This window comes from Paraburkholderia sp. 22098, assembly GCF_052045935.1.
Classification (GTDB): Bacteria; Pseudomonadota; Gammaproteobacteria; order Burkholderiales; family Burkholderiaceae; genus Paraburkholderia; species Paraburkholderia caledonica.
In genome coordinates this window covers 55893-111324 of the sequence record NZ_JBQEPV010000020.1, presented here as the reverse complement: position 1 = coordinate 111324, position 55432 = coordinate 55893, and the positions used below count along the sequence as shown (strand labels likewise).

Annotated in this window: 59 protein-coding genes, 1 tRNA gene and 1 riboswitch (2 of these 61 only partly in view); of the genes, 13 read left to right on the top strand and 47 right to left on the bottom strand. The window is 62.8% G+C overall.

From position 1 onward, the window contains the following. The 7 genes from ACTJLB_RS30035 to ACTJLB_RS30005 all read right to left on the bottom strand — a co-directional run. Positions 1-56, bottom strand: a tRNA-Thr gene (locus ACTJLB_RS30035); it reaches 20 nt to the left of the window's first position. A gap of 19 nt (positions 57-75) precedes the next feature. Next, positions 76-594 carry a ClpXP protease specificity-enhancing factor gene (locus ACTJLB_RS30030; protein WP_087751736.1) on the bottom strand — a complete coding sequence of 173 codons (519 nt, stop codon included), beginning with the start codon at positions 592-594 and terminating at the stop codon, positions 76-78. A gap of 70 nt (positions 595-664) precedes the next feature. After that, positions 665-1276: a glutathione S-transferase N-terminal domain-containing protein gene (locus ACTJLB_RS30025; RefSeq protein WP_006052302.1), complete on the bottom strand. Its 612-nt coding sequence runs from the start codon at positions 1274-1276 to the stop codon at positions 665-667. Positions 1277-1372: 96 nt separating this feature from the next. Continuing rightward, a complete protein-coding gene (locus ACTJLB_RS30020; RefSeq protein WP_027805049.1) occupies positions 1373-2128 on the bottom strand; it encodes a cytochrome c1 in 756 nt (251 codons plus the stop codon). A 23-nt stretch (positions 2129-2151) separates the two neighbouring features. Beyond that, the gene (locus ACTJLB_RS30015) at positions 2152-3531 is read right to left on the bottom strand and encodes a cytochrome b (protein ID WP_020070660.1); all 1380 of its coding nucleotides are present in this window, start codon (positions 3529-3531) and stop codon (positions 2152-2154) included. Beyond that, positions 3531-4151, bottom strand: coding sequence for a ubiquinol-cytochrome c reductase iron-sulfur subunit (gene petA / locus ACTJLB_RS30010; protein WP_020070659.1), 621 nt, complete (start codon positions 4149-4151; stop codon positions 3531-3533). Before petA ends, ACTJLB_RS30015 begins: the two co-directional genes overlap by 1 nt. A 231-nt stretch (positions 4152-4382) precedes the next feature. After that, positions 4383-5129: a Nif3-like dinuclear metal center hexameric protein gene (locus tag ACTJLB_RS30005; protein ID WP_020070658.1), complete on the bottom strand. Its 747-nt coding sequence runs from the start codon at positions 5127-5129 to the stop codon at positions 4383-4385. A gap of 19 nt (positions 5130-5148) precedes the next feature. On the opposite strand from ACTJLB_RS30005, the gene ACTJLB_RS30000 reads away from it, so the two are divergent. Further along, the gene (locus ACTJLB_RS30000) at positions 5149-6363 is read left to right on the top strand and encodes a Do family serine endopeptidase (RefSeq protein ID WP_020070657.1); all 1215 of its coding nucleotides are present in this window, start codon (positions 5149-5151) and stop codon (positions 6361-6363) included. 198 nt (positions 6364-6561) lie between these two features. On the opposite strand, the gene tatC is transcribed toward ACTJLB_RS30000, so the two are convergent. The 29 genes from tatC to ACTJLB_RS29855 all read right to left on the bottom strand — a co-directional run bounded on the left by tatC (position 6562) and on the right by ACTJLB_RS29855 (position 28818). After that, positions 6562-7341, bottom strand: a complete 780-nt coding sequence (tatC, locus tag ACTJLB_RS29995; RefSeq protein WP_020070656.1) for a twin-arginine translocase subunit TatC — start codon at positions 7339-7341, stop codon at positions 6562-6564. Between the two features lie 34 nt (positions 7342-7375). Continuing rightward, entirely contained in the window at positions 7376-7894 is a 519-nt protein-coding gene (gene tatB, locus ACTJLB_RS29990) for a Sec-independent protein translocase protein TatB (protein WP_020070655.1), read from the bottom strand. Positions 7895-7933: 39 nt separating this feature from the next. Then, a complete protein-coding gene (tatA, locus tag ACTJLB_RS29985) occupies positions 7934-8170 on the bottom strand; it encodes a Sec-independent protein translocase subunit TatA (RefSeq protein ID WP_020070654.1) in 237 nt (78 codons plus the stop codon). 194 nt (positions 8171-8364) lie between these two features. After that, positions 8365-8730: a histidine triad nucleotide-binding protein gene (locus ACTJLB_RS29980; protein WP_020070653.1), complete on the bottom strand. Its 366-nt coding sequence runs from the start codon at positions 8728-8730 to the stop codon at positions 8365-8367. An 81-nt stretch (positions 8731-8811) separates the two neighbouring features. Continuing rightward, positions 8812-9207: a DUF4870 family protein gene (locus ACTJLB_RS29975; protein ID WP_020070652.1), complete on the bottom strand. Its 396-nt coding sequence runs from the start codon at positions 9205-9207 to the stop codon at positions 8812-8814. Between the two features lie 105 nt (positions 9208-9312). Next, positions 9313-9705, bottom strand: coding sequence for a phosphoribosyl-ATP diphosphatase (locus tag ACTJLB_RS29970; protein WP_087751734.1), 393 nt, complete (start codon positions 9703-9705; stop codon positions 9313-9315). Further along, positions 9702-10112: a phosphoribosyl-AMP cyclohydrolase gene (gene hisI, locus ACTJLB_RS29965; RefSeq protein WP_020070650.1), complete on the bottom strand. Its 411-nt coding sequence runs from the start codon at positions 10110-10112 to the stop codon at positions 9702-9704. The genes ACTJLB_RS29970 and hisI overlap by 4 nt, the downstream gene beginning before the upstream one ends. A gap of 1 nt (position 10113) precedes the next feature. Beyond that, positions 10114-10887 (bottom strand): imidazole glycerol phosphate synthase subunit HisF, encoded by a 774-nt coding sequence (gene hisF, locus ACTJLB_RS29960; RefSeq protein ID WP_020070649.1) that lies wholly within the window; start codon positions 10885-10887, stop codon positions 10114-10116. Positions 10888-11125: 238 nt separating this feature from the next. Next, a complete protein-coding gene (hisA, locus tag ACTJLB_RS29955; RefSeq protein WP_020070648.1) occupies positions 11126-11878 on the bottom strand; it encodes a 1-(5-phosphoribosyl)-5-[(5-phosphoribosylamino)methylideneamino]imidazole-4-carboxamide isomerase in 753 nt (250 codons plus the stop codon). Positions 11879-12092: 214 nt separating this feature from the next. Next, the gene (hisH, locus tag ACTJLB_RS29950; RefSeq protein WP_027805048.1) at positions 12093-12734 is read right to left on the bottom strand and encodes an imidazole glycerol phosphate synthase subunit HisH; all 642 of its coding nucleotides are present in this window, start codon (positions 12732-12734) and stop codon (positions 12093-12095) included. After that, the gene (locus ACTJLB_RS29945; protein ID WP_408131252.1) at positions 12731-13351 is read right to left on the bottom strand and encodes a MarC family protein; all 621 of its coding nucleotides are present in this window, start codon (positions 13349-13351) and stop codon (positions 12731-12733) included. The genes hisH and ACTJLB_RS29945 overlap by 4 nt, the downstream gene beginning before the upstream one ends. A 51-nt stretch (positions 13352-13402) precedes the next feature. Continuing rightward, positions 13403-13990: an imidazoleglycerol-phosphate dehydratase HisB gene (gene hisB, locus ACTJLB_RS29940; protein ID WP_015003873.1), complete on the bottom strand. Its 588-nt coding sequence runs from the start codon at positions 13988-13990 to the stop codon at positions 13403-13405. Between the two features lie 70 nt (positions 13991-14060). Beyond that, the gene (gene hisC / locus ACTJLB_RS29935) at positions 14061-15131 is read right to left on the bottom strand and encodes a histidinol-phosphate transaminase (protein ID WP_087752262.1); all 1071 of its coding nucleotides are present in this window, start codon (positions 15129-15131) and stop codon (positions 14061-14063) included. A 317-nt stretch (positions 15132-15448) separates the two neighbouring features. Beyond that, positions 15449-16771, bottom strand: coding sequence for a histidinol dehydrogenase (gene hisD, locus ACTJLB_RS29930; RefSeq protein WP_020070643.1), 1323 nt, complete (start codon positions 16769-16771; stop codon positions 15449-15451). A 61-nt stretch (positions 16772-16832) separates the two neighbouring features. Further along, positions 16833-17531 carry an ATP phosphoribosyltransferase gene (hisG, locus tag ACTJLB_RS29925; protein WP_020070642.1) on the bottom strand — a complete coding sequence of 233 codons (699 nt, stop codon included), beginning with the start codon at positions 17529-17531 and terminating at the stop codon, positions 16833-16835. After that, positions 17528-18790, bottom strand: coding sequence for a UDP-N-acetylglucosamine 1-carboxyvinyltransferase (gene murA / locus ACTJLB_RS29920; protein ID WP_440785386.1), 1263 nt, complete (start codon positions 18788-18790; stop codon positions 17528-17530). Before murA ends, hisG begins: the two co-directional genes overlap by 4 nt. A 111-nt stretch (positions 18791-18901) precedes the next feature. Next, positions 18902-19141, bottom strand: coding sequence for a BolA family protein (locus ACTJLB_RS29915; protein WP_006052280.1), 240 nt, complete (start codon positions 19139-19141; stop codon positions 18902-18904). A gap of 14 nt (positions 19142-19155) precedes the next feature. Then, complete coding sequence (locus tag ACTJLB_RS29910) at positions 19156-19920, bottom strand: ABC transporter permease (RefSeq protein ID WP_020070640.1); 765 nt, start codon at positions 19918-19920, stop codon at positions 19156-19158. After that, positions 19917-20849 carry an ABC transporter ATP-binding protein gene (locus tag ACTJLB_RS29905; RefSeq protein ID WP_020070639.1) on the bottom strand — a complete coding sequence of 311 codons (933 nt, stop codon included), beginning with the start codon at positions 20847-20849 and terminating at the stop codon, positions 19917-19919. Before ACTJLB_RS29905 ends, ACTJLB_RS29910 begins: the two co-directional genes overlap by 4 nt. A gap of 195 nt (positions 20850-21044) precedes the next feature. Further along, positions 21045-21338: an STAS domain-containing protein gene (locus ACTJLB_RS29900; RefSeq protein WP_020070638.1), complete on the bottom strand. Its 294-nt coding sequence runs from the start codon at positions 21336-21338 to the stop codon at positions 21045-21047. Then, a complete protein-coding gene (locus ACTJLB_RS29895) occupies positions 21335-21967 on the bottom strand; it encodes an MlaC/ttg2D family ABC transporter substrate-binding protein (protein ID WP_020070637.1) in 633 nt (210 codons plus the stop codon). The genes ACTJLB_RS29900 and ACTJLB_RS29895 overlap by 4 nt, the downstream gene beginning before the upstream one ends. Positions 21968-22081: 114 nt before the next feature. Further along, a complete protein-coding gene (locus tag ACTJLB_RS29890) occupies positions 22082-23137 on the bottom strand; it encodes an MlaA family lipoprotein (protein WP_131318484.1) in 1056 nt (351 codons plus the stop codon). Between the two features lie 11 nt (positions 23138-23148). After that, positions 23149-23679, bottom strand: coding sequence for an outer membrane lipid asymmetry maintenance protein MlaD (gene mlaD / locus ACTJLB_RS29885; protein WP_027805045.1), 531 nt, complete (start codon positions 23677-23679; stop codon positions 23149-23151). Positions 23680-23767: 88 nt separating this feature from the next. After that, positions 23768-24535: a lipid asymmetry maintenance ABC transporter permease subunit MlaE gene (mlaE, locus tag ACTJLB_RS29880; RefSeq protein WP_027805044.1), complete on the bottom strand. Its 768-nt coding sequence runs from the start codon at positions 24533-24535 to the stop codon at positions 23768-23770. Between the two features lie 8 nt (positions 24536-24543). Continuing rightward, positions 24544-25365 (bottom strand): ABC transporter ATP-binding protein, encoded by an 822-nt coding sequence (locus tag ACTJLB_RS29875; RefSeq protein ID WP_440785375.1) that lies wholly within the window; start codon positions 25363-25365, stop codon positions 24544-24546. A gap of 93 nt (positions 25366-25458) precedes the next feature. Beyond that, entirely contained in the window at positions 25459-26571 is a 1113-nt protein-coding gene (gene thiE, locus ACTJLB_RS29870; RefSeq protein WP_440785374.1) for a thiamine phosphate synthase, read from the bottom strand. Beyond that, on the bottom strand, positions 26568-27383 hold the full coding sequence (locus ACTJLB_RS29865) for a thiazole synthase (RefSeq protein ID WP_408201824.1): 816 nt from the start codon (positions 27381-27383) through the stop codon (positions 26568-26570). The genes thiE and ACTJLB_RS29865 overlap by 4 nt, the downstream gene beginning before the upstream one ends. Positions 27384-27418: 35 nt before the next feature. Beyond that, positions 27419-27616, bottom strand: coding sequence for a sulfur carrier protein ThiS (gene thiS, locus ACTJLB_RS29860; protein ID WP_440785373.1), 198 nt, complete (start codon positions 27614-27616; stop codon positions 27419-27421). 71 nt (positions 27617-27687) lie between these two features. Beyond that, positions 27688-28818, bottom strand: a complete 1131-nt coding sequence (locus ACTJLB_RS29855) for an FAD-dependent oxidoreductase (protein WP_440785372.1) — start codon at positions 28816-28818, stop codon at positions 27688-27690. Positions 28819-29036: 218 nt separating this feature from the next. Then, positions 29037-29160, bottom strand: a riboswitch (TPP riboswitch). 381 nt (positions 29161-29541) lie between these two features. On the opposite strand from ACTJLB_RS29855, the gene ACTJLB_RS29850 reads away from it, so the two are divergent. From ACTJLB_RS29850 to ACTJLB_RS29830, 5 genes are all read left to right on the top strand, one after another. Then, entirely contained in the window at positions 29542-31293 is a 1752-nt protein-coding gene (locus ACTJLB_RS29850) for an ABC transporter ATP-binding protein/permease (RefSeq protein ID WP_204523705.1), read from the top strand. Continuing rightward, entirely contained in the window at positions 31290-32150 is an 861-nt protein-coding gene (locus tag ACTJLB_RS29845) for an SDR family NAD(P)-dependent oxidoreductase (protein WP_440785371.1), read from the top strand. The genes ACTJLB_RS29850 and ACTJLB_RS29845 overlap by 4 nt, the downstream gene beginning before the upstream one ends. Before the next feature lie 209 nt (positions 32151-32359). Continuing rightward, positions 32360-32821, top strand: a complete 462-nt coding sequence (locus ACTJLB_RS29840) for a hypothetical protein (protein ID WP_440785370.1) — start codon at positions 32360-32362, stop codon at positions 32819-32821. Between the two features lie 85 nt (positions 32822-32906). Continuing rightward, positions 32907-33554: a hypothetical protein gene (locus ACTJLB_RS29835; RefSeq protein ID WP_214884516.1), complete on the top strand. Its 648-nt coding sequence runs from the start codon at positions 32907-32909 to the stop codon at positions 33552-33554. Between the two features lie 88 nt (positions 33555-33642). Next, the gene (locus tag ACTJLB_RS29830; RefSeq protein ID WP_020070623.1) at positions 33643-34386 is read left to right on the top strand and encodes a response regulator; all 744 of its coding nucleotides are present in this window, start codon (positions 33643-33645) and stop codon (positions 34384-34386) included. 102 nt (positions 34387-34488) lie between these two features. On the opposite strand, the gene ACTJLB_RS29825 is transcribed toward ACTJLB_RS29830, so the two are convergent. From ACTJLB_RS29825 to ACTJLB_RS29815, 3 genes are all read right to left on the bottom strand, one after another. After that, complete coding sequence (locus ACTJLB_RS29825; RefSeq protein WP_440785369.1) at positions 34489-35157, bottom strand: flagellar basal body L-ring protein FlgH; 669 nt, start codon at positions 35155-35157, stop codon at positions 34489-34491. Between the two features lie 66 nt (positions 35158-35223). Further along, positions 35224-35961, bottom strand: a complete 738-nt coding sequence (locus ACTJLB_RS29820; protein WP_440785368.1) for a hypothetical protein — start codon at positions 35959-35961, stop codon at positions 35224-35226. A gap of 3 nt (positions 35962-35964) precedes the next feature. Further along, complete coding sequence (locus ACTJLB_RS29815) at positions 35965-36162, bottom strand: DUF6726 family protein (protein WP_440785367.1); 198 nt, start codon at positions 36160-36162, stop codon at positions 35965-35967. 665 nt (positions 36163-36827) lie between these two features. Between ACTJLB_RS29815 and ACTJLB_RS29810 the strand changes: the two genes are divergently transcribed. The 3 genes from ACTJLB_RS29810 to ACTJLB_RS29800 are packed head-to-tail and all read left to right on the top strand — an operon-like array spanning position 36828 to position 39102. Then, on the top strand, positions 36828-37568 hold the full coding sequence (locus ACTJLB_RS29810) for a response regulator (protein WP_020070618.1): 741 nt from the start codon (positions 36828-36830) through the stop codon (positions 37566-37568). After that, positions 37565-38890 (top strand): ATP-binding protein, encoded by a 1326-nt coding sequence (locus tag ACTJLB_RS29805; RefSeq protein WP_310071753.1) that lies wholly within the window; start codon positions 37565-37567, stop codon positions 38888-38890. Before ACTJLB_RS29810 ends, ACTJLB_RS29805 begins: the two co-directional genes overlap by 4 nt. A gap of 20 nt (positions 38891-38910) precedes the next feature. Beyond that, on the top strand, positions 38911-39102 hold the full coding sequence (locus ACTJLB_RS29800; RefSeq protein WP_440785366.1) for a hypothetical protein: 192 nt from the start codon (positions 38911-38913) through the stop codon (positions 39100-39102). 15 nt (positions 39103-39117) lie between these two features. Here the strand turns inward: ACTJLB_RS29800 and ACTJLB_RS29795 are convergent, their stop codons facing one another. Further along, positions 39118-40062 (bottom strand): tyrosine-protein phosphatase, encoded by a 945-nt coding sequence (locus tag ACTJLB_RS29795; protein WP_440785365.1) that lies wholly within the window; start codon positions 40060-40062, stop codon positions 39118-39120. A gap of 360 nt (positions 40063-40422) precedes the next feature. Here ACTJLB_RS29795 and ACTJLB_RS29790 point away from each other — a divergent pair, with 360 nt between their 5' ends. Both ACTJLB_RS29790 and ACTJLB_RS29785 read left to right on the top strand, forming a co-directional pair. Next, on the top strand, positions 40423-41682 hold the full coding sequence (locus tag ACTJLB_RS29790; protein WP_440785364.1) for an MFS transporter: 1260 nt from the start codon (positions 40423-40425) through the stop codon (positions 41680-41682). 43 nt (positions 41683-41725) lie between these two features. Beyond that, on the top strand, positions 41726-43036 hold the full coding sequence (locus tag ACTJLB_RS29785) for a D-amino acid dehydrogenase (RefSeq protein ID WP_440785363.1): 1311 nt from the start codon (positions 41726-41728) through the stop codon (positions 43034-43036). Positions 43037-43190: 154 nt separating this feature from the next. Here ACTJLB_RS29785 and ACTJLB_RS29780 read toward each other — a convergent pair whose 3' ends face one another. The 3 genes from ACTJLB_RS29780 to ACTJLB_RS29770 all read right to left on the bottom strand — a co-directional run bounded on the left by ACTJLB_RS29780 (position 43191) and on the right by ACTJLB_RS29770 (position 50497). Then, the gene (locus ACTJLB_RS29780; protein ID WP_088176480.1) at positions 43191-44660 is read right to left on the bottom strand and encodes a glutamate synthase subunit beta; all 1470 of its coding nucleotides are present in this window, start codon (positions 44658-44660) and stop codon (positions 43191-43193) included. Positions 44661-44791: 131 nt separating this feature from the next. Next, on the bottom strand, positions 44792-49495 hold the full coding sequence (locus tag ACTJLB_RS29775) for a glutamate synthase-related protein (RefSeq protein WP_408193376.1): 4704 nt from the start codon (positions 49493-49495) through the stop codon (positions 44792-44794). 294 nt (positions 49496-49789) lie between these two features. After that, entirely contained in the window at positions 49790-50497 is a 708-nt protein-coding gene (locus ACTJLB_RS29770) for a transposase (RefSeq protein WP_020070611.1), read from the bottom strand. Between the two features lie 187 nt (positions 50498-50684). Between ACTJLB_RS29770 and ACTJLB_RS29765 the strand changes: the two genes are divergently transcribed. Together ACTJLB_RS29765 and ACTJLB_RS29760 are read left to right on the top strand one after the other, a co-directional pair. Further along, the gene (locus tag ACTJLB_RS29765) at positions 50685-51410 is read left to right on the top strand and encodes an OmpW/AlkL family protein (RefSeq protein ID WP_020070610.1); all 726 of its coding nucleotides are present in this window, start codon (positions 50685-50687) and stop codon (positions 51408-51410) included. A gap of 372 nt (positions 51411-51782) precedes the next feature. After that, a complete protein-coding gene (locus ACTJLB_RS29760; RefSeq protein ID WP_020070608.1) occupies positions 51783-52163 on the top strand; it encodes a DUF883 family protein in 381 nt (126 codons plus the stop codon). A gap of 246 nt (positions 52164-52409) precedes the next feature. Here ACTJLB_RS29760 and ACTJLB_RS29755 read toward each other — a convergent pair whose 3' ends face one another. From ACTJLB_RS29755 to ACTJLB_RS29740, 4 genes are all read right to left on the bottom strand, one after another. Beyond that, positions 52410-53615 (bottom strand): deoxyguanosinetriphosphate triphosphohydrolase, encoded by a 1206-nt coding sequence (locus ACTJLB_RS29755; RefSeq protein WP_288831094.1) that lies wholly within the window; start codon positions 53613-53615, stop codon positions 52410-52412. A gap of 68 nt (positions 53616-53683) precedes the next feature. Next, positions 53684-54769 (bottom strand): 3-dehydroquinate synthase, encoded by a 1086-nt coding sequence (gene aroB, locus ACTJLB_RS29750; RefSeq protein ID WP_440785362.1) that lies wholly within the window; start codon positions 54767-54769, stop codon positions 53684-53686. Further along, positions 54769-55320 carry a shikimate kinase gene (locus ACTJLB_RS29745; RefSeq protein ID WP_027805037.1) on the bottom strand — a complete coding sequence of 184 codons (552 nt, stop codon included), beginning with the start codon at positions 55318-55320 and terminating at the stop codon, positions 54769-54771. Before ACTJLB_RS29745 ends, aroB begins: the two co-directional genes overlap by 1 nt. 106 nt (positions 55321-55426) lie before the next feature. Next, positions 55427-55432 carry the final stretch of a type IV pilus secretin PilQ gene (locus ACTJLB_RS29740; RefSeq protein WP_440785360.1) on the bottom strand. It continues 1713 nt past the right edge of the window, so 6 of the gene's 1719 nt are visible here — the last part of the coding sequence; its start codon lies beyond the right edge, outside the window — the gene reads right to left on this strand; its stop codon occupies positions 55427-55429.

Below are 55432 nucleotides of genomic sequence, written 5' to 3'. Positions count from 1 at the left end.
GAACCCGCCACCTCATGATTACAAGTCAAGCGCTCTACCTGATGAGCTAAGCCGGCATGAGGCCGTGATTCTACTTCATTTTACGATCTTGAGGCGAGCCCTACCGCCACCTTTTGAACCGTCGTCGTCGGGCTGGTCGCCCTCCGGCGTCTGGTCAGCTTTGGCGGCGCTGTCAGTTGCGGACGGACTTTCGACCGCACGAGGCGCACTGGGCGCAACCGGCGCGGCGGCCGGCTCGACTGTTTCGGCGTCGGCGCCCGAATCCTGCGCTTCGCCTCCGGTCGACTCGACCGGAAAAGCCATGCCCTGCCCGTTTTCGCGCGCGTATATCGCGAGGATATTGGCGACCGGCACCTCGATCTTGTGCGACTTGCCGGAGAACCGCGCGCTGAATTCGACCCACTCGTTGCCCATTTGCAGCTGGCTCGTAGCCTCGAAGCTGATGTTCAACACAATCTCGTTGTCGCGCACGAATTGCCGCGGCACACGCGTCTGATTGTCGACGCGCACTGCGATATGCGGCGTGTAACCGTTATCCGTGCACCATTCGTACAGCGCTCGCAGCAGGTACGGCTTGGTGGAAATCTCTTGCATCAGCAGTCCTCTTACCGGGCGCGGAACTGCGCGCGAGACGCCGCGCGCAGCCCGCAACCCAAAGCCAAACTCAACGACGCATCACCTTTTCCGACGGCGTCAGCGCCTCGATATAAGCCGGACGGCTGAAAATGCGCTCGGCGTACTTCATCAGCGGTGCCGCATTCTTCGACAGTTCGATGCCGTAGTGATCGAGACGCCACAGGAGCGGCGCGATCGCGACGTCGAGCATCGAGAACTCTTCGCCGAGCATGTACTTGTTCTTCAGGAAGATCGGCGCGAGTTGCGTCAGGCGGTCGCGGATGGCGAGGCGCGCTTTCTCGTGATTCTTCTCCGCGGCCTTGCCCTTTTCGTTCTCGAGCGTGCCGACGTGGACGAACAGTTCCTTCTCGAAGTTCAGCAGGAACAGACGGGCACGCGCGCGTTGAACCGGGTCGGCCGGCATCAGTTGCGGATGCGGAAAGCGCTCGTCGATGTATTCGTTGATGATGTTCGATTCGTACAGAATCAGGTCCCGTTCGACGAGAATCGGCACCTGACCATACGGATTCATCACGGCGATGTCTTCCGGCTTGTTAAACAGGTCGACGTCGCGGATCTCGAAGTCCATGCCCTTTTCGAACAACACCAGCCGGCAACGCTGGGAGAACGGGCAAGTTGTGCCGGAATACAGAACCATCATGATTTACGTTTCCTCAAAAAGCTGAAGGGCCAGCGCGCGGAAAAACCGTTCAACAGGTTTTTCCTGGCGCCGGCCCCACGCCGTGTAGCGGCGTGATTATTTGATATGTTTCCAGTACGCGGCGTTCAGTCGCCAGGCGAAAAAGCTCAGAATACCGAGGAACATCAGCACCCACACGCCAAGCTGTTTGCGGGTTTTCTGAGTCGGCTCGGACATCCAGGACAGATACGACACAAGGTCGGCCACAGCAGAATCATAATCTACCGGCGACATCGTCCCCGGAGTGACCTGCTGGAAGCCCACAAATTTGTGCACCGTTTCGCCCGTTTTTTCGTCGACTTCTTCACCGAACTTCGCGGTACGTTGCCCCTGAAGCTGCCACAACACGTGAGGCATGCTCACGTTTTCATACACCAGATTATTCCAGCCAGTCGGCCGCGTATTGTCGCGATAAAAGCTGCGCAGATACGTGTAGAGCCAGTCCTTGCCGCGCGCCCGCGCTTCCACCGATAAATCCGGCGGACTTGCGCCGAACCACGCCTTCGCGTCGTCCGGGCGCATTGCCACGGTCATCGTGTTGCCGACCTTGTCGGTAGTGAACAGCAGGTTCGACTGAATCTCGGCTGGTGCAATGCCGAGATCGGTCAGCCGGTTATAGCGCACCAGATTCGCGCTGTGGCAATTCAGGCAGTAGTTTACAAACAATTGCGCGCCGTGCTGCAAAGAAGCGAAATTGTCCGCGTTATCCGGCGCGCGGTCGAGATGAACATTCTCGTCCGCATACGCCGGGCCGCTCAGCACCGCGAGCAGTGTCGCGCCGATCAGCGCGCACGTCGAAAGCAGTTTCTTCATCTTCGTGTTCTCCTCGCTCGCCATTAGTGGGACTTGAACCGCACCCGCTCGGGCGGCTGCTTGAACGTGCCAAGCCTCGTCCAGAACGGCATGCCGAGGAAAAACGCGAAGTAGATCAGCGCGCACACCTGCGCAATCAACGTGGCGGCCGGCGACGGCGGTTTAGTGCCGAGGAAGCCCAACGTCAGGAAAGCGAGCACGAAGATCCCGTAAAACACCTTGTGGAAGAACGGCCGGTAGCGAATCGACTTGACCGGCGAGCGGTCCAGCCACGGCAGGAAAAAGAGCGAAATCACCGCGCCGCCCATCACCACCACGCCCCAGAACTTCGACTCGGTGAAGGCCATTGCCAGAATCACGAGTACCGCGAGCACCGGCAAACCCAGTTTCCACTTGCCGCGGGCCCGCACTAGCGCGAGCAGGCCGAGCAACGCGATCACGACCATCAGCACGATCTTGAACGGATCGGTCGTGGCGCGCAGCATCGCGTAAAAGGCCGTGAAATACCACACCGGCGCGATTTCTTGAGGTGTTTGCAGCGGATTCGCGGGGACGAAGTTGTTGGCTTCCAGGAAGTACCCGCCCATTTCCGGCGCGAAGAAAATAATCGCCGCAAAAATCATCAGGAAGATCGACACGCCGAAGAAATCGTGCACCGAGTAGTACGGATGGAAAGGGATGCCGTCGAGCGGAATGCCGTCCGGGTCTTTCTTCGCCTTGATCTCGATGCCGTCCGGGTTGTTGGACCCGACTTCATGCAGCGCGACCAGGTGCGCGACGACGAGCCCGAGCAACACCAGCGGTATCGCGATCACGTGGAACGCGAAGAAGCGGTTCAGCGTGACGTCCGACACCACGTAGTCGCCGCGAATCCACAGCGACAGGTCCGGCCCGATGAACGGAATCGCCGAGAACAGGTTCACGATGACCTGCGCGCCCCAGAACGACATCTGGCCCCACGGCAGCAGGTAGCCGAAGAACGCTTCGGCCATCAGGCACAGGAAGATCGCGCAGCCGAAAATCCATACGAGTTCGCGCGGCTTGCGGTATGAACCGTACATGAGGCCGCGGAACATATGCAGATACACGACGACGAAGAACATCGACGCGCCCGTGGAGTGCATGTAGCGGATCAGCCAGCCCCACGGCACTTCGCGCATGATGTACTCGACCGACGCGAACGCGAGCGTCGCGTCGGGCTTGTAGTTCATCGTGAGGAAAATGCCGGTGACAATCTGATTGACCAGCACCAGCAGCGCGAGCGAGCCGAAGAAGTACCAGAAGTTGAAATTCTTCGGTGCGTAGTATTCGGAGACGTGCTTTTTCCAGGTGGACGTTAGGGGGAAGCGCCGGTCGATCCAACCGACCAGCCCGGTCGTCTCTACTTCATGTTCGATCGCCATTACGCTTCTCCTTTCTCGTCCTTGCCGATCACGAGCCCGTTGGCTCCCGTGAACATGTAAGGCGGGATGTCGAGGTTCTGCGGCGCAGGTTTGTTCTTGAAGACGCGGCCGGCCATGTCATAGGTCGAACCGTGGCACGGGCACAGGAAGCCGCCTGGCCAGTCGTCAGGAAGATTGGGCTGCGCGCCCTCCATGAAGCGCGGCGTCGGCGTGCAGCCCAGATGGGTGCACACGGCAACGGCGACAAATATGTTCTTACGGTCGGTGCGTGCACGGAATTCGTTGTTGCAGTACTCCGGCAACGGCATCGAAAAGACGTTCTTGCTATGGGGATCGGCTACTTCGTTATCGGCTTTCTGGACATCGGCAAGCATCTTGTCGGTGCGGTTGATGATCCACACCGGCTTGCCGCGCCATGCAACGGTCATCATGTCGCCGGGCTTCAGATTGCTGATGTCCACTTCGACCGGGGCACCTGCCGCCTTGGCCTTTTCAGATGGTGCAAACGAACTAACAAAGGGTACGACAGTGGCAACGCCTCCTATGCCACCTGCTACGGTCGTCGCTATCAGCCAGGTACGGCGGCTGCCGTCGACGCGTTCATCTTCCTTGTCTCGCATCACACGCCCCACTTCTGAGTTGGATTTTTCCTTCACGTCGCTTCTACCGCCGCTAGTTTGCTCGAATGGAGTCGCCATTTACAAGGGCCGATTGCCAAAAACCGTGCGAAGCCCTTGATAGGTAAGGGTTTCTCCGTACGGATCGCAAACTTTTTCGCACCTCCTTTTAAGTGTCCCCTCCGTTATTCGTGCCTTTTGCTTAGCTAATGCCTATTTGCTAATTCAAACGAATCAAACCGGATTAGGGATATCGATAAAGAGGTGTTCGATATCGAACTGCTCGGACAAGTGCTTGCCCACCGCCTGCACCCCGAAGCGCTCCGTCGCATGATGCCCGGCCGCGAGAAACGCGACGCCGCTTTCCGCCGACGTGTGCATGACCGACTCAGACACCTCACCGGTCAGATAAACGTCGGCGCCGGCGTTGATCGCCGCGTCGAACATGCCTTGCGCAGCGCCCGTGCACCATGCGACGCGGCGCAGACTGCGATCCGGGTCGCCGAACACGAGCGGCGTGCGGCCAAGCGTCTGTTCGATCTCGGCGGTGAAGTGCGCGAGCGTGATCGGCATCGCGAAAGTGGCGAGCCAGCCGAGGTCGTTCTCGCCGAAGCGCGCGTCGCTGATCCAGCCCATCTTCGCGCCTATCTGCGCGTTGTTGCCGAGTTCGGGATGGTCGTCGAGCGGCAAGTGATAAGCGAACATGTTCAGGTCGTTCGCGAGCAGCAGTTTCAGGCGCGCGTATTTGCGGCCGGTGATCTGCGGCGCCTCGTTGCGCCAGAAATAGCCGTGATGGACGAGCACGGCGTCCGCGCCCCAGTCCAGCGCTGCCTCGAGAAACGCCACCGAGGCGGTCACGCCCGTTGCGAGCTTGTTGATCTTGCGACGCCCTTCGACTTGCAGGCCATTGGGGCAATAGTCCTTGAAGCGCGCGGTTTCAAGGAGATTGTTCAAGTACAATTCAAGTTCGATCCGATCCATATAAACCTCTAGTCTTCAGATGCTTAGACGCTTTTGGCTGTTCTTTGCCCAAGCGGTGACTGTGCTGTTGGCGCTGATGTTCATCATCGCGACCCTCAAACCGCAGTGGCTCCAGCGTCAAGGGCAATTCGGCAAGCAACTTGCCGAACCGATCGTCGCCTTGCGGGAAGTGGCGCCTGGCATGGGTAGCGGGCCCGCAACTACGTCTTATGCAGACGCCGCTCAAAAGGCCATGCCTGCGGTCGTCAATGTCTTTTCCAGCAAAGATGGCTCGCTCCCGCCCGATCCGCGCGCGAAAGATCCGTTGTTCCGCTACTTCTTCGGCGACAAGAACAATCGCAAGCAGCGCGAGCAACCGGCCGCGAACCTCGGCTCCGGCGTGATAGTGAGTTCGGAAGGTTACATTCTAACGAACCAGCACGTGGTCGACGGCGCCGATCAGATCGAAATCGCGTTGGCCGACGGCCGCACCACGAACGCCAAGGTAATCGGCATCGATCCTGAAACGGATCTGGCCGTGCTGAAGGTCAACATGACCAACCTGCCCACCATCACACTGGGTCGCATGGAACAGACCCGCGTCGGCGACGTCGTGCTCGCGATCGGTAATCCGTTCGGCGTCGGGCAGACGGTCACCATGGGCATTGTCAGCGCGCTCGGTCGCAACCATCTCGGCATCAATACGTTCGAAAACTTCATTCAGACTGACGCGGCGATCAATCCCGGCAATTCGGGCGGCGCACTGGTCGACGTGAACGGCAATCTGCTCGGCATCAACACCGCGATCTATTCGCGCTCTGGCGGTTCGCTCGGCATTGGCTTCGCGATTCCGGTGTCGACGGCCCGCAGCGTGCTGGAGAGCATCATCACCACGGGTTCGGTCACGCGCGGCTGGATCGGCGTCGAGCCCCAAGATGTCACACCGGAGATTGCCGAGTCGTTCGGCCTTGAACAGAAGTCGGGCGCGATCGTCGCGGGCGTGTTGAAGAACGGTCCGGCCGACCGCGCGGGTATCAAGCCAGGCGACATTCTGATGAGCGTGAACGGTCAGGAAATCACCGACACGACGCGCTTGCTGAATGTGATCGCGCAGATCAAGCCGGGCACGGCCGCGAAGGTGCATTTGGTCCGCAAGAACCGCGAGCTCGATCTGGACGTGACCATCGGCAAGCGCCCGCCGCCGCCGAAACAACCCGTCGAAGACAGCGATCAGCAGGACGACGACGGCGGTTGAGGTGTCTGCCGGTGCACAAGCCATATGGGCTTGAGACAGAACGCGGAACACAAAAAAGGGCAGCCCATGACGGACTGCCCTTTTGTTTTAGTCGCGCTGCGTAATTGCTGCCGCGGTATTCCCGCAAGATCGACACCGAGTCACCGCAAGCCTGTCACCGATCGGCAGAGCCACGGCAACAACCGTGACCGGTTCACTTCAAGCCGGCGGCGTCGCATCTTCGACAACTGCGGGTTGCTTGCCGACGATCAACCGCGCGGCGATGATCCCCGCCTCATACAGCACGACCAGCGGAATGGCGAGAATAAGCTGGGAGAACACGTCTGGCGGCGTAACCACCGCCGAAATCACGAAGGCGCCGACGATCACGTACGGCCGGATCTCCTTGAGCTTCTTCAGCGTCACTACGTTCATGCGCACCAGCAGCACGACGACGATCGGTACTTCGAACGTCACGCCAAACGCGATGAACATGGTGAGCACGAAGCTCAGGTAGTTGTCGATATCGGTCGTCATCTCCGCGCCCAATGGCGCGTTGTAATGGGCCATTACGCGAAAGATGGTCGGGAACACCACGAAGTACGCGAACGCCATGCCGCACAGAAAGAGCGTATAGCTGCTGCCGACCAGCGGCCCGACCAGCTTCTTTTCATGCTGATAAAGACCCGGCGCGACAAACGCCCAGATCTGATAAAGCACGATGGGCAGCGCGATCACGAAAGCCACCAGCATGGTCACTTTCATCGGCACGAAGAACGAGCCGGTGACGTCGGTGACAATCATCTTGCCGTCTTTGGGCAGGTTCTGCATCAGCGGGCGCGCCAGCAGCCGGAAGATATCCGGCGCCCAGTACACCAGGCCGACAAACACCACGATGACGGCAAGGCCCGCCCGGATAATGCGGTCGCGCAATTCAACGAGGTGAGAAATGAAGGTCTCTTCAGCGCCTTCGTCCTGACTTTTCTGGGGGTCGCTCACACCGGCCCTCTGTTAGAGATTGTCGTTCTGGTCATCAGAAAAACCGCGTCGGACGACGCATGCTGGCAGGCGTATGCCGCGCGACGCGCGCCGCGCCCGACTGCACGCGCGTGCGGCGCGTGGTTGCGCGCTTGTACCAGGTTGGCATTGCGGTTTGCTTGACGCGCCAGTTCTTGCGCTTGGCTGCCCCGGCTGGCGTGCTGCCTTGCCACGGAGTATTGACGGCGTCTTCGACCGCACCGCCGGCAATGCTCGGCGACACCGACGTGCCGCTGTTCCACGCGTCGTTCAGTTCCGTCTCGTGCTTGCGCAGGTTCTCCTGCACGGAGGTCTGGACATTGCTCGCCGCCGTCTCGAACTCGGTTTTCATGCGACGCAATTCGTCGAGTTCGATTTCCCGCGTGACTTCCGACTTGACGTCGTTGATATACCGCTGAGCGCGACCGAACAGCGCGCCGGCCGTGCGGGCGACGCGCGGCAAGCGCTCAGGGCCGAGCACGACTAGCGCGACGACGCCAATCAGCGCCATCTTGGTTAGACCGAGGTCCAGCATGGAGGGAAATGTCCGTCAGTAACGCGGTTGGCCCGCGGCTTAGCGGTAATCGCCCGAACGCGGGGCCTTTTCCTTTGCTTCCACATCGACGGCGCCGTTGCGCGGCAGTTCGCGCTGTTGCGTCTCAGCCGGCGTTTCGCCTTCCTTCATGCCTTCCTTGAAGCCTTTTACAGCGCCACCCAGGTCGCCGCCGATATTGCGCAACTTCTTCGTGCCGAACACGAGTGCCACGATCAGCAACACGATCAACCAATGCCAAATACTCAACGAACCCATGACTACTCTCCTTAACCCCGACGCCGCACGTGATGCGGCAAAAATCGTCTGCCTTGCGGCGTGAATCGAAGCAGATGCGCTTCTTCTACGTTACAGCGGCACAGTGCATATTGTGGCCATGCGATCGCGTCGCCGAAATTACAACGCAGCAAAAACAACGCCGACCCGACGGGCCGCTCGCCCGATCTTCGCGATCAGCCCATGCGCTGCCACGGACGCGGCCCCGCCAGGATGTGCGCATGCAGGTGATAAACCTCTTGCCCACCGCCCGGCCCCGTGTTGATGACCGTGCGGAAGCCCGTTTCACCGCCTGTGTATGCCACGCCCAACTGATCGGCAAGACGCGCCGTCAAAACAAGCATTCTACCAAGCAGCGGCGCATCGCTCTCGGTGCAGTCACTGAGGGTGGCAATGTGCTTGCGCGGGATCACCAGCACATGGGTCTCGGCCGCCGGACGGATGTCGCGGAAGGCGACGAACTCGTCGTCTTCGTGGACTTTGGTCGACGGAATCTCGCCGGCGGCGATCTTGCAAAAGAGACAGTTCGGGTCGTGGCTCATCGTATTCCTAACGCGGTAATGCCAAGCATGACTGGACGCGGTCAGTCGCGGCTCCGCGATCGCCCTTAACGTCGGACGAATTCAGAACCACGAACGCGGATTCGCGAGTGGCTTGTTATCGTACAGATACAGCCACCCTTTGATAATACGGTACAACATCCAGATGCTCACCGCCCACAGCACCGCGACACCGATCACCACGAACAGTAGCAGCCCGCCTATCGCATAACCCAGCAGGCCGATCCAGAACGTGCGGATTTGCCACTCGAAGTGCGCCTCATACGGCGTGCCCGCGGCGTCGCTGCGCTTCACATAGTTGATGATGATCGCGACGAGGATGGTCAGCCCGCCCGTCAGCCAATGCACCGCATACAGCGCGTACAGCACGTGCGTCAGCGTGCGCAGGCTGCGTTCCCGCTCCGGCTCGATCGCGTGGCGATACGCCGGCCGCGGATAACTCTCATGCGACTGTTCCATGCTTGCGTCCTCCCGAGGATGCGTTTGCGATGCGTTCAGTGCAATGTGGGCTCCGGCGCGCGCCACTTCAAGACAGTACGGGAAAACATCGGCGAAGAACGCCGCTCAGTCCCCGTTCTGTTCGCGCTCGCGGCTCTTGCGCAGCGCCTTTTCTTCGATGCCGGACATGCCTTCGCGACGCTCCAGTTCGGCGAGCACGTCAGCTGGGCTCAGATCGTAGTGCGAGAGCATCACGAGGCAGTGAAACCACAAGTCAGCGACCTCGCCGACGAGCGCCTTCGTCGCGCCGCCGTGGCGCGTGTCCTTGGCTGCCAGTACGACTTCGGTGGCCTCTTCGCCGATCTTCTTGAGCACCGCGTCGTCGCCTTTGTGGAACAGGCGCGAGACGTACGACACGTCGGGATCGCCGCCCTTGCGGCTGTCGATGATCGCCGCGAGGCGCATCAGCGTGTCGGTCGTGGACGGCGTGGACGGTGTAACTTGCGTGGTCTGCGTCATTTGTAGATGTGTTCGGGGTCTTTCAGCACGGGATCGACGGCGATCCAGTCGCCATCCTCGGCCGTGCCTTCGAATTTCTGGAAAAAGCACGAGTGACGGCCGGTGTGGCACGCAATGCCGGACACCTGCTCCACTTTCAGCAGCACGACGTCTTCGTCGCAATCGAGCCGCACTTCATGCACATGCTGCACGTGGCCGGACTCTTCGCCTTTGAACCACAAGCGCTGGCGCGAGCGCGAGAAGTACACCGCGCGGCCCAGTTCGATGGTCTTTGCCAACGCCTCGCGGTTCATCCACGCGAACATCAGCACGTCGTTCGTCGACGCTTCTTGCGCGATGACCGGCACGAGGCCGTTCGCGTCCCATTTGACCTTGTCGAGCCAATTGACTGCCGTTGGGTTCACCACGTCACAACCTCACCGAAATGCCTTGTTCGGCCATGAAGCGCTTGGCCTCGCCTACCGTGTGCTCGCCATAGTGGAAGATGCTCGCGGCAAGCACGGCGTCCGCGTGGCCGCTCGTGATGCCGTCGGCGAGATGCTGCAGATTGCCGACGCCGCCCGATGCGATCACCGGAACCGGCACCGCGTCGGACACCGCGCGCGTGAGCGCGAGGTCGAAGCCGCTCTTCGTGCCGTCGCGGTCCATGCTGGTCAGCAGGATTTCGCCCGCGCCGAGTTCGGCCATCTTGCGCGCCCATTCAACCGCTTCGAGGCCGGTGGCCTTGCGTCCGCCGTGCGTGAAGACTTCCCAGCGCGGCGTCTCGCCGTCCGCGGAAACGCGCTTGGCGTCGATTGCGACGACGATGCACTGCGAGCCGTATTTGTCGGTGGCGTCTTTCACGAGCTGCGGATTCGCGACCGCCGACGAGTTCATGCTGATCTTGTCCGCGCCCGCGTTCAGCAGACGCCGCACGTCTTCGACAGCGCGCACGCCGCCGCCGACCGTCAGCGGAATAAAGACCTGCGAGGCGACCGCTTCGATGATCGGCAGGATCAGGTCGCGCTGATCCGAGGTAGCGGTGATATCGAGGAAAGTGAGTTCGTCCGCGCCCTGATCGTCGTAACGCCGCGCGATTTCGACCGGGTCGCCCGCGTCGCGCAATTCGACGAAGTTGACGCCCTTGACCACGCGGCCAGCGGTGACGTCGAGACAGGGAATGATGCGTTTAGCTAGAGCCATGATCTTGCAATTCTGCCAATACCGCTGATGAGGCCGCTCACTTCGGACTGAAGCGAGCGGCATGGCCCGGCGCGGAAGGCCGCGCCACGCCGGATGTGTTTCGCGCAACCGAGCCTCGAACCGCTACGGGAGCGCGCCGCAGGAACACGCCGCCACTTGCGCTCGGGTGCCTGAAAGGAATCCGGGCGCGAACGCGTCAAACCTGCCCGTCGCGTCGCGACGATACCGACGCCACGATTCAGGCGTCGTCTGATTCGCGCAGCCGGTCCGCGAGCGTTTGTGCAGCCGCAAAGTCGAGGTCGCCCGAGTAGATTGCCCGGCCGCAGATCACGCCTTCGATCCCTTCGTCTTCGACTTCGCACAGCGATTCAATGTCGGTCAGGTTCGACAGCCCGCCGCTCGCGATCACCGGAATCTTCACCGCGCGAGCAAGACGCACGGTCGCTTCGATGTTGATGCCTTGCAGCATCCCGTCGCGGCCGATGTCCGTGTAAATGATCGACTCGCAGCCGTAATCCTCGAACTTGCGCGCGAGATCGGCGACTTCGTGGCCCGTCAGCTTGCTCCAGCCGTCGGTCGCGACCTTGCCGTCTTTCGCGTCCAGACCGACGATGATATGGCCGCCGAACGCCGTGCACGCGTCCTGCAAGAAGCCCGGATTCTTCACCGCCGCGGTGCCGATGATCACGTACTCCAGACCGTCGTCGAGATAGCGCTCAATCGTATTCAGGTCGCGGATGCCGCCGCCGAGCTGCACGGGAATCTCGCCGCCCACTTCCTCGATGATCGCGCGAATCGCTTCTTCGTTCCTCGGCTTGCCGGCGAACGCGCCATTCAGGTCGACGAGGTGCAGACGGCGCGCGCCGCGCTCGACCCAATGTCGGGCCATAGCCGCCGGTTCCTCGGAGAATATCGTCGCCTGGTCCATATCGCCCTGTTTGAGGCGTACACACTGACCGTCTTTCAGGTCGATGGCGGGGATCAGCAGCATAGCAATCGGGTGTTGTGTGGGAAGGGGTTGAAGGTCGGCGGCAGCGGCTGGTAGGTCAGCTCGCCAGAACGCCGTCTCGCTAGTTTAGTACAACTCTTTCGGCGGCCTTGCGTACCGGCAGGGCCGCGCGAAATCACGGTGCAAAAGCTGTGGCGCGCGGCGGAGGTCCCGCTCGTGGCGGAACGGTGCACGGCAACGGAACAGGCAAAGGCGCTCACGGGTTCCAGTGCACGAAGTTGCGATACACGCGCAGCCCCGCGTCGGCGCTCTTTTCCGGGTGAAATTGGGTCGCGAAGATGTTATCCCGCGCCACCGCCGAGGTAAAGGGCACACCGTACACGGTTTCGCCGGACGTATGCGCGGCATTTTCCGGCACCACGTAGTAGCTGTGCACGAAGTAAAAGAACGCGTTGTCCGCCACGCCGTCCCATAGCGGATGCGGCAGCGCCTGACGCACGCGGTTCCAGCCCATTTGCGGCACCTTGAAGCGCGAGCCGTCGTCCTGCACCTGGCCTTCCAGATCGAAACGCAGCACCTTGCCCGGCAACAGTCCGAGGCCAGGCGTATCGCCCTCCGCACTCCAGTCGAACAGCATCTGTTCGCCGACGCAGACGCCCATCAACGGCTTCACGCGTGACGCTTCCACGACTGCTTCCTGCAAGCCGGACTCCGCGAGACTGCGCATGCAATCGGGCATTGCGCCCTGGCCCGGCAACACCACGCGGTCGGCCGCGCGAATCGCTTCGGGCTTGTCGACGATCGCCACGTCCGCTTCCGGCGCGGCTTTGCGCAAGGCCTGCGCCACCGAGCGCAAGTTGCCCATTCCGTAATCCACAATCGCTATCGAAGTTTTCATTTCAAGTTAGGCAGCAAAGCCTTCAATCCATCGACGATGAATTCCACCGCCAGCGCCGATAACATCAAACCCATGAGCCGCGTGCCGATGTTGATACCCGTGCGACCAACCCAGCGGGCAATCGGTTCGGCAAGACGCAACGAAAAAAAGCAGATCGCCGCCAGAACCGCGCCGATCGCGATCAGGCTGATCCGGTCGTACCAGTGCGGCGAGCCGGCTGCATAGATGATCGTGGTGCTGATCGCGCCCGGGCCGGTCAACAGCGGAATCGCCAGCGGCACGACCGCGATGTTGTCCTTCTGCTCTGCCTCGTGGCGTTCTTCGGGCGTCGAACGGCTATTGCCGATCTGCGCGTTCAGCATGTTGATCGCCATCAGCAGCATGATGATCCCGCCGCCTACTTCGAGCGAACCGACCGAAATGCCGAAGAAGCTGATGATCTGCTGCCCGAGCATCGTGGTTATCGCAATCACGCAGAACACCGAGATCGCCGCGATCCGAATGGTTCTGCGCCGCTCGACGTCGCTCTGATTCGCCGTCAGGCTCATGAAAAACGGAATGGCGCCGATCGGATTGATCAGCGCGAGCAGCGAGATAAACGACTTCAGAATATCCATTGAACACCGGGCGCGCGCATTGCGCGACCCCGGTCCTGGTAAATGCGTCGCTTAAAGGCTGCCCTTGGTCGACGGGATCTGTCCCGCCGCGCGTTCGTCCAGCTCGACAGCCATGCGCAGCGCACGACCGAAAGCCTTGAACACCGTTTCCAGTTGATGGTGAGCGTTCAGGCCGCGCAGGTTGTCGATATGCAGCGTGACGCCCGCGTGGTTCACGAAGCCGCGGAAAAATTCGATCGACAGATCGACGTCGAACGTACCGATGCGTGCGCGCGTGAACGGCACATGAAATTCGAGTCCCGGACGGCCGGAAAAGTCGATTACGACACGCGAAAGCGCTTCGTCGAGCGGCACGTAAGAGTGGCCATAGCGGCGAATGCCCTTGCGGTCGCCGATTGCTTTTGCCACGGCCTGGCCGAGCGTGATGCCGGTGTCTTCGACAGTATGGTGGTCGTCGATGTGCAGGTCGCCATGCGCTTCGATGTCGAGATCGAACAGGCCATGCCGCGCGATCTGGTCGAGCATGTGGTCCAGAAACGGCACGCCGGTGGCCAGCTTTTGCTGACCGGTGCCGTCCAGATTGATCTTGACACGGATCTGCGTTTCGCTGGTATTGCGAACGACTTCCGCAAGGCGCATGGTAATTCCTCGAATCTAGCTGTGAAGCGATAGTAGTGTGGGGTGGGAGCGGCTGCTTGTCGCCGCTCGCTCAGTGCAGCACGAGTTTCAGCGCGGCGATCAATTGGGCGTTTTCTTCGGGAGAACCGACGGTCAAACGCACACAATTAGCGAGCAGTGCATGCATTTTACTCACGTTTTTGATCAAAACCCGCGCGGCGAGCAGGGTTTCGAACAGAACCGAGGCATCGGGCACGCGCACCAGCAGGAAGTTGCCGGCGCTCGGGAACACTTCGGCGCCCGGCAATTCGGCTACAGCCTGCGCGAGTTTCGTGCGCTCGTCGCGCAATTGCGCGGCTTGCGAGTCGAGCACGTCGACGTGATCGAGCAGGAAGTCCGCCGCCGCCTGGGTCAACACGTTGGTGTTGTAGGGCGGGCGCACTTTGTCCAGTTCGGTTAGCCAGGCGGGCTTGCCGACCAGATAACCGAGACGGATGCCGGCGAGGCCCAGCTTCGACACCGTGCGCATCACGACGACGTTGTCGAACGCGTCGGCGCGCGGCAGCCAGCTTCGCTGCGCGAACGGCTGGTACGCTTCGTCGATCACCACGAGACTTTTCGTCGCTGCGGCGATGATGCGCTCCATGTCGGCATCGTCGAATAACGTGCCCGTGGGGTTGTTCGGGTAGGCGAGATAGACGACCGCCGGCTCGTGTTCGGCGATTGCCGCGAGCATGGCTTGCGTGTCGAGCGTGAAGTCGGCGTTCAGCGGCACACCGATGAACTCCAGATTCGCCAGCTTCGCCGACATCTGATACATGACGAAGCCCGGCACCGGTGCCAGCACCTTCGCGCCCGGCTTCGCGCACGCGATCGACACCATACTGATGATCTCGTCGGAGCCATTGCCGAGCAGCACGTCGCAGCCGGCCGGCACGCCCATTACGCGCTTGATTTTCTCTATCAGCGCTTCGGGGCGCGGCGCCGGATAACGGTTGAGCGCGACGCCCGCCAGATGCTCGCCAAGATGCGCGGCGAGCACCGGCGGCAGCGGAAACGGGTTTTCCATTGCGTCGAGCTTGATGTAGCCGGTCGCGTCTGCAACGGGATAGCTCGTCATCGCGAGCACGTCGCGTCGGATGATGTCTTGAGGTGTCGTCATAGGTCAGTTGGCTGGCCGCGCGTGTCGCACGCGTCTGGCGCATGAAACGCGTCGGACGCGCCTTGTTTCGCAGCGGCTTGCCGCGTCGGGTTGGTCTGCGTTGTCGTTATTGGATACGAGTTCGTCAACGGGAGTTGCGCGGGAGTTGCTCAGGGAGCGGCGAACCGTGCGGCATCGATGCATTGGCTGCGTAACGTTCCCGCCTTGTTCGCGATTCGGGGCACCTTGCGCTTGAGCTGCATGGGCCGCTCCGCTCGCCTTCGCTGTGATCAGCCGGTCAACACATTCGCGTAGCCGCCTTGCCACTCCAGCCGCACTCAGCCGCTATGCCGCATCCGGTACTCGGCGCTGCGCGCGTGTGCCTGCAGGCCTTCGCCGTAAGCCAGCTCGGCGGCGATCTCGCCAAGCGTCTGCGCGCCTTCCGCGCTCACTTCGATCACGCTCGAGCGCTTGAAGAAATCGTAGACGCCCAACGGCGACGAGAACCGTGCGGTGCGAGACGTGGGCAAAACGTGGTTCGGCCCCGCGCAGTAGTCGCCGAGACTCTCGCTCGTATAGCGGCCGAGGAAAATCGCGCCCGCGTGGCGGATCAACTGCCCCCACTGATGCGGCTCCAGCGCCGAGATTTCGAGGTGTTCCGGCGCGATGTCGTTGGCGATCGCGCAGGCCTCCGCCATGTCGCGCACCTTGATGAGCGCGCCACGCCCTTCCAGCGACGCCTGGATAACGTCCCGGCGCGGCATGGTGGGCAAGAGTTCGTTGATCGCGTCGTTCACGCGGCCGATGAACGCGTCGTCCGGGCACAGCAGAATGGACTGCGCGAGCTCGTCGTGCTCGGCTTGCGAGAACAGGTCCATCGCGACCCAACGCGGGTCGGTCGTACCGTCGCACAGCACGAGGATTTCCGACGGCCCCGCAATCATGTCGATGCCGACTGTGCCGAACACGCGCCGCTTGGCCGATGCCACATACGCATTGCCGGGACCGCAAATCTTGTCGACAGCCGGTACGGTTTGCGTGCCGTACGCGAGCGCGCCGACTGCCTGCGCGCCGCCAATCGTGAATACTCGATCCACGCCCCCGAGCAGGGCCGCCGCCAGCACGAGCGGGTTCTTCACGCCGTCCGGCGTGGGCACCACCATGACGATTTCGCGCACGCCGGCCACGCGCGCCGGAATCGCATTCATCAGCACCGACGACGGATACGCTGCCTTGCCGCCCGGCACGTAGATACCCGCGCGATCGAGCGGCGTGACCTTCTGGCCGAGCACAGTGCCGTCGGCTTCCGTGTATTGCCAGCTATGGCTGCCGCACTCGATTTTCTGCTTCTCGTGATAGCCGCGCACGCGCGCCGCCGCCGCTTCGAGCGCCGCGCGCCGCTTCGGCTCGAGACCTTCGAGCGCCGCTTCGAGTTCCGACATCGGCAGCTCTAACGCGGCAACGCTGTTCGCGCTCAGGCGGTCGAAGCGGTTCGTGTATTCGAGCACCGCCGCGTCGCCGCGCGCCTTGACGTCGCTGAGAATCTGCGCGACCGAGCGCTCGATTGCTTCGTCTTCGCTCGCCTCGAACGCGAGCACCGCATGCAGTGACTTCTGGAAGTCGCGAGCAGTGGAATCGAGTTTGCGAATCTTGATAGACATACGGGTATCCGTTTCGGTAAGGCGCGCTTTAGAGCAAAGTCAAACTGGCTCGATCCGCCTGTCAGGCCGCGGCAAGACCGGCTTTCGTCGCGCGTTCGAACGCGTCGAGAATCGGCCGCAATGCGGCGCGCTTGAGCTTCAGCGCCGCCTGGTTCACAACGAGGCGCGACGAAATCTGCATGATCTCCTCGACCTCCACGAGATTGTTGGCGCGCAACGTGTTGCCCGAACTGACCAGATCGACGATGGCGTCCGCGAGTCCGACGAGCGGCGCCAGTTCCATGGAACCGTACAACTTGATCAGGTCGACGTGAACACCCTTGGCGGCAAAATGCTCACGTGCGGTTTCGACGTACTTGGTCGCCACGCGCAAGCGGGCGCCCTGGCGCACCGCGTTCGCGTAATCGAAACCCGCCGCGACCGCGACCGACATACGGCAGCGCGCGATGTCCAGATCCACCGGCTGATACAGCCCGCTGCCGCCGTGTTCGAGCAATACGTCTTTGCCGGCCACGCCGAAATCGGCCGCGCCGTATTCCACGTAGGTCGGCACATCGGTCGCGCGCACGATGATCACGCGCAGATTAGCGTCGGTAGTCGGCAAAATCAGCTTGCGCGAGGTCTCCGGATCTTCGGCTACTTCGATGCCGGCTGCAGCCAGTAGCGGCAGCGTTTCCTCAAAGATACGCCCCTTCGACAAAGCAAGCGTAAGCGGCGCGCTGACCGCTGGCGAGCTCGACGTTTGCGGCATCGAACTCATGCCTGGCTCCCGGCGATACGGCGGACCTTCGCGCCAATCGCGTTGAGCTTGGTTTCCATGCGGTCGTAGCCGCGGTCGAGGTGATAAATGCGGTCGATCAGCGTCTCACCTTCCGCACGCAAAGCAGCGATTACGAGACTGGCCGACGCGCGCAGGTCCGTTGCCATCACCTTGGCGCCGGAGAGCTTGTCGACGCCGGTCACGAGCGCGGTCTTGCCGTCCGTTGTGATGTTGGCGCCGAGGCGGTTCAACTCCTGCACGTGCATGAAGCGATTTTCGAAGATCGTTTCGACAACCTGCGCCTTGCCGTCCGCCACCGTATTCAGCGCCATGAACTGCGCCTGCATGTCGGTCGGAAACGCCGGGTATTCGGACGTGCGGAACGACACGGCATTCGGACGCTTGTCCATGCGAACGCGCATCCAGTCGTCGCCTTCCTCGATCGTCACGCCGGCTTCGCGCAACTTGTCGGTCACCGCTTCCAGAATCTGCGGACGCACATGGCGCAACGTGACGTCGCCGCCCGCCGCAGCCACCGCGCACAGGAACGTGCCGGCTTCGATCCGGTCCGGAATGACGGTGTGCTTTGCGCCGTGCAGCTTGTCCACGCCCTGAATGACGAGGCGGTCAGTGCCGATGCCCTCGATCTTGGCGCCCATCTGCACGAGCAGATGCGCAAGATCGCCGACTTCGGGTTCGCGCGCCGCGTTTTCGATGATCGTCTCGCCTTCCGCAAGCACCGCTGCCATCAGCAGGTTTTCGGTTCCGGTCACCGTGATCATGTCGGTGATGATGCGCGCGCCCTTCAGGCGCTCCGCGCGCGCTTCGATAAAGCCGTGCTCAATGGTGATCTCGGCGCCCATGGCCTGCAGGCCCTTGATGTGCTGATCCACCGGGCGCGCGCCGATCGCGCAACCGCCGGGCAGCGAGACGCGCGCGTGGCCGAAACGCGCGACCAGCGGGCCCAGCACCAGGATCGACGCGCGCATGGTCTTCACCATCTCATACGGCGCGACGAGGTTATCCACCTTCGATGCGTCGAGCGACACGCGCCCGTTGCCGCTTTCGATGCGCACGCCCATCTGGCCGAGCAGCTTGAGCATCGTGCGCACGTCCTGCAAATCCGGCACGTTATCCAGTTCCACCGGCTCCGCGCTCAGCAGACTGGCGCACAGGATCGGCAGCGCCGCGTTCTTCGCGCCCGAGACAACGACCTCACCCGACAGCGGGTGGCCACCTTCAATGACGAGTTTGTCCATGCCTGTCTGTTCCTGATCGACCCGGACTTCAGCCGGGACTGCTTTGATTGTGTTCGACGCGCCGCTGCCGGCGTCGCGCCCTTCCTGAGTAATTCGCACTAAATTTCCAGATTACGCGTTCTGCCATTCGGCGGGCGTCAGCGTTTTCATGCTGAGCGCGTGGATTTCTTCGCGCATGCGGTCACCGAGTGCCGCATACACGAGTTGATGACGCTGGATCAGCCGCTTGCCCTCGAAACTCGGGGAAACGATGGTCGCAAAGAAATGCTGACCGTCGCCTTCGACTTCGAGATGCTGGCAGGCGAGCCCAGCGGCGATGTATTGCTTGACCTGTTCGGGAGTCGGCAACATGAGAAAAGCTCCAGTCAGTGGCGCAGCTTGTAGCCGGACGCGAGCATGCGCATCGCCACCACGGCCAGCACCACGAAGAAACCGGCGACAATCGCGAGGCTCGCGAGCGGATTGATATCCGACATCCCGAAGAAACCGTAGCGAAAGCCGTCGATCATGTAGAAAAAAGGATTGAGCCGCGACACTTCGCGCCATACCGGCGGCAGCGTATGTGTGGAGTAGAACACGCCCGAGAGAAACGTGAGCGGCATGATCAGAAAGTTCTGGAACGCGGCGAGCTGGTCGAACTTTTCGGCCCAGATACCGGCGATCAGACCGAGCGTGCCGAGAATCGCAGCGCCGCAAATGGCAAACAGAATGATATAGAGCGGCGCGACGAAACTGATCGGCACGAACCAGATCGTCACGATGAACACGCCGAAGCCGACCGCAAGCCCACGCGCGACCGCCGCGAGGACGTAGGCGCCGAACATCTCGTAATGCGACAACGGCGGCAATAGCACGAACACCAGATTACCGGTGATCTTCGACTGGATCAGCGACGACGAACTGTTCGCAAACGCGTTTTGCAGCACGCTCATCATCACAAGGCCTGGAATCAGGAAGCTCGTGTATTCGACGCCCGGATAGACCTGCACATGGTCGCGCAATGCGTGGCCGAAAATGGTCAGATAGAGCAGCGCGGTGATGATGGGCGCCAATACCGTCTGGAACGACACCTTCCAGAAGCGCAGAATTTCCTTGTAGAACAGCGTGCCGAAACCGCTATAGCCGCTCATGCGAGCCCCTCGATCACTTCCGGACCGTTCATCACCTGAACGAAAACGTCTTCGAGGTCGGCTTTGCGGACCTCGATTTCTTCGAATGTGCAACCCGCCGCACGGCATTGCGCGAGGATTTTCTCGACCTCGTCATAGCTCGTGAGACGCAGCAGGTGCTGACGGCCGTTGCCGTTGCCCGCGCCGCCCTCGGCTTCGAGCGGCCGCAGTTCAGCCGGCAGCACGCCTTGCGCGAAGCGCACGAACAACTGCATGCCGGCGAAGCGTTGCAGCAAGGTGCTCGTGCGATCGAGCGCTACCACTTCGCCGCGACGCAGCATCGCGATGCGGTCGCACAGCGACTCCGCCTCTTCCAGATAGTGCGTGGTCAGCACGATGGTGTGGCCTTCGCGATTCAGGCGCGAGATGAATTTCCACAGCGTCTGGCGCAACTCGACATCGACGCCGGCGGTCGGTTCGTCGAGCACGATTACCGGCGGGCGGTGCACCAGCGCCTGCGCGACCAGCACGCGGCGCTTCATGCCGCCCGACAGTGCGCGCATGTTGGCGTCGGCTTTGTCGGTAAGATCGAGATTGGCCATGATTTCGTCGATCCACGCGTCGTTGTTGCGCAGCCCGTAATAGCCGGACTGGATACGCAACGTTTCGCGCACGGTGAAGAACGGATCGAACACCAGTTCCTGCGGCACCACGCCGAGCGCGCGGCGAGCTGCGCGAAAGTCGCCGACCACGTCATGGCCGCGCACGGCGATGTTGCCTTCGTCCGCGCGCGCGAGGCCAGCGAGAATGCTGATGAGCGTTGTCTTGCCCGCGCCGTTCGGACCGAGGAGCCCGAAGAACTCGCCTTCTTCCACCGAGAGGCTGACGCCCTTGAGCGCCTGCAAGTCCTTGTAGCGCTTTTTGACGTTACGAATTTCTATGGCTGACATGACAGTGCGCCACGTGCGACGCGGCGCTTAAAGGAGCCCTGGGCGGGCGCACAAATGCGGGAAAGAAACGGAATTGGGGCCGGTTAGGCGGTCCGAACCGCGCCCCAAAAAACGCTTGATTATAGGGCAAAACGCAAAGGCCCTATCTCAGTAGCGGGGAGTGCGGAGCGGCGCGATGAACGCTTCGGGAGAGCGTCAATGTCGCGCCGACAGCAGCGTATCGACGCCGTAGGCTTGCGCAAGACTGGCAAGGCCAGCCGGCAAATTGAGGATCTGGAAGGCGGCGCCGCGAGCCTGAGCGGCTCGCTGCCATGCGAGGAGCACGGCGAGCGCCGACGAATCGAACTGCGTAAGCGGCGCGCAATCGACAGCGCCCGCACCCGCGGCAATCCGCTCGAGACCCGCCGCAAGCGCGGCATTCGCGCTCGCGTGGGTCAGCGTCGTGCCGCTCGCAAAGCGATTGACGACGGGGCTCAGCACTTCGCTCACGACTGCTTGCCCGCGGCGAGTTGCTGGTTGCGCTGCGTGAGGAACTGGATCAGCCCGTCCACGCCCTTCTGCTGGATCTGCTCGTTGAACTGCTGCTGATACGCCTGGATCAGCCACGCGCCGAGCACGTTGATGTCATAGACACGCCAGCCTTGCGGCGTCTTGTAAAGACGATAGTCGAGCTGGATCGGCGAGCCGTTGTTCATCACGACGGAGCGAACCACCGTATCGGTGTCGTCAGGATTCATGCGGAACGGCTTGTACTGGATCTGCTGGTCGCGCACCTGAGCAAGCGCGCCCGAATACGTGCGAATCAGCAGCATCTTGAACTGCTCGACGACCTGGTTCTGCTGCTCAGGCGTCGCCGTGCGCCAGTTGCGGCCCATTGCCAGCTGCGTGGTGCGACGGAAATCCGTGTACGGCAGGATCTTCTGGTTGACGAGCTGCGTGATGTGCGAGATGTCGCCCTGCTGGATCGACTTGTCGGCGCGCACGGCGTCGATCACCTGTTGCGTGACTGTCTTGACCAGAACGTCCGGCGCGCTACTGTCGACGGTCTGCGCAGATGCACCCAAACTCGCGAACGAGAACAGCGCAGCAAACAACGGAATCAGGAAAAATTTTTTCATATCGAGCCTTGCGTAAAAAATAGTGCAACCGTTTGAACCGACATTAACACGCGAGTTCAGCGGCAATCCATGCGCAAACTGCGAGAGTCGTATCGATCTGTTACGGCCACGCGGTCAGCGCAATTTGAATGACGGGATGTTGAACCGTGTGGGCGGCACAAGCTGTCCCGCCGGGATCTGCGTGGTTTCCGGGCCGCCGTTCAAATCGAGCGGCGGCGTTTCCGAGCTGCCCGAAGCGGACTCGGGCGCCGCGGCGTTGTTAGCCGTTCCGGTTCCCGAAGCGGCTTGAGGCGGCGTCGCGGCGCTCGCACCCGACGCGGCCGATGCCTTTGCGGCAGCACTGTTCGTTCCAGCCGCGCCCGCCGTTCCCGTCACCGCGCCTGCCGGCGCACCGGCGGCCGTGCCGTCGACGTCCTCGTATTTCGGCAGCGGCGCTTCGTCGCCATAGTTCGGCAACGCCTGCGACTGCTTGCCGTCCGACAGCAGATACTGACGACGCTGCAAATACGCGTTACGCACGAACGAATACTTGTCGAGCGCGGCGCCTTCCAGCACATCGCTCGCGTTAAGCAGATTCGCGCGCGTATTGACAATGTTGAGGCCATACAGCGCCCAGCTCAAACCGGCCGGATCCACATAACTGAGCGGGTTCACATAGTAATTGCCGATGGATCCCACCGCGTCGCGCACCGTGCTCGGCCCGAACAGCGGCAGCACCAGGTACGGACCTGCCGGCACGCCGTAGTGGCCGAGCGTCAGGCCGAGGTCGTTGTCGTGCTTCGGCAGCTTGGCAAGCGTCGCTACGTCGAACAGACCGCCGACACCGAAGATCGTGTTGATCACGATCCGCATGATGTCCTGCACGCCGTCGGTGATCTTCAGCTGCAGCAGGTTGTTCGCCGCGATGTAGACGTCGCCGATGTTCGAGAAGAAGTTGGTCACGCTGTCGCGAATCGGCTGCGGCGTGATGAATACGTAACCCTTGGCGACCGGCTTTAGCGCGTACTGGTCCAGCTTGTCGTTGACCGTGAAGATGGTGCGGTTCAAGCCTTCGAGCGGATCGCCCTTGGTGGGCGTCTGCACCGTGGTACAGCCGGCGAGCAGCGCGGCGGCGACGGCCAGTTTGGCCACCCGGAAGGCGCCAGCGCTCCCAGCGTGTGAGGTCTGCATTATTGTTCTCCTTATTGACCGGCGGAGCCGGAAGCAGGCAAGGCCGCCGCAGGCGCCGCAGATGCCGCGCCCGGCTTCGACGCGCCCGAATCAGCCGCTTTGCTGTAGAGGAACTGCCCGATCAGGTTTTCGAGCACGATTGCCGATTGCGTCATCGAAATCGTGTCGCCGGCTTTAAGCATCTCGGAGTCGCCGCCTGGCTCCAGGCCAATGTATTGCTCGCCGAGAAGACCCGAGGTCAGGATCTTTGCCGACGTGTCTTTCGGAAACTGATATTGCTTGTCGATGTCGATAGTAACGACCGCCTGATAGGCATTGCTGTCAAAGCCAATCGAGGCGACGCGGCCGACCGTCACGCCCGCGCTCTTCACGGGCGCGCGCGCCTTCAATCCGCCGATATTGTCGAACTTCAGCTTAACCGGGTAGGTCGCCTGGAACGACAGCGAGCTCATGTTGCCGGCCTTGAGCGCGAGGAACAGCAACGCCACAAAACCCAGCACCACGAACAGGCCGACCCAGAAGTCGAGAGCAGTCTTTTTCATCGTCATCCCAAAGTGAATCTGCCGCGCCGCCGTTACTCCGCCGCGCGCGGCCACTGACGCGCCGCAGCGGAAAACATGCAGCGCAGTCTTAGCTGAACATCAGCGCGGTCAGCAGAAAATCGAGGCCGAGCACCGCAAGCGACGCGTACACGACAGTCTTCGTCGTGGCGCGCGACACGCCTTCCGGCGTCGGCTTGGCTTCATAGCCCTGAAAGAGCGCCACGAACGTCACCGCGAGACCGAACACCACGCTCTTGACGACACCCGCGCCCACGTCGCGCCAGACATCCACGCCGCCTTGCATTTGCGACCAGAACGCACCGGCGTCCACACCGATCAGCAGCACGCCGACCACATAGCCGCCCGCAATGCCGACCGCGCTGAAAATCGCGGCGAGAATCGGCATGGCAATGATGCCGGCCCACAGGCGCGGTGCGACCACGACCTTGACCGGGTCAACCGCCATCATTTCCATCGCGGTCAATTGCTCGCCGGCCTTCATCAGGCCAATTTCAGCAGTGAGCGAGGTGCCCGCGCGACCGGCAAACAGCAGCGCAGTGACGACCGGCCCGAGTTCGCGCACGAGCGATAGCGCGACCAGCAGCCCGAGCGCCTGCTCGGAGCCGTAGCGATTCAACGTGTAGTAACCCTGCAGGCCGAGCACGAAGCCGACGAACAGCCCCGAAACCGCGATGATCACCAGCGAATAATTACCTACGAAGTGGATCTGCTTCGTGACAAGACGCGGGCGGCGCAGCAGCGGGAAAAACTCGAGCACGAGGCGCAGGAAAAAGCGTGTCGCATAGCCGGCCGTGCCGAGCCCGTCGAGCACCGAGCGGCCGACCGAGCTGATCAGTGAACCGATCATGACTGACCTCCGCCGACGCCGAAATCCGCCGCCAGCGGCGTCTTGCTCGGATAGTGAAATTTGAACGGGCCGTCTGGCGCGCCGTCGATAAACTGCCGCACCGTGGGGTCCGTGGACGCACGCAGTTGTGCAGGTGTGCCCTCGGCATGGACGCCGCCGTTGGCCAGGAAATAAACGTAATCGGCGATCGCGAACGATTCCGGCACGTCGTGCGTCACCAGAATAGAAGTCGCGCCTAGCGCCTGATTGAGCGCCCGGATGAGGTTCGCCGTGATGCCGAGCGAGATGGGATCGAGGCCGGCGAACGGCTCGTCGTACATCATCAGTTCGGGGTCGAGGGCGATGGCGCGTGCGAGTGCCACGCGCCGTGCCATGCCGCCCGAAATCTCCGAGGGCAGCAGATCGCGCGCGCCGCGCAGGCCGACTGCGTTGAGCTTCATCAGCACGAGGTCGCGAATCAATTCCTCGGGAAGCTCCGTGTGCTCACGCAGTGCAAACGCGACGTTCTCGAACACCGACATGTCTGTAAACAGCGCGCCGAACTGGAACAACATACCCATCTTGCGGCGCAACGCGTAGAGGCCGTCGCGCGTCTGCGCGCCGACGTTCTGGCTGTCGAACAGGATCTCGCCACGCTGCGCGCGCACCAGACCGCCGATCAGCCGCAGCACCGTGGTCTTGCCGCAACCCGAGCCGCCCATGACCGCGACGACCTGACCGCGCTTGAAGCGCAGGTTCAGGTTCGACAGGACGAGCCGGTCGCCGTAACCGAAGTCGACATTGCGCAGCTCGAGTAAGGTCTCGGAGGGGGAAGACACTGACTGACAGTCCTTTTACACGGAAGGCCGAATTATAGGGCCATCATGCAAAAGTTGCCGTGAGGTGCCCTGTCCCTTAACGATTCATCGGGATTATCGCGTAAACCCTTGCTGCAGTGCGGAAACTGCGGCAGCGGGATCGGCGGCTTCTGTGACTGCGCGGACCACTGCGGCGCACCCCACGCCGGTCGCGAGCACCTCGGGCAGGACCTGCAGGTCAATCCCACCGATCGCGACCAGCGGCACGACGCCGTCAAGCAGCCGGACATAACGGGCGAGGCGCTTGAGGCCCTGCGGCGCCGTGGGCATCACCTTGGTCGTGGTCGGAAACACTGCGCCCAGCGCGATGTAGCTAGGACGAAAATGCAGCGCCTTCAGAATTTCGTAGAAACCGTGCGTTGAAAGTCCGAGACGTACACCCGCCGCGGCGATCGCCGACAGATCCGCGGTATGCACATCTTCCTGGCCGAGATGGACGCCGTAAGCGCCTGCATCGAGCGCGGCCTGCCAGTGGTCGTTGATGAAAACCTGCGCGTCGTGCTGGCGCCCCGCAGCAACGCAGCGGGCAATTTCGCGCTGAAGTTCGTCGGCGGGCTGGGCGGACTTCCGGCGTAGCTGCACCGTTTTCACGCCGAAGCCGACCACCCTTTCAACCCACTCCGCGCTCGGCAGAACCGGATAGAGACCGAGCCGCTCCGGGCAGCGCGGAAAGGCTTGGGCCGGCGCTTGCGGCAGACCGGCGAGGCGAGGGAAAGTGGCCAGATCGCAAGGGAAAGCGTCACCCGCGGCGTTGGTCAGGGTTTCGTCGCCGTCGCGCCACGCGAGCGCCAGCACCAACGCGTCGTGCGGATCGAAACCGCAATCGAGAAATGCGGCCAGCGCGGGAATCCAGTCTTCCGCGAGATGCCCTTCGAGGCGATATTCCTCGCCGCCCAGGTGCAGCGTGGCCTTGTTCTCGGCGGCTTCGACCACCGCCGCGCCCTTTACCAGCCAGTGCGCCATCTGCTCGCCGTGCCGCGCGGCATCGGTGAGTACGATCAGATCGCCGCCGTTCGGCTCGTCCGGCGCGGTCAGACAGATGCGCCACGGCGCGTGGGTAGCCGGCCAGTCGCCAAGGCGCGCGCGGATGCGCTCGGTCGCCTCGGTGAGTTCGTCGGCGGGCGGCCAGAACAGGTCGCGGTCTTTCAGAGCCAATGTTTGCGTCATGCAGCGCTCCCGTCCTGATGCCAGAACGGCATGCCGACTACCGGCGTGCTCGCGTGCGCGCTCTCGCGCTCGGCCATCGGCCCCGCGAGAAACGCCTGGCGCCCCGCTTCGACGCCCAGCGCGAACGCGCGCGCCATCGCGTCCGGATGCGTGGCCTGCGACACGGCCGTGTTCAGCAGCACCCCGTCGAAGCCCCATTCCATCACCTGCGCCGCATGCGACGGCACGCCAAGTCCGGCGTCGACAATGAGCGGCACGTCCGGCAACCGCTCGCGCAGCACGCGCAAGCCGTACGGATTGATGACACCCTTGCCGGTGCCGATTGGCGCGCCCCACGGCATCAGCGCTTCGCAACCGGCATCCAGCAGACGGCGGCCGATCACGAGGTCTTCGGTGCAATACGGCAGCACCTTGAAGCCGTCTTTGACGAGCTTCGCGGCCGCTTCGATCAGACCGACGGGATCGGGTTGCAACGTGTAGTCGTCGCCGATCAGTTCGAGCTTGATCCACTCGGTTTCGAAAATTTCACGCGCCATGTGCGCTGTCGCCACTGCCTCGCCGACGGTCAGGCACCCTGCCGTATTGGGCAATAGCGGCACGCCATGGCGCTTGAGCAGGTCGAAGAAGCCGGCTTCCGCGCCGCCTTCGTTCATCTGCCGGCGCAGCGCGACCGTCACCATGCCGGGTCGGGCGGCGTCGATGGAATCCGACAGCGATTGCAGCGACGGGTAACGCGACGTGCCAAGCAGCACGCGGCTCGCGAAGGGTTGGCCGTACAGCGTGAGCGCGTCGGCGGTCTGTGGGGTAGTCATTTGCATGTCCTGGTCTCCTGCAATGCGTGACGGCGTTAACCGCCGGCCACGGGTTGCACGACATCGAGCTTGTCGCCCGGTTGCAGCGCGCGCGCCGCGTGATGCGCGCGTGCGACGAAATCGCCGTTTAGCGCGACGGCAAACGGCGGCCGCGCGCCGTAAGCAGCGAGCGCATCGGCGACAGTCGCGCCTTCTGGCAGCGACAGCGGCTTCTGGTTGATGTGAATGTCCATGATGTTCGAATACGGTTCAGTCGATGGCTAAAGCACAAGCGTGCTGACGGCACTGCGGCACGGTTCGGCGCTCATGCCGGCTCCCGCGCACAATCGTGCTGGAAAAGCTCGCTCCAGCGCGCGCCGCGCTGCCAGTCCGCGAACGCGTCGGCGTTGCCGATGCGCCCGTCCAGCAGCGCCGCCGCGAAGCGCACGGCTTCGTCGGCGACTTCGGGCACGATCATGTAGCCGTGCCGGTAAAGGCCGTTCACCCGCAGCGTCTGCGCGCCGTCCCACAGCAATGCCGGCCGATGATCGGGCAAAGTCGGGCGGCACTGCGAATTCAGCTCCAGAATGCGCGCCTCGCCAAAGCCCGGATGCACTGAAAACGCAGCGCTCAAAAGCTCCAGCGCGGAACGCACGCTGACGGGCGACATGTCCTCGCCTTCCACCTCGGTTGCGCCGATCACGTAGAGATCGTCCTGCTTCGGTGCAATGTAGAGCGGATAACGCGGATGCAGCAGCCGCACCGGGCGCGTCAGGTTAATGCCTGGCGCATGCACGCGTGCGACTTCACCGCGAATGCCGCGCAGTGTCGGCAGCACGGGTTTGGCGCCGAGGCCGCGGCAGTCTATCGTGACGCGCGCAGCCGGCAGCGCGCTGTCGCTAACGGGTGTATTCCAGTGAGTCTGAACGCCGCGTTGCGCAAGCCCTGCCGCAAGCGCGCGAAGCACCTGGCGGTTATCGAGCTGGCCTTCGCGTGGCAGGAGCCACCCCTGACTGAAGCGTCCAGCCAACGCCGGCTCGGCCGCACCGAGCTGGGCGCCGGCCAGCGTGACGAAGCCGCCGTCCAGCAATTCGGCCGGCGCGTTCGAGCGCACGCGTCGTTCGAACAACGGCGCCTCGGTGCGATCCGCGTGATGCCAGACGACGAGCGTGCCATTGCGCTGAAAGAACACCGGTTCGGGCAGTTCGGCCAGCACTTGCGGCCAGGTATCGAGCGAGGTCGCGCCCAATCGCGTGATCAGAAGTTCGGCACTCGCGGCTTCGGCGAGCGGCGCCAGCATCGCTGCGGCGACCCACGCGGCGGCTTGCGAACCGGCTGCGTCGCCGCGCTCATAAAGCGCGACGCGATGCCCTTGCCCGGCGAGCCGCCACGCGACGAGACGCCCGCACAGGCCGCCGCCGAGCACCGCGAAATCGGGTTGTGCAGCGCGGCTCATCGTGCGCACTCCGATCCAATGCAACGTGCAATGGCAAAGCAGCGCACGCCGCCGGCGACGTGACAAGGAGCAAGAAACATAACTGAAGAATAGGCGGTCATCGAGTCCTTTCCGTACGGCCAAAAAGAAGCGCGTACCCAGGACGAAACCGGCGGGCAAGGCCGGCCAGGCAATAGCGTGCTTCAATGAAGAACGCCGCCCGGCGGGGAATGGAAGACTGGTTGCTTCCGGAAACTTCCCGCGCCGGTATTACCCGGATCGGGTGCAAAGGGTCTCTCTCAGCCTCGCTGCCGCAGCGTGAAAATCACGCCGCTCAAGTGCGAAGCACCCCTGTTTCGTCGAAGGTCATTAGACCATAAAAGGCGCGGCGCTCGCAAACGAGCGGCGCGCGGCATCGCACGCGCCTTGATCCGGCACCGCCTTGGGCGTCGCCCATATCGGCGGCGCGGCGCTCTGGCACAATGCCAGCAGAGATGGCGCGGCGAATGCGGCATGACGCGGGGCCTGACGGCGCAAAGTCGCGGCGACGCAGGCGAAACACCCGCAGCGCGATCGCCGGAAAACTCGCGCCGATCATTAATTTTCGCTTAAGGGCTTCGCGCCAGAATCGGCAATCGCACCGGTGGTGCTCGCCGGGTGTCGCCACCGGCACACGCACAAATATTCGCAATGGGCCGGCCTGCGTGGGTCGGCCCGAATGGAACAGCACTCCTCAGGACGCTCATGACAACGAATACATCCGCCAGCCCCGCGCTGCCCCCAGACGAGAAAGTCTCCGCCTGGAGCCTGATCAAGCCCTACTGGGTGTCGGAAGAACGCAAGACGGCGTGGGCGTTGCTTCTCGCGATCATCGTGATGAATCTGCTGGTCGTGTGGATCAACGTCCGGCTCAACCGCTGGAGCGCCGACTTCTACAACGCGCTGCAAACCAAGAATGTGCGCGACTTCCCACATTTGCTGATGGTGTTTTCGGGCCTCGCGTTCGGCTACATCATTCTCGCGGTCTACGGGCGTTACATGCGGCAGATGCTCGGGTTCCGCTGGCGTCAGTGGCTCACCACGCGCTATCTGAACGAGTGGCTGCACGACAGCGCGTTCTACCGGATCGAGCGCGACCGTCTTGCCGACAACCCCGACCAGCGGATCAGCGACGACCTTCAGTCGTTCGCCACCACCACGCTGTCGCTCACGCTCGATCTGCTGTCCACGGTCGTCACGCTGGTGTCGTTCATCACGATCCTGTGGTCGCTCGCCGGAGCGCTGACCATCACGCTCGGCGGCGTTCCGCTGCACATCCCCGGCTATATGGTCTGGGCGGCCGCGCTTTACGCGGTGGTCGGATCGCTCGTGATCCAGAAAGTCGGCCACCCGCTGGTGCCGATCAACTATCAGGCACAGAAAGTCGAAGCGGATTTCCGTTTCGGCCTGATCCGTCTGCGCGAAAACGCGGAGCAGATCGCGTTCTACAACGGCATGGACACGGAGAAGAAAAACGCGCATTCGCTGTTCGGCCGGATTCGCGACAACTGGTGGCAGGTCATGAAGTACACGAAGCGATTGACCTTCGTGCTGAGCTTCTATGGCCAGATCGCAATTATTTTCCCGCTCGTCGTGGCTGCGCCGCGTTACTTCGCGGGCGCCTTCACGTTCGGCGTGCTGATGCAGATTTCGAGCGCGTTCGGCACCGTCAGCGATTCGTTCTCGTGGTTCATCAACAGTTACTCGACACTCGTCGAGTGGCGCGCCACCGTGAACCGGTTGCGCGAATTCAAGCGGGTCGTGCATGCGCCGCGTCTGAAGGAATCGGTGTCGCCGGCCACCGCGCACGGCGGCATCAACCTGCATTTCGTCGACGCCGACTCGCTCACCACCGACCGCCTGAAGCTCGCGCTGCCCAACGGCACTCCGCTGTCGCGCATCCGCGATATCGCGATCGAACCCGGCTCACGGTGGCTCGTGCGCGGCCCATCCGGCTCGGGCAAAAGCACGTTGATGCGCGCGCTCGCCGGCCTCTGGCCGTTCGGCGACGGCTCGATAGACGCGCCGGTCAACGCGCGGATGATGTTCATCCCGCAGGTCAGCTACATGCCGATCGGCACGCTGAAGGCTGCGCTCACCTATCCGTCGGCAGCCGACACATATACCGACGAAGAATGCCGCGAGGCGCTCGTCACCTGCCATCTGTCGCAGTACGCGGACCGTTTGCAGGAATCGGGGCACTGGACGCGCATGTTGTCGCCGGGCGAGCAACAGCGCCTTGCCGCGGCACGCGTGCTGCTGCACAAGCCAGACTACCTGTTCCTCGATGAAGCGACGAGCGCGCTCGACGCCGAAAACGAAGCGCGGCTGTATCGCCTCTTCACCGAGCGCCTGCCGAAGGCGGCGATTGTCAGCGTCGCGCACCGCGAATCGCTTGCTGCGTTCCATGACGAGACGCTCGAAGTCGAGCGTGCCAGCGAAGCGGTCGCCGCATGAATTCCGGCAGCGGTGCGACGAGCGGCAGCAACGCGGCTTTCGAGCGCGTCGTACTGATCACGGGCGCGGGGTCGGGCATCGGGGCCGCGCTGGCCCGGCGGCTCTCGGCCCTGCGGATGGCCGCGCAAGAGACAAGCACCGCGTCGACGACCCCGCTCGCGATCGACGCTCCACACATTGCGCTGATGCTACATGCACGCGGCGCGGATGACGAATCGCGTCAGCGTCTCACGCAAGTTGCCGCCGAGTGCAGCGCGAATGGCGCGGCCTGCGCCACCGTCTTCGGCGACCTCGCCGAGCGAGGCGCAGCCGAACATGTGGTGCATCAAACGCTCGCAACTTTTGGCGCGCTCGATCAACTGGTCGCCAACGCAGGCCACGCGCAGCGCCAAACGTTGCAGGCACTCGACCCCGATACGCTGGGCGCGACCTTCGCAGCGATGCCCGCCGCGTTCGCAGCGCTTGTGAAACGCGCCACGCCGGCACTCGAAACGTCGAGGCGCGGACGCGTGGTCGCGCTCAGTTCATTTGTCGCACACCGTTATCGCGCCGACGCGCCGTTTGCCGCCACGGCGGCCGCCAAGGCGGCGCTGGAATCGCTCGCGAAAACCGCCGCCGCTGAACTCGCGCCGCATGGCGTGACCGTGAATTGCGTCGCGCCAGGCTATACGCGCAAGGATCGCGGGCCGAGCCCCGATAACGCCGCGGTGTGGACGCACGCGGCCGAGTCGACGCCGCTTGGCCACATCGCCGAGCCGGCCGACGTCGCGGCGCTGATTGCGTTCCTGCTTTCCGACGAAGCGCGTCACATCACCGGCCAGGTGATTCACGTCGACGGCGGTTTGACGCTGGGTTGAACCACCGGGCTGAGTCACCGACGCCACCGACGCAATCATCGCGCGGGCCGCACAAACGGCAAGATCCGGAAACACGAAAAAACAGTTCGAAAGCATTTGCGAAGCGGGCGAGCTTTTCCGCCCTTTGAAAAGAGCCGACAACAGCGACGATAGTCGTGCGAGCCGTCCCCGCGGCCCGCAGTCATTCACTGCTAACGGACTCTTCGCTCATGTCACTCTATCGCCGCTCTCCTCATTTCACTCATCGCCTCGCGCTTGCTCTCGGCACGGCCATGCTGCTCGCGAGCGCCGCGCAAGCAGCACAAACCACGCCGCCGAACGAGCCGGCTGACGTGTGCCCTGCGCTCAAGCACATCGTCGAGGCGTCCGACTTCAAGCAGTTGCATACGCAACCGGCCGCACAACTGCCGGGCGTCGCAAGTGCGGAAGATTGCCGCTCCAACGCGCACGCTTACGACTGCCACTGGCGCGCGCACTGGCAGGCCGACGGAGTGGTCAACGATCCGCTCGAAGAAATCGGCGCGGACATCGCCGCCTGCTTTCCGAACGTCGTGCACGACGTCAATACGCCGACACGCCAACACTTCGTCGTCACGACCGCCGAGCGACGCGTCAACGTGACGGCGAGCGTGCAAGGGCAGAACGAATTGCGTCTGCGCGTCACGCGCTAGGCGTCGGGACCATGCGCGTCTTCCTGCGTCTCGCGCAGACGGTCGATCTCTGTTGTTTGTGCTCATCGCCACCTGGCTCTGCTTCATGACCTTCCTGCCTGGCACACGCGCTCACGCTAACGCCTTCACGCGAGCCCCTCGTGCGGCCTGGGTCAGGTTGCGGCGGCCGAGCGCAAAGCTCGTCGCCTGTACCACGCTGACAGTGGGACTGAACGGCTGCGCATGGACGCTGATCCAGGCAGCCGACGCCACCGGCTCCGTGATCCAGGCCGGCTATGCGATTGCCGCCAACTATTCGTCGCCGACCTTCGTGAACGGCCGTCCCGCCGATGTGCGACATGTCTGCATCGAAGTGAATCAGACGGTGTCGGTGGGCGACTTCGTGCCGGCGCTGCAACTCGCGCTGGACCGGCGCGGCATTCGTTCTGATGTCTACAATCCCGGCACTTCGCCCGCCGGTTGCGAGGCGCGCCTCGTCTACAACGCCGCGATCGACTACGGCCGCCGTTCGTTCAGCGACGAGTCGATCCAGTACCTGTCGATCATCGATTTGACGCTCGTGCAGAGCGGCCGCGTCCTCGTCACCGCGCGCTATCAGACGGGCGGCCTGAACACCGACCGTTTCTCTTCGGCGTCGACCAAGCTCAATGGCCTCATCGACAAGATGGTCGTCGATCAGACCGACTTCAGCCGCCAGACGCTGCAAACAGTTCAGACCTCGCAGGTGAATTGAACCGCGCTCATTGTTTGTCTTACTCAGGAAAGGTTTGGAAAGCATCAACCGCTTTGCTGCGCTCGCGCCGATCACTAAGATGATCTGAATGAACCAATCCATTCTGGTCGTCGACGACGACCCCGTCGTACGTGAGCTCGTCAGCCAGTATCTGGAAGGGCGCGGCTTCAAGGTCGCCACGCTCGAGCATGGCATGGCACTGCAGCGCAAGCTTCAGGACGAGCGCCCGGCGCTGATCGTGCTCGACATCATGATGCCCGAGCTCGACGGCATCAGCGCACTGCGCGCGTTGCGCGTCGCGGGCGACGATATTCCCGTGATCCTTCTCACTGCTCGCGCGGATCCGATCGACCGCGTGATCGGTCTCGAACTCGGCGCGGACGATTACCTCGGCAAGCCGTTCGAACCGAGTGAACTGGTGGCGCGCATTCGCACGGTGCTGCGGCGTCGCGGTTCGGTTGCGCCGAGCGCACCGGAACAGCGCGCGCCGTATCGCTTCGGCCGCTTCGAAGTCAACTTCCCGGCGCGCGAACTGCGCCTCGACGGCGAGCGCATCACGCTGCGTTCGAGCGAATTTGCGATGCTGAAAGTGTTCGTCACGCACGCGATGACAGTGCTCACGCGCGCGCAGTTGCTCGAAAAACTGCACGGCAATAGCGAGGCGCATCGCAACCGCAGTCTCGATGTGTCGATCTGGCGCTTGCGTCGTCTGATCGAAGTCGATCCGTCAGAGCCGCGCTATGTGCAAACGGTGTGGGGGCGCGGCTACGTGTTCGTCCCGGACGGCGAGATCGGCGCGGCTGAGCGCGGCCCAACTGCGCTTTCACAGTAAGCGTCGCAAGCGCCGCAGCGACACAAGATTGGACTCAAGCACGGCGCAGACATAACCGAAAGGCGGCGCGGACAAAACGCGCCGCGTTGCGCCGCGGCCGCTTCAAAAAGTCAGCACGCTAAGAAACATTCGCTGCAGCCAACCCATGGTGGTCGCATCGGAGAGCATCCCCACGCCCGCCTGTTCGATACGTGCATTTGCGACCTTGCTCGAAGCCACGTAGTTACCTGCTTCGATATCCTTAGGATTGATGACGCCCGACAGACGCAGGCGGTCACGGTTGCCGCTCATCGAAATGATTTTTTCACCGGACACGACCAGGTTGCCCGTGGGCATCGTGCCGATCACCGTGACGGCGAGCGTCCCGGTCATGCCGCTCGCGTCGGTCAGGCTACCCTGCCCTTTGAACTCGGTGCTTGCGGAGCCGACGTTAAAGAGCCTTGCGAGACGGGCGGCGGCTCCGGTCGAATGATCGGCGGCATCCGCAGTGATGCTGCTTGCACGGCTGGCCGCCGCCGTCGAACTATTGTTGCCGCTATATGACTCCGACAGGCGGATCGTGAGCACGTCGCCGATGTGCTGCGCGCGCGGCGTCTCGTACAGCACCATCAGCGTGCCGGCCTGGTAGATCGCGCCCTGTGTGTTGACGTTCAGCGGCGCGGACACGAGCGGCGGCGCCATCGGCGTTTCGACGATCGACTTCTGTCCGCCGGCGCAAGCCGATAGAACCACCACCGCGCACATCGCCGCGGAAAAACGAAGCTTAGGCATTGTTTTACTCCCTGGCCTGATCGGCCTCATCTTCGAGTGGATTGGCTGCCAAGGGCGCATGGCGCCTCAACCGGCTTCCGCATCGCTTGCCTGCCACTGCCGCACGACCGCCTTGACCCACGCGTCGGAACCCTTCAGCAGGTATGTCAGCGTGCCGTTGCGAGTGCCGGGCAAAAAACACAACGTGATCGAACTCACCGCGTTTTCCCATACGTAGACCGGCAGCGCGCCTGGCGCCGACACGTTCTGCGTCGCGTGACGCGGCGGGCCGCAGCGCTCCGCCAGCGCCTCGCGCAAGTCCTCGGCGGTGACTTCGTCGATCACGAACGAGATTTCGTACAGACGCAGTGCGCTTTGCTCTTCGCTTCTGTTTTCGCTTCGTCCCCCGATACGCGCGAAGCGCAGCACGTGCTCGGACGCCGGCGCGCCATCGACCACCGCTTGCGACAGCGCCCAACCGTTGTCGTCGCGATGTGCCCAGCGGCACGCGACTGTCAAACTCTCGTGCGACTTCAGCCGCATGCCGAGCACGCCCGCCTGCACATCCGTCTCGCAGACCGGCACGCTGCCGATCGGCGTCGCGCGCACCTTCGAGCCCGCGCGGAATTCGTCGAGCGTGATGCCAAGCGCAATGCCGCGGAAAGCGAACGGCGTGTCCTGCGCGCGCCGCCGCGCATCGGCCAAAGCGTCCTTCGACGCGGGAGCCGCCGCGCTCGCTTCGCGCGCCGCCGGTTGCGCCGGCACGGTCAGCGAAAACGTGCTGCAAACGAGCGCCAACGCGCAGGCAATCCGTTGGGGAGTCATGATTCAGTCGATCGCGGATGAACACATGTCGAACGGGCTGGCCGCCGCATGGCCGACGACCGGGATGATTTTCAGCGTGGCTGAAGTGAGCCGGCAGGGCAGCGCGGCAACGGCGCAGCCGCCGAGCGGCAACAGCACCGCGCCGAGCGCGAGCCACACAGCGGCGCGGGTGAAACACGCAGGGATTCTCGGGGTCGACACGCGGGCCTCGGCAGATCAGGCCGTCGTATTGACGTGGTGACCGACGAGGCCCGCGGGCGCCGGAGGCTGCGGCTGCGTTGCGGAAGCCGTGGTTTGCGCCGCGCCGCCGGTACTTGCGGAATTGCCTGCAGACGCGGGCTTTTCCGTCGTTTTGGTGGGCGCGACTGCAGAGAAGTGGGTGGAACTGAGGTTGCCTGGAACGGTCATGATGAGCCTCGCATGGTTTGGCGGAATGTCGGTCTCGCGCCGTCTCTGCCGGACAGGGCCGTTAAGCTCTTGCGGCGTGTGGCGCTACGTATTGCAGGACGAATCTTCGCGCCGCCGGGGCCCTGGCGATGCACGAAGAAAGACGCGCTTTCCGGCGGTTCTTACGACCGGTTTCGAACGATTGCCACTACTTCCCGGCGTGCGCAAACTGTTTCCGGAAAGCGGCCTGCGGCATGAGAACGCCGATCGACGCAACGCGCGACGTTGGCGACCGCGTGCTCATCGCGGCTGCCGGCCGCGTTGCCAACTGCGTTGCCAAATATGGCAGTGGTGAAATATGCTGTGAGCCTTGGGTGACGGGACTTACGCGCCAACGCGCCGATTTTGCGCAGCGCCGGGTAAGCATTGGTAAGAAAACAGTCGGCCGCGCGTTGCGCGCGTCAGTCTAGAATTTCGCCATGAATCCACAGGTCCTTATCGTCGACGACGATCCGGTCGTACGCGATCTGCTTTGCAAGTTCTTGCAGTCGAACGGCTTCGACGCGTCGGTGCTGCATGACGGCACCCATCTCCAGCGCAGGCTCGAGCGCGAACGGCCATCGGTCGTCGTGCTCGACATCATGATGCCGAACACCGACGGCCTACGCGCGCTCACCGCGTTGCGCGCCGCCGGTGACGACATTCCGGTGATCTTCGTCACGGCGCGCGGCACGGTGGCGGACCGCATAGTCGGGCTCTCGCTCGGGGCAGACGACTACCTGACCAAGCCGTTCGATCCGCGTGAACTGCTCGCGCGCATCCACACCGTTCTGCGCCGCCGCGGCCCTTCAACCACCAGTGCACCCGAAGCGCGCAAACCGTATAAGTTCGGTCCGTTCGAACTGGACTTCGCCACGCGCTCGCTGTCGCGTGCGGACTCGAAGCTCCCGTTGCGCGACAGTGAGTTCGCGCTGCTGAAGATCTTCGTGAACAATCCCTATAAGGTGTTGTCGCGCGTGCTGATTCACGACCTCGTGCATCGCGACAATCTCGCATTCCGCGACCGCAGTCTCGACGTGCCGATCTGGCGGCTGCGCCGCGTGATCGAGGACGATCCGTCCAATCCGTGCTATGTGCAAACAGTGCGCGGCAAGGGTTACGTCTTCGTGCCCGACGCAGACGGCACACCGTTCTCCGACGAGGCCGCCTCGAACGCATGAGAAACCCGCTGAACACGCTGTTCGGCAGAATGGCGTTGCTTTCGACGGCGGTGCTCTTCGCGATTCAGGCCGGCTGGTTCGTTCTCGTGGTGATGCAGCCGCCGCGTCATGAAGTCGACGGCTTTGCGCGCGGCCTCGTGCTGGTGCTGCAGGCGATCAACGGTGAGCCGATCAAGGGCGCCGCCCTCGCGCCCGCCATGCGCGTGCATCTCGTTCCGACCTGGAACATGCCGCCGAGCATCCATCTTCACGAACCGACGGAACGTCTCGTCGCCGACCTGGCGCGGCGCCTGCGTGACGATCTCCCGCCCGGCACGAAGATCGCCGTCGACGACCTGCGTCCGCCGCAACTGTGGGTGTTGTTTCCCGGCAAGTCGAACTGGGTGGTGCTACCCGTTGACCTTCCGCCGCCGCCGCGCTTTCTGATCGAATCCGTTTCGATGCTGGCCGCCGCGCTCATCCTGTCGCTCTTCGCGGTCTGGCAGATGCAGCGGCCGCTGTCGCGCGTCGCCGATGCCGCGCGTGAGTTCGGTTCGGGCGTGCGGCCACAACCCGTCACAGTGCAAGGTCCGCGCGAACTGCGCGATCTGATCGGCTCGTTCAACGACATGATGCGGCGCCTGAACGAAGCCGGCGACGATCAGGCCGTCATGCTCGCCGGTGTCGCGCACGACCTGAAAGCGCCGCTCACGCGCCTGAAGTTACGCGCGAGCGTGCTGGTAGAGGAAAGCGAACGTGCGGGCTTGATACGCGATGTCGACTCGCTGACGAACATCGTCCAGCAGTTTCTCGAATTTGCCGGCCAATCAGCCGACGCGGGGCCTGCAGTAGAGGTCGACGAGTTCCTGCGCGAACAGTTTTCCGCGAGCGACGGCTTCGCCGAACACACGGACAGCGGCGACGGCATGGACAGCACTTCCAGCGCCGGGGAGACGCCGCTCTTCGCGCTCCATCTGCGCGCCGGCCCGTCGTTTACGCTGCCGCGCACGCTGCTTGACCGGCTCGTGACGAACCTCGTCGATAACGCTTTGGAACATGGCGCGCCGCCCGTCGACATCGCCACCGAACGCGGCGACGGATATTGGCTCATTCGAGTGCGCGACCATGGCGCGGGCATTCCTGACGAGCGCATTGCCGCGGCGATGAAACCGTTCGTGCGGCTCGACGCCGCGCGCGGCGGCGAAGGCCATTGCGGCCTCGGCCTTGCAATCGTCGCGCGGCTTGCGCACGACCGCGGCGGACGTTGCCATGTACGCAATCACGCGCAAGGCGGTTTGGAGGTATGTATCGAACTGCCGGCGGCGTCTGCTGCGACCGTATAAGGCGCAGGCTTTTGCTGCGAATGAGCGCCGCGACCGATCCGCTTACGTCACCTTACCGGATCGTCTATCGCGTGGCCGGCGGCCGTATAGTCGGCCCCGGCAACCTCGATGCCGCCCTTCTCAGTCCGCCCGCTTGTTCGGGGCGGATTTTTTTTGCTCACGGTTTGATGCATGCGTTTTATGCGCGTATTTTGTCCGGCCCCAGCGAATGACTTTCCCTGCGCTCTTCAGGCGACAAGCCGGCCGCGCAAACTCTCGATAGCCGACTCCGACACGCCAAGGCCTTCGGTCAGGTAGCGCGTCATCGTGCCGTAGCTTGCCTGCACCTGATCGAAGCCCGCCTGCAGATAGCTTTCCTGAACGCCGAGCAAGGGCTCCTGGATCGCGGCGAGCGCGTCGCCGTCCTGCGCACGCAAAGTCTCTTTCTGCGACCTGATCGCCTGTGCGCGATAGACGTTGCTCAGCAGGTAGTCCTGCATGATGACGTCGAGCGGCACGTTAGCAATGCTCTGCAACAACGCGGCAACCCAACCCGCGCGATCCTTACCGGCGTTCGAATGGAACAGCTGCGCGCCCGCGCCATCGCCCAGCTGACGGAGCAGCGCGCCGTAGTTCGCCCGCTGCGCGGCGCCGGTTACATAGGCGCGAGCCTCGGACTCCATGAACGCGGCCGCGCCGCCCGCAGAATTGAAGGCGGGCGTGATGAAGTCGCGCGTGCCAAGTACATTCAACGTCTGCGATACGGTGGCACGCGGCAGGATATCTGCCGTCCGCTCGATCTCGCCTGGCGTGCGCAAATCGAAGATGCTGGCAATGCCGAGACTTTCGATTTCGGTCTGGTCGGCCACGCTGAGCGCGAGCACGTTCGCGCGAAAGAACACGCCTCGGCGCATCGTTTTGCCGTCGACAGTTGGATAGCCTGCGGCGGCGCCCGCGACATCGCGGAAATTGTCGACCGAGGCCAGTCGCGGCGTCTCGCCCTGTTCAGTATCCAGGTTGCCGCCGCCGCACGCGGAGAGCAGCGAAGCGCCGATACCGGACGCCAGCAGCACGCATGCGGAACCCTTCAGGAACGTCCGGCGCGACCCGCTCGCGGCAAGTTGGCGCGCGGGCACGGCCACGTGCGCAAAGTGGCGGCGAGGCTCCGGGCAGATTTTCGCGGTGGCGGGCATTAGGCGATCAGATGTGGCAGGCGCGAGTGTGAGCAAACAATGTGCAGCCGATGCGCTGCGTGCGCAGTGTAACGGTGTTCATTATCTTTTTGGTTACGGCGTATTAGTTCGTAAGCAACGGCTTTCGCGAGCTTTCGCCGTCTTGCATGCGTCGGCTGGTATGCCGTCCGGCGCGCCCTCGCCGGATCCGTTTCCTTCGCATCTCGTCTGTTGTCCGCTGCTTACCCGTTGTTGCCATGATTGCTGCGATGTCCGCTGCCAATTTTGACCACAACTGGCCGCATGTTGCCTCGTCCCCGTAGAATAGAAACACCTCCCACGAGCCGCCGGCACACAAAAAACCAGGAGAACACAACAAACATGCCTTCTCTCCAATGGTTCACCGAACTGACGCAGCGGGAACGCCGCACCCTGTACGCCGGTTTCGGCGGCTATGCGGTCGATGCGTTCGATTTCATGATCTACTCGTTCCTCATTCCGACGCTGATCGCGACTTGGGGCATGACCAAAAGCGAAGCGGGCATGATCGCCACGAGTTCGCTCATCTCGTCGGCGTTGGGCGGCTGGCTCGCCGGCATTCTGGCCGACCGGTACGGCCGCATCCGCGTGCTTCAATGGACGATCGCCACCTTCGCGTTATTCACGTTTCTGTCGGGCTTCACGCATTCGTTCGGGCAGTTGCTCGCCACACGCACCCTGCAAGGAATCGGCTTCGGCGGTGAATGGTCGGTCGTGACGATCATGATGGCCGAGACGATCCGCTCGCCGCAGCATCGCGCGAAAGCCGTGGGCACCGTGCAAAGCAGCTGGTCGTTCGGCTGGGCAGCGGCGGCCATCGTCTACTGGGCATTTTTTGCGTTGCTGCCCGAACAGTATGCGTGGCGTGCGTGCTTCTGGATCGGTCTGCTGCCCGCCGCCTGGATCATCTACATTCGCCGCAACGTCAGCGACCCCGACATCTATCTGCAGACGCGCCGTGCACGTGAGAGCGGCTTCGAAACTGCGCATTTCCTGCAGATTTTCTCGGGGCCGCACTTGCGCATCACACTGCTTGGCAGCGCGTTGTGCACCGGCATGCTCGGCGGTTACTACGCGATCACCACGTGGCTGCCCACCTATCTGAAGACCGTGCGTCATCTGTCCGTGTTCAACACGAGCGGCTATCTGATCGTGCTGATCGTCGGCTCATTCACCGGTTATATCGTGGGCGCGATCTTGTGCGACAAGATTGGACGCCGCGCGTCCTTCATTCTGTTCGCGATCGGCTCGTTCGTGCTCGGCATGGTCTATACGATGTTGCCGATCACCGACGGCATGATGCTTGCGCTCGGATTTCCACTCGGCATCGTCGTGCAAGGGATTTTCGCGGGTGTGGGCGCCTATTTGTCGGAGCTATATCCCAATGCGATTCGCGGCTCCGGGCAAGGCTTCTGCTACAACCTTGGGCGCGGCTTCGGCTCGTTCTTTCCGATTCTCGTCGGCACACTTTCGCAGGGCATGTCTCTGGTGAAGGCAATGGGCATTGTCGCCGGTGCGGGTTATCTGCTCGTGATCGTCGCCGCGTTGTGCCTGCCAGAAACCAAGGGCAAGGTGCTCGGCACGGCCAGTCCTGCCGCCTGACTTTGTCGCTGATTTCTGGCGCTGATTCCTGCCCACTAAGCACATGAAAACGATTGTTCTGGGAGGCGGCGTGATCGGCGTCGCGACCGCTTTCTACCTGCGCCAGCAAGGCTGCGAGGTCACGGTGATCGAGCGGGAGCCGGACGTCGCGCTCGCCACGAGCTTCGGTAACGCGGGTGTGATCGCGCCCGGCTACGTGACGCCGTGGGCCGCGCCGGGCATGCCGACGAAGATCCTCAAGTACCTGTTCAAGCCAGCGTCGCCGCTGATCTTCCGTCCCACCCTCGACCCGGCTCAGTGGCGCTGGATCGCGCGCTGGTTGCGCGAATGCGACCTCGAACGCTTTCGCGTCAACAAGCAGCGGATGCAGCGCATCGCCTATTACAGCCGGGACTGCCTGCACGAATTCCGCAGCCGTCATCCGTTTGATTACGGGCGCAGCCAAGGGTATCTGCAACTGTTTCGCAGCGAGTACGACGTCGAACTCGCGCAACCGGCGCTGGCTGTGCTGCGCGACGCGGGCATCGCATATCGGGAAGTGAACCCCGCGCAATGCGTCGATATCGAGCCGGGTTTGCGCTGGGCTCGCGCGGCTCCGGTGTCGGGCATTCATCTTCCCGACGACGAAGCCGGCGACTGCGCCCGCTTCACGCGCGAATTACGAGCTATCTGCGAGCGCCACGGCGTGCAGTTTCGCTTCGACACGCGCGTGACATCGATCGACGTGCACGGCGGTGCGGTGCGTGGTGTGCGTGTGGAAAGTGAAGCCGGTGGACGACCGGACGGTGCAAACGGCGCAAACGGTGCAACTGGCGCCGCTGAAATCGTACAGGCCGATAACGTCGTGGTGGCGCTGGGCGTCGACAGTGCGGCGCTGCTTGCACCGCTCGGCGTTAAGGTGCCGCTCTATCCGGTGAAGGGATATTCCGCAACGCTACCCGTGATCGATGATGAGAAAGCCCCACGGGCCGCGCTCATGGACGAGTCGCTCAAGACAGCCATCACGCGCTTTGGCAACAACCTGCGGGTGGCGGGCACGGCCGAGTTGGGCAACCGGCAGACCACGCTGCGCGAGCAGGCGCTACAAACGCTGATGAAAGTGCTGGATGACTGGTTTCCGCATGCCGCCGCGCCGACATCCGCACACTTCTGGGTGGGTCGCCGCCCAATGACGCCCGACGGCGCGCCATTGCTCGGACCTTCGGGCATCGACAATTTGTGGCTCAACCTCGGGCACGGCTCGACGGGCTGGGCGATGTCGATGGGCTCGGCGCGGGTGGTCGCCGATCTCATCACGCAGCGCAAGCCGGAGATCGATCTCGACGGGCTCACGTTGGCGCGTTATGGGAAGTGACACGGCGAGCTGAATCACAAGCAGCACATATGAAAAAACCGGGTCACTCTGTCGGGCGCCCGGCTCTCTTTTTACCGCTTTGATGTGCCTTCTAACGTGCCGCTTCGTGCACCGCTTAACGGACGACGCCGTTGCGGCAAACCAGCGGCGACGTTTAGCGCGGCAGGTCCGAATGCCCCATCAGGAAAGCGTCGACCGAACGTGCGCACTGACGGCCTTCGCGAATCGCCCACACGACGAGCGACTGGCCGCGGCGCATATCGCCGGCAGTGAACACCTTGTCCACCGAAGTGTAGTACGCCTTGTCACCTTCGGTGGTGGCCCGCACGTTGCCGCGCGCGTCCTTGTCGACGCCGAAGGCTTCCAGCACAGGCGACACCGGTTGCGTGAAGCCCATGGCGAGCAGCACGAGGTCGGCCTTCATTTCGAACTCGGAGCCCGGCACTTCGACCATCTTGCCGTCCTTCCATTCGACGCGCGCCGCAATCAACTTCTCGACCTTGCCGTTCTTGCCTTCGAGGCGCTTGGTCGCGACAGCCCAATCGCGCGAACAGCCTTCCTCATGCGACGACGACGTGCGCAGCTTGATCGGCCAGTACGGCCACACGAGCGGCTTGTTCTCTTCTTCCGGCGGTTGGGGCAGCAGTTCGAACTGCGTGACGCTCTTCGCGCCGTGACGGTTCGACGTGCCCACGCAGTCCGAACCGGTATCGCCGCCGCCGATCACGACGACGTGCTTGCCCTTGGCGAGCAACTGGTTCGGGACTTTGTCGCCGGCATTGACCTTGTTCTGCTGCGGCAGGAATTCCATTGCGTAATGGATGCCTTCCAGTTCGCGGCCCGGCACCGGCAGATCGCGCGGCGTTTCCGAACCGCCGGCTACCACGACCGCGTCGAAGTCTTCCTTCAACTGGTCCGGCGTGATGGTTTCCTTTGCGGTGTTGCCGATGTAGGCCGGCAGCGAATCGGCCTTACCGATGAACACGTTGGCGCGGAACGTCACGCCTTCGGCTTCCATCTGGCGCATACGGCGATCGATCAGCCACTTCTCCAGCTTGAAGTCGGGAATTCCGTAACGCAGCAGACCGCCAATGCGGTCGTTCTTTTCGAACACCGTGACATCGTGACCGGCGCGCGCGAGTTGCTGAGCGACCGCCAGACCGGCAGGACCGGAACCGACCACGGCAACCTTCTTGCCGGTCTTGTGCTTCGGCGGCAGCGGCGCGACCCAGCCTTCGGCCCATGCCTTGTCGATGATCGCGTGTTCGATCGACTTGATGCCGACCGGATCGTCGTTAATGCCGAGCGTGCACGCCGCTTCGCACGGCGCCGGGCAGATGCGGCCCGTGAACTCCGGGAAGTTGTTCGTGGAGTGCAACACCTCGATCGCCGTCTTCCAGTCCTGTTGGAACACCAGGTCGTTGAAGTCCGGGATGATGTTGTTCACCGGGCAGCCGTTGTTGCAGAACGGAATGCCGCAGTCCATGCAACGTGCGCCTTGAACCTTCGCTTCGTCGTCGGTGAGTGCGGCGACGAATTCCTTGTAGTGCTTCACGCGTGTGAGCGGAGCTTCATACGCCTCGTGGCGGCGCTCGAACTCGAGAAAACCGGTTGCCTTGCCCATGTGGTTCTCTTCTCTATCTGTATCTAGGGGGTGATCTGAACCCGCCGCAGCGCGCCGTTGAACGGTCGCGCGCGGCAGGTACGGCTAAAGGTGACGTCTCTGTGCGAAAGCAGTCGACGAGCGGTCTGCGCTCAGGCGGCGAGAACTTCTTTATTCGCCTTCTTCGCTGCCATTTCGCCCAGCGCGCGCTTGTACTCGGTCGGGAACACCTTCACGAATTGACGGCGCGACGCGTCCCAGTTTTCGAGCAGCGCTTTTGCACGCGGCGAGCCCGTGAACTGGAAGTGACGTTCGATGAGACCCTTGAGCAGCGCTTCGTCGGTCGTGCCGGCGTGCCACAGGCTCTTGTCGACCGTGCGCTCCTGTTCGGCCTGCTGCAGAACCGGCTCGAGCGCAACCATCGACTTGTTGCACTTGCCCGCGAACGTGTTGTCCGGGTCGTACACGTAGGCGATGCCGCCCGACATGCCGGCCGCGAAGTTACGGCCGGTTTCGCCGAGCACGATGACCGTGCCGCCCGTCATGTATTCGCAGCCGTGGTCGCCCGTGCCTTCGACAACCGCCGTCGCACCCGAGTTACGCACGCAGAATCGCTCGCCAGCCACGCCGCGGAAGAACGATTCGCCTTCGATCGCGCCATACATCACCGTGTTGCCGCAGATGATGTTCTCTTCCGACTTGCCGCGGAAATCGTTCGTGGGACGGATGATGATGCGCCCGCCCGACAAGCCTTTGCCGACGTAGTCGTTGCCGTCGCCGACCAGATCCAGCGTGATGCCCTTCGCGAGGAACGCGCCGAAGCTCTGACCCGCAGTACCCTTCAACTGGATGTGAATGGTGTCGTCGGGCAAGCCGTCGTGGCCGTACTTCTTCGCGATCGTGCCGGACAGCATCGCGCCGACCGTACGATTGACGTTGCGCACGGGCTGGATGAACGACACGTGCTCGCCGTTCTCGATGGCCGCCTTCGCCTTTTCGATCAGCGTGTGGTCGAGCGCGCGGTCCAGACCGTGGTCCTGGTCTTCCACATGCTTGCGCGCGACTTCAGCCGGCACTTGCGGCAGATAGAACACGCGCGAGAAGTCGAGACCCTTCGCCTTCCAGTGCTCGATGCCCTTCTTCGTGTCGAGCAGTTCGGCGTGACCGATCAGGTCGTCGAACTTGCGAATACCCAGTTGCGCCATGATTTCGCGCGCTTCTTCCGCAACAAAGAAGAAGAAGTTGACGACATGTTCCGGCTGGCCCTTGAACTTGGCCCGCAGCACCGGATCTTGCGTCGCGACGCCGACCGGGCAGGTGTTCAGGTGGCACTTGCGCATCATGATGCAGCCTTCGACGACGAGCGGGGCCGTCGCAAAGCCGAACTCGTCGGCGCCGAGCAGCGCGCCGATCACGACGTCGCGGCCGGTCTTCATCTGACCGTCGGCCTGCACGCGGATACGCCCGCGCAACTGGTTCAGAACCAGCGTCTGCTGCGTTTCGGCGAGACCGAGTTCCCACGGCGTACCCGCATGCTTGACCGACGACAGCGGCGACGCGCCGGTGCCGCCGTCGTGGCCCGCGATCACCACGTGGTCGGCCTTCGCCTTGGCGACGCCCGCTGCGACCGTGCCGACACCGGATTCCGACACCAGCTTCACCGACACGCTAGCCGCCGGATTCGCGTTCTTCAGGTCGTGAATGAGCTGCGCCAGATCTTCGATCGAGTAGATGTCGTGGTGCGGCGGCGGCGAAATGAGACCGACGCCCGGCACCGAGTAACGCAGCTTGCCGATGTACTCGGACACCTTGTGGCCCGGCAACTGGCCGCCTTCGCCCGGCTTCGCGCCCTGCGCCATCTTGATCTGGATCTGATCGGCCGAGGCGAGGTATTCCGCCGTCACGCCGAAGCGGCCCGACGCGACCTGCTTGATCTTCGAGCGCAGCGAATCGCCTTCCTTCAACGGAATGTCGACAATCACCTCGTCGCCGATCACGGACTTCATCGTGTCGCCGTTCTTGATTGGAATGCCGCGCAGTTCGTTGCGATAGCGGTTTTCGTCCTCGCCGCCTTCGCCGGTGTTCGACTTGCCGCCAATGCGGTTCATCGCGACCGCCAGCGTGGCGTGCGCTTCCGTGCTGATCGAGCCGAGCGACATTGCACCGGTGGCAAAACGCTTGACGATTTCCTTCGCCGGTTCCACCTCGTCGAGCGGAATTGCCTTGGTCGGGTCGAGCTTGAATTCGAACAGACCGCGGAAGGTCATGTGACGCCTGGTCTGATCGTTGATCAGATGCGCGTATTCCTTGTACGTCTGATAAGAATTGCTGCGCGCCGAGTGTTGCAGCTTGGCGATCGCATCCGGCGTCCACATGTGTTCTTCGCCGCGCACGCGATAGGCGTACTCGCCGCCTGCGTCGAGCATGTTCGCGAGGACCGGGTTGTCGCCAAACGCGTCGCGGTGCAGACGGATCGCTTCTTCGGCGACGTCAAAGAGACCAATGCCGCCGACCTTCGACGAGGTGCCCTTGAAGTACTTTTGCACGAGATCTTCGGCAAGGCCGACTGCTTCGAAAATCTGCGCGCCGGTGTACGACATGTAGGTCGAAATGCCCATCTTCGACATGACTTTCTGCAAGCCCTTGCCGACTGCCTTCGTGAAGTTGTAGACCGCCTTTTCCGGCGACAGGTCGCCCTTCAGGCCGGCTGCGAGCTGGCCGAGCGTTTCCATTGCCAGGTACGGGTGCACGGCTTCCGCGCCGTAGCCGGCCAGCAGCGCGAAGTGGTGCGTTTCACGCGCGGAGCCGGTTTCGACGACGAGACCCGTGCTGGTACGCAAGCCTTGCTGCACGAGGTGCGTGTGGATGGCCGCCGTGGCGAGCAGCGCCGGAATCGCGACGTTGTCGCGGTCGGTCTTGCGGTCGGACACGATCAGCATGTTGTAGCCGGACTTGACGGCGTCGACAGCTTCCGCGCACAGCGACGCGAGCCGCGCCTCGATGCCTTCCTTGCCCCACGCGACCGGATAGCAGATGTTCAGTTCGTACGAGCTGAACTTGCCGCCCGTGTACTGATCGATCGCGCGGATCTTCGCGATGTCCTTGAAGTCGAGCACAGGCTGCGACACTTCGAGACGCATCGGCGGGTTGATGTTGTTCGTGTCGAGCAGGTTCGGCTTCGGTCCGACGAACGACACGAGCGACATCACCATGTTTTCACGGATCGGGTCGATCGGCGGGTTCGTGACCTGCGCGAACAGCTGCTTGAAGTAGTGATAGAGCGTCTTGTTCTTGTTGGACATGACCGCGAGCGGCGAGTCGTTGCCCATGGAGCCGACCGCTTCTTCGCCGGCTTGCGCCATCGGCGCCATCAGGAACTTGAGGTCTTCCTGCGTGTAGCCGAACGCCTGCTGGCGATCCAGCAAAGCAGCGGCTTCGCGGCGCTCGGTCGCGACGTCTTCGGCCTTCGGCTCGATCTCGTCGAGCTTGATGCGCACGGCGTCGATCCAGCTCTTGTACGGCTTGGCGTTCGCGAGGTTGTCCTTCAGTTCCTTGTCGTCGATGATGCGGCCGTGTTCCATGTCGATCAGGAACATCTTGCCCGGCTGCAGGCGCCACTTCTTGACGATCTTCGACTCGGGGATAGGCAGCGTGCCCGCTTCCGACGCCATGATGACGAGGTCATCGTCGGTGACGATGTAGCGCGCCGGACGCAGCCCGTTACGGTCGAGCGTCGCGCCGATCTGGCGGCCGTCGGTGAACGCGATTGCAGCGGGGCCGTCCCACGGCTCCATCATGGCGGCGTGGTATTCGTAGAACGCGCGGCGGTTGTCGTCCATCAGCGTGTGCTGTTCCCAAGCTTCCGGGATCATCATCATCATTGCGTGGACGAGCGGGTAGCCGGCCATCACCAGCAGTTCGAGACAGTTGTCGAACGAGGCAGTGTCCGATTGGCCCGGATAGATCAGCGGCCAAAGCTTCGGCAAGTCGTCGCCGAGCACGTGCGACGCGATCGCGCCGGTACGCGCGTTCAGCCAGTTGACGTTGCCCTTCACCGTGTTGATTTCGCCGTTGTGGGCGATCATCCGGTACGGGTGGGCCAGTTCCCAGGCGGGGAACGTGTTGGTCGAGAAGCGCTGGTGCACGAGCGCGAGCGCCGAAACGGTGCGCTCGTCCTGCAGGTCGCGGTAGTACACACCGACCTGACCTGCCAGCAGCAGTCCCTTATAGACGACGGTGCGCGCCGACATGGACGGCACAAAATATTCCTTGCCGTGCTTGAGCTTGAGCGCCTGAATGCGGTGGCTCGCGGTCTTGCGGATCACGTAAAGCTTCCGCTCGAGCGCGTCGGTCACCATGATGTCCTTGCCGCGACCGATAAAGATCTGGCGGATCAGCGGCTCGCTCGCCTTGACGGTCGGCGAAATCGGCATGGTGTGGTCGACCGGCACATCACGCCAGCCGAGCACCACCTGGCCTTCGGCCTTCACCGTACGCTCCAGTTCCTGTTCGCAGGCGAGACGAGACGCGTGTTCCTTCGGCAGAAACACCATGCCGACGCCGTATTCGCCGAACGGCGGCAACGTCACGCCCTGCTTGGCCATTTCCTCGCGATAGAAACCGTCCGGAATCTGGATCAGGATGCCGGCACCGTCGCCCATCAGCGGATCCGCGCCGACGGCGCCCCGGTGATCGAGGTTCTCGAGAATCTTCAGGCCTTGCTCGATGATCTCGTGGCTCTTCTTGCCCTTGATGTGGGCGACGAAGCCGACGCCGCAGGCGTCATGTTCGTTTTGCGGGTCGTACAACCCTTGGGCGGCGGGTACCGGGTGAACCGGTTGCTGGCGATCGTTCATGGGGACACCGTCTGTGAGGGGCCGACAGGCCGTTAAACCGTTTTTCTATTGCCGCACGTGCACACCCGCAACGGCTGAGACGCCCTTGACGCTGCAACCTACACAGTTCAAAAACGCCGGAATTCGGAATATACGCGACGAATCAATGGAATAGCAAATAAAACGTTATGGTCGATCCCTAATTATCAGTTTGGTGCATTGCGGGTATTTTTTATTGGTGCCACATCAAATATGGGCAAAATAAAACGGCATGTCGTGATGCCGTTTGGAAGACAAACAATTGATTCGATTCGCTTATTGCGCCTGCGGAGTTTCCCGGACCTTGCGAGGCCGGCCACGAGGCAGCGGCGATACGCGCCGGTTCGCCGCCCGGGCCGCCCATTCACGGTACGTGTCGCTGCCGAGCACCCAGCCTTTCAGCGTGGCCTGCTGAAGCTGGCTTGCCTCTCGTTCGTCGAGCGGCTGCTCGCACAACTCGCGGTACGCGCGCTGCCGCTCGAACGGCGTATTGCCGAGCGACCAGTAGAGCGGATGGTCGGTGATCAGGCTGTCGAGCGTGAGACCGATGTGATGACGATAGCTTGACCAGCGGTAGTCTTCTGGCGCGCTCGCGAGCTGCATGCGCACCGGGCACATTTCGACGACGCGGCTCGCCAGCAGAAAATACCGCTCGCCCTCGATCACCGTGGCGCGATAGCGACCTTCCCATAACGTGCCACGTCGCGCGTAACGGCGGTTGAAGTGCGCTACGTAGCGGCGCCCGACCGCCTGCATCGCTTTCGGCAGGCTCGACTCCTCCGTTGGAGTGACAAGCAGTTGGACCGCGCCCGGCATCAACGCATAAGCGTGGATCGATAAGTGATGATCGCGCGAAGCCGCTTTCATACAGTCGATGAAGAGTTCGTAGTCCTGGTCGTCGACGAACGCAGGCTGCTGATCGAGTCCGCGGAGGATGACGTGCTGCGGCTGGTCAGGAACATAAAGACGTGCAAGCCGTGCCATGCTGAAGTATCCGATAGTCGCGTTGGTACATACCCGAAGGTCCGAGGAGCCGCATGCGCCGGAGGTTCGACGCGGCGCGGCCAGGCCAGGAAGCGCGCCCGGCTTAGGGAGAAAACTCTAACCGGCGCGTATGGTTAGTTTCAAACGTTGTGGTCATAATGAGCGGGCCTTTTTTGGAGGAGCACATATGAAATTAAAACAGGCCGTAACGGGGATCGCAGTGCTAGCCAGCATGACAACAGCAGCACACGCGCAATCGGCCGGTAGCTTTTTCGTCTCAACAGGCTGGTTCCATCTTGCGCCTCAATCGAGCAGCCAGCCCCTGCGAGTAACGAGCATTGGCGGCAGCCCGACCAACATCACAGAAGCCAATACCGGAGCCTCACTGGGTTCGGCCGACACCATCGGCTTCACCGCGGGTTACTTCATTACCGATCACATCGCCACCGAATTCGTGATTGGCTATCCGCCTTCGTTCGACCTGAACGGCACCGGTAGCCTCGAACAATTCGGCAAGCTGGGTCAGGCGAAACAGTGGAGCCCAACGCTGCTGTTCAAGTACTACTTCAACGCTCCCACTGCCACATTCCGTCCGTATCTCGGTATCGGCGTGAGCCGTATCTGGTTCACCGACGAGAAGATCACCAACGGAGCATTCCAGGCGAACGTCCTGCATGGTCCGACCAGCGTGACTACGGATAGTTCGTGGGAGCCGGTGTTTAATGCGGGTTTCACTTACGCGTTCAATCAGCACTGGTTCGCGGGCGTGTCGGTGTCGTACCTGCCGCTCAGCACCACGGCCAAACTGAACACGCAGGCACAGACGCCGGTCGGTACGCTCAATGTGCAGTCGCAGACCAAGATCAAGCTGAACCCGATCGTCACCTACGTCAACATCGGTTACCGCTTTTAACACGGCTTGTCACACGGCTTGTAACACCGTTCTTCACGCGCGGAATGCTGGTGGTTTAGGGTAGTCGAATTCGCGGGGCTTGAACAACGCCGTCATTTATCCAATGGCGGCGTTTTTTATTTTGTGCCGCCGTGGCAGCCGCGCGCCGCCTTTACCGATGCAGCGCGCCGCAGCCTCGCCGTGTTTGTAAAACTGACCCGCAAGCGTTGTGCTTCGTGCAATATCTGCTGACGATTTTCGCCCGGCGGCACCGTACGCCGGGCATTGGGGTTTGGCACCGAAGTTGCGTCCTGCTGGTGTTTCCTGCGTTGCGATGTGGTTTAAGCGTAACCGTGAACGTGGGCCTTTTTCACCCTCATCGACGGAGCGACTATGACAGCACTTCCGAATACGCGAGATGCCCTCGGCGAATCCTGGACCAGCACGAGCCGCCGCGCGCGGCGTATTGCCCGCCACAGCCGCGACGCGGCTGAAGACATTGCAGGCGAACTTCGCACGCTAATGTCAGAGCTCGAATCCACGCTGGCCGAAGGGACCCAGGCCGATGCAGTAGCGCTGCGCGGCAAACTGCGCAAGCAGCTCGACAACGCCCGTGCCCGCATGAACGACACGCGGGAGGCCGTACGCGAACGCGCGAACGTAGCGCTCTCGGACGCGGACGACTATGTGCATGAAAATCCGTGGCAGACGCTCGCGATTGTCGGCGGCGTCGCGCTGATCGCAGGCGCGTTGTTTGCCTCGCGCATGCGCTGAACGTTGCGCTGAGCCTTGCGCCGAATGTTGCGCTAAAGCGCGCTTGAGCTTGCGCGGAGAAGAGCGCTCAGCAGTGTGGCTCAAGCGCGCGGGCGGGCTGCATGGCGTTAGCGTCCAGTTGCATCGACGCTGCGCAGCCCGGTGGTACGAGACCGCCATCCCAGGCGGTCTCTGCCGTGCCTCGTGTGTCGGGCTCACCCGACACGCGCCCCGCCGTGGCCCTCGCTTGCCACGGCTCGTGCTCGTTCAGTTATCGTCGATTACGAAGAGACGCTGATACTCCTTCAGCGCGTATCTGTCCGTCATGCCTGCGATGTAATGCGCGATAAGCCGAGGTTGCTGCGCGGCGTCGGTGGACTGGTAGCCCGGCGGCAGCAGCCGAGGGTCTTCGGTGAACGCGTCGAACAGACCGACGACCACGCGGCGCGCCTTGTTCGCCATCCGCATCACGCGGTAATGGCGGTACAGATTCTTGAACAGAAAGCGCTTGAGCGCTGCAGCTTGGGCTGCCACCGCTTCGCTATGCGCGACGAGCGCCGGCGCGGCGCGCACCGCGTCGAGCGAATCCGGTGCATGACGGACCAGATTGAGCTTCGTGGTATCGATGAGATCGACGATCAGCGTGTTGATGATGCGCCGCACCGTCTCATGGATCAGCCGGCGGCCTTCGATCTGCGGAAAATCGCGCCGCGCGGCTTCATAGTGTGTTTGCCACAACTCGACTTCGGCGAGTTGCTCGACGGTCAGCAAACCAGAGCGCAAGCCGTCGTCCACGTCGTGATTGTTATACGCGATCTCGTCGGCCACGTTCGCGATCTGCGCCTCGATGGACGGCTGGCGTCCTTCTAGAAAACGCTCGCCCAAAGCACCCAGCCGCCGCGCATTCTCGCGTGAGCAATGCTTGAGAATGCCCTCGCGCGTTTCGAAACACAGATTCAGGCCGTTGTACGCCCCGTAATGCTCCTCGAGATCGTCAACCACCGCGAGGCTTTGCAGATTGTGCTCGAAGCCGCCGTGCTCGCGCATGCATTCGTTCAGCGCATCCTGGCCCGCATGCCCGAAGGGCGTGTGGCCGAGATCGTGCGCAAGTGAAATGGCTTCAACCAGGTCTTCGTTGACACGCAGATTACGCGCCACGGAACGCGCAATCTGCGCGACTTCGAGGCTGTGCGTGAGACGCGTGCGAAACAGGTCGCCCTCGTGATTCACGAAAACTTGCGTCTTGTATTCGAGCCGGCGGAACGCCGTTGAATGAACGATGCGGTCACGGTCGCGCTGGAATTCGGTGCGGGCGCTCGGCGGTGCTTCCGGATAGCGGCGCCCGCGCGAGAGCGCCGAATGCGCGGCATACGGCGCGAGGTGCGCTTCGAGCGCTTCCTGCGTCGGGACGCCGAGCGCTGCGGCGTTCGCCGCGGGTTCCTGCTTTACATCGTCGCTGCGCCTGTCTGTCACCGGGTTCTCCGAAACATGGGCGGCGCCGGTCGACGCCGTGCGCGGCGCCTCGCTGCCAAAGCCGGTCTTCAGACGGCGGCGGCCAGCGTGGCGTGCACCTCGGCGTCGGGCGCCTGGGTGATGAGCGTCTCACCGAAACGCTTCAGCAGAATGAATTTGATCGCGCCGGCTTCCGCTTTCTTATCGACCTGCATCAGTTCGACATAGCGCGATTCGCCGAGCGCCGGCGCGCGGGTCGGCAGATGCGCGGCGACGATGACGTCGACGAGCCGCTTGCGCGACGCTTCGTCCAGATGGCCAAGGCGCACCGACAGATCCGCAGCCATCACCATTCCGCAGCCGACCGCCTCGCCGTGCAGCCACTCGCCGTAGCCGAGTCCGGCTTCGATCGCGTGGCCAAACGTATGGCCGAAATTGAGAATGGCGCGCAACCCGCCTTCGCGCTCGTCCTGCGCGACCACGGACGCCTTGATTTCGCACGAGCGCTTGACCGCTTCGGCGAGCGCTTCCGGCTCGCAGCGATTCAATGCCTCGACATTGGCTTCGATCCAGCGGAAAAAACCGGCGTCTGCAATAGCGCCCGTCTTGATGACCTCGGCCACGCCCGCCGCCAGTTCGCGCGCGGGCAGCGTGCGCAACGCGCCGATGTCGGCGATCACGGCCTGCGGCTGATAGAACGCGCCGATCATGTTTTTGCCGAGCGGGTGATTGATGCCGGTCTTGCCGCCCACCGACGAATCCACTTGCGAGAGCAACGTGGTCGGCACCTGGATGAACGGCACGCCGCGCATGTAGCAGGCAGCCGCGAAACCCGTCATGTCGCCGATCACGCCGCCGCCCAACGCAATCAGCGTGGTCTTGCGGTCGGCGCGCGAGCCGAGCAGCGCGTCGAAGATGAGGTTCAGCGTTTCGAGGTTCTTGTGGGCCTCGCCGTCCGGCAAGACGACAGTGGACACCTGCTTGCCGAGCGGCGCGAGCGAGGCGCGCAACGTGTCGCCATAGAGCGGGTCGACGGTGGTATTGGTGACGATCGTGACCGAGTTGCCGGCGATGTGCGGCGCGAACAGCGCGGTCTGGCCGATCAGGTCGGCACCGATATGAATGGGGTAGGCGCGTTCGCCCAGTTCGACATTGACGGTAATCATACGGCCCATTATGACGCAGGATGTTTGGCGACGCCGGCCATCTCGAGCTGCATCAGAACCATATTGACGAGTCCGTTGACGGAAGGCCGGCCGGTTTCGATCACGAAATGCGCGCACTCGCGGTAGAGCGGATCGCGTACTTCGTAGAGCGCTTCGAGGCGCGCTTTGGGGTCTTCCGTCTGCAGAAGCGGGCGATTTTTGTCGCGCCGGGTCCGCAGCCACAGGTCGTGCGGATTGGCGCGCAAATAGATCACCACGCCCCGGCTTTGCAGCGCCTGCCGGTTTTCCGGCCGCAGCACCGCGCCGCCGCCGGTCGCGAGCACGATTTTGTCGCGCCCGGTGAGCTCCGAAATCACGCTCGCCTCACGCTCGCGAAAGCCGGCTTCGCCCTCCAGCTCGAAGATCACAGGAATGCGCGCGCCCGTGCGCGCTTCGATTTCATGGTCTGAATCGAAAAACGGGCGATCGAGACGGCGCGCAATGGCCCGGCCCACGGTGGTTTTTCCTGCCCCCATGAGCCCTACAAAAAATACATTGGCGTGTGCGTCCCGCGCTTGCAACGGTGTCCTCTGGCTAATCCGGTATGGTTCGTGCCGCAGCTTACTGGCAAAGCGGCTGCCTTGTCGAGCCTGCGCGCCGCCGCTTTCGAGCGGCGGCAGCGTGCCCCTAATT

Excerpts from the sequence above, each read along its gene's own strand:
- ACTJLB_RS29785 (WP_440785363.1), top strand. The coding sequence starts at position 41,726 with ATGAAAACGATTGTTCTGGGAGGCGGCGTGATCGGCGTCGCGACCGCT.
- ACTJLB_RS29805 (WP_310071753.1), top strand. The coding sequence starts at position 37,565 with ATGAGAAACCCGCTGAACACGCTGTTCGGCAGAATGGCGTTGCTTTCG.
- ACTJLB_RS29810 (WP_020070618.1), top strand. The coding sequence starts at position 36,828 with ATGAATCCACAGGTCCTTATCGTCGACGACGATCCGGTCGTACGCGAT.
- tatA (WP_020070654.1), bottom strand. The coding sequence starts at position 8,170 with ATGGGTTCGTTGAGTATTTGGCATTGGTTGATCGTGTTGCTGATCGTG.
- ACTJLB_RS29800 (WP_440785366.1), top strand. The coding sequence starts at position 38,911 with ATGAGCGCCGCGACCGATCCGCTTACGTCACCTTACCGGATCGTCTAT.
- hisD (WP_020070643.1), bottom strand. The coding sequence starts at position 16,771 with ATGTCTATCAAGATTCGCAAACTCGATTCCACTGCTCGCGACTTCCAG.
- murA (WP_440785386.1), bottom strand. The coding sequence starts at position 18,790 with ATGGACAAACTCGTCATTGAAGGTGGCCACCCGCTGTCGGGTGAGGTC.
- ACTJLB_RS29910 (WP_020070640.1), bottom strand. The coding sequence starts at position 19,920 with ATGAGCGGCTATAGCGGTTTCGGCACGCTGTTCTACAAGGAAATTCTG.
- ACTJLB_RS29770 (WP_020070611.1), bottom strand. The coding sequence starts at position 50,497 with ATGGCACGGCTTGCACGTCTTTATGTTCCTGACCAGCCGCAGCACGTC.
- tatB (WP_020070655.1), bottom strand. The coding sequence starts at position 7,894 with ATGCTGGACCTCGGTCTAACCAAGATGGCGCTGATTGGCGTCGTCGCG.
- ACTJLB_RS30000 (WP_020070657.1), top strand. The coding sequence starts at position 5,149 with ATGCTTAGACGCTTTTGGCTGTTCTTTGCCCAAGCGGTGACTGTGCTG.
- ACTJLB_RS30030 (WP_087751736.1), bottom strand. The coding sequence starts at position 594 with ATGCAAGAGATTTCCACCAAGCCGTACCTGCTGCGAGCGCTGTACGAA.
- thiE (WP_440785374.1), bottom strand. The coding sequence starts at position 26,571 with ATGACGCAAACATTGGCTCTGAAAGACCGCGACCTGTTCTGGCCGCCC.
- ACTJLB_RS29780 (WP_088176480.1), bottom strand. The coding sequence starts at position 44,660 with ATGGGCAAGGCAACCGGTTTTCTCGAGTTCGAGCGCCGCCACGAGGCG.
- ACTJLB_RS29980 (WP_020070653.1), bottom strand. The coding sequence starts at position 8,730 with ATGAGCCACGACCCGAACTGTCTCTTTTGCAAGATCGCCGCCGGCGAG.
- ACTJLB_RS29970 (WP_087751734.1), bottom strand. The coding sequence starts at position 9,705 with ATGACGCAGACCACGCAAGTTACACCGTCCACGCCGTCCACGACCGAC.
- ACTJLB_RS29850 (WP_204523705.1), top strand. The coding sequence starts at position 29,542 with ATGACAACGAATACATCCGCCAGCCCCGCGCTGCCCCCAGACGAGAAA.
- ACTJLB_RS29845 (WP_440785371.1), top strand. The coding sequence starts at position 31,290 with ATGAATTCCGGCAGCGGTGCGACGAGCGGCAGCAACGCGGCTTTCGAG.
- ACTJLB_RS30005 (WP_020070658.1), bottom strand. The coding sequence starts at position 5,129 with ATGGATCGGATCGAACTTGAATTGTACTTGAACAATCTCCTTGAAACC.
- ACTJLB_RS29835 (WP_214884516.1), top strand. The coding sequence starts at position 32,907 with ATGACCTTCCTGCCTGGCACACGCGCTCACGCTAACGCCTTCACGCGA.
- aroB (WP_440785362.1), bottom strand. The coding sequence starts at position 54,769 with ATGGGCCGTATGATTACCGTCAATGTCGAACTGGGCGAACGCGCCTAC.
- petA (WP_020070659.1), bottom strand. The coding sequence starts at position 4,151 with ATGCGAGACAAGGAAGATGAACGCGTCGACGGCAGCCGCCGTACCTGG.
- hisA (WP_020070648.1), bottom strand. The coding sequence starts at position 11,878 with ATGCTGCTGATCCCCGCCATCGACCTGAAAGACGGTCAGTGTGTACGC.
- ACTJLB_RS29945 (WP_408131252.1), bottom strand. The coding sequence starts at position 13,351 with ATGGATATTCTGAAGTCGTTTATCTCGCTGCTCGCGCTGATCAATCCG.
- ACTJLB_RS29840 (WP_440785370.1), top strand. The coding sequence starts at position 32,360 with ATGTCACTCTATCGCCGCTCTCCTCATTTCACTCATCGCCTCGCGCTT.
- ACTJLB_RS29895 (WP_020070637.1), bottom strand. The coding sequence starts at position 21,967 with ATGAAAAAATTTTTCCTGATTCCGTTGTTTGCTGCGCTGTTCTCGTTC.
- ACTJLB_RS29795 (WP_440785365.1), bottom strand. The coding sequence starts at position 40,062 with ATGCCCGCCACCGCGAAAATCTGCCCGGAGCCTCGCCGCCACTTTGCG.
- hisG (WP_020070642.1), bottom strand. The coding sequence starts at position 17,531 with ATGAGTTCGATGCCGCAAACGTCGAGCTCGCCAGCGGTCAGCGCGCCG.
- hisB (WP_015003873.1), bottom strand. The coding sequence starts at position 13,990 with ATGCGCCTTGCGGAAGTCGTTCGCAATACCAGCGAAACGCAGATCCGT.
- ACTJLB_RS29890 (WP_131318484.1), bottom strand. The coding sequence starts at position 23,137 with ATGCAGACCTCACACGCTGGGAGCGCTGGCGCCTTCCGGGTGGCCAAA.
- hisF (WP_020070649.1), bottom strand. The coding sequence starts at position 10,887 with ATGGCTCTAGCTAAACGCATCATTCCCTGTCTCGACGTCACCGCTGGC.
- ACTJLB_RS30025 (WP_006052302.1), bottom strand. The coding sequence starts at position 1,276 with ATGATGGTTCTGTATTCCGGCACAACTTGCCCGTTCTCCCAGCGTTGC.
- ACTJLB_RS29915 (WP_006052280.1), bottom strand. The coding sequence starts at position 19,141 with ATGTTGCCGACTCCCGAACAGGTCAAGCAATACATCGCCGCTGGGCTC.
- hisC (WP_087752262.1), bottom strand. The coding sequence starts at position 15,131 with ATGACGACACCTCAAGACATCATCCGACGCGACGTGCTCGCGATGACG.
- ACTJLB_RS29775 (WP_408193376.1), bottom strand. The coding sequence starts at position 49,495 with ATGAACGATCGCCAGCAACCGGTTCACCCGGTACCCGCCGCCCAAGGG.
- ACTJLB_RS29830 (WP_020070623.1), top strand. The coding sequence starts at position 33,643 with ATGAACCAATCCATTCTGGTCGTCGACGACGACCCCGTCGTACGTGAG.
- ACTJLB_RS29975 (WP_020070652.1), bottom strand. The coding sequence starts at position 9,207 with ATGGAACAGTCGCATGAGAGTTATCCGCGGCCGGCGTATCGCCACGCG.
- ACTJLB_RS29765 (WP_020070610.1), top strand. The coding sequence starts at position 50,685 with ATGAAATTAAAACAGGCCGTAACGGGGATCGCAGTGCTAGCCAGCATG.
- ACTJLB_RS29790 (WP_440785364.1), top strand. The coding sequence starts at position 40,423 with ATGCCTTCTCTCCAATGGTTCACCGAACTGACGCAGCGGGAACGCCGC.
- thiS (WP_440785373.1), bottom strand. The coding sequence starts at position 27,616 with ATGGACATTCACATCAACCAGAAGCCGCTGTCGCTGCCAGAAGGCGCG.
- mlaD (WP_027805045.1), bottom strand. The coding sequence starts at position 23,679 with ATGAAAAAGACTGCTCTCGACTTCTGGGTCGGCCTGTTCGTGGTGCTG.
- ACTJLB_RS29855 (WP_440785372.1), bottom strand. The coding sequence starts at position 28,818 with ATGAGCCGCGCTGCACAACCCGATTTCGCGGTGCTCGGCGGCGGCCTG.
- ACTJLB_RS30020 (WP_027805049.1), bottom strand. The coding sequence starts at position 2,128 with ATGAAGAAACTGCTTTCGACGTGCGCGCTGATCGGCGCGACACTGCTC.
- ACTJLB_RS29820 (WP_440785368.1), bottom strand. The coding sequence starts at position 35,961 with ATGACTCCCCAACGGATTGCCTGCGCGTTGGCGCTCGTTTGCAGCACG.
- ACTJLB_RS29825 (WP_440785369.1), bottom strand. The coding sequence starts at position 35,157 with ATGCCTAAGCTTCGTTTTTCCGCGGCGATGTGCGCGGTGGTGGTTCTA.
- ACTJLB_RS29760 (WP_020070608.1), top strand. The coding sequence starts at position 51,783 with ATGACAGCACTTCCGAATACGCGAGATGCCCTCGGCGAATCCTGGACC.
- hisH (WP_027805048.1), bottom strand. The coding sequence starts at position 12,734 with ATGAAAACTTCGATAGCGATTGTGGATTACGGAATGGGCAACTTGCGC.
- ACTJLB_RS29905 (WP_020070639.1), bottom strand. The coding sequence starts at position 20,849 with ATGTCAGCCATAGAAATTCGTAACGTCAAAAAGCGCTACAAGGACTTG.
- ACTJLB_RS30015 (WP_020070660.1), bottom strand. The coding sequence starts at position 3,531 with ATGGCGATCGAACATGAAGTAGAGACGACCGGGCTGGTCGGTTGGATC.
- ACTJLB_RS29865 (WP_408201824.1), bottom strand. The coding sequence starts at position 27,383 with ATGACTACCCCACAGACCGCCGACGCGCTCACGCTGTACGGCCAACCC.